The sequence below is a fragment of the Novosphingobium sp. genome (assembly GCF_041915465.1).
GTDB lineage: Bacteria > Pseudomonadota > Alphaproteobacteria > Sphingomonadales > Sphingomonadaceae > Novosphingobium.
This window is the reverse complement of sequence record NZ_JAYSBK010000014.1, coordinates 1-44,451: the sequence shown is the minus strand read 5'-3', so window position 1 is coordinate 44,451 and position 44,451 is coordinate 1. Positions and strand designations below refer to the sequence as shown.

General features: G+C 64.3%; 38 protein-coding genes, 1 tRNA gene and 1 pseudogene. 27 read left to right on the top strand and 13 right to left on the bottom strand.

All coding sequences use genetic code 11. The features are described from left to right. The coding region (locus ACE3SN_RS04525) for a thiamine pyrophosphate-binding protein (protein WP_374527891.1) at window positions 1–1,405 on the bottom strand (1,405 nt) is incomplete at its 3' end. A gap of 146 nt (window positions 1,406–1,551) precedes the next feature. Between ACE3SN_RS04525 and ACE3SN_RS04520 the strand changes: the two genes are divergently transcribed. Further along, entirely contained in the window at window positions 1,552–1,755 is a 204-nt protein-coding gene (locus tag ACE3SN_RS04520) for a hypothetical protein (RefSeq protein WP_374527889.1), read from the top strand. 15 nt (window positions 1,756–1,770) lie between these two features. On the opposite strand, the gene ACE3SN_RS04515 is transcribed toward ACE3SN_RS04520, so the two are convergent. Beyond that, window positions 1,771–3,072: an MFS transporter gene (locus ACE3SN_RS04515; protein WP_374527887.1), complete on the bottom strand. Its 1,302-nt coding sequence runs from the start codon at window positions 3,070–3,072 to the stop codon at window positions 1,771–1,773. 128 nt (window positions 3,073–3,200) lie between these two features. Here ACE3SN_RS04515 and pgsA point away from each other — a divergent pair, with 128 nt between their 5' ends. Then, window positions 3,201–3,794 (top strand): CDP-diacylglycerol--glycerol-3-phosphate 3-phosphatidyltransferase, encoded by a 594-nt coding sequence (gene pgsA / locus ACE3SN_RS04510; protein ID WP_374527885.1) that lies wholly within the window; start codon window positions 3,201–3,203, stop codon window positions 3,792–3,794. Between the two features lie 3 nt (window positions 3,795–3,797). Here the strand turns inward: pgsA and ACE3SN_RS04505 are convergent, their stop codons facing one another. From ACE3SN_RS04505 to rnd, 3 genes are read right to left on the bottom strand one after another with little or no spacing between them, the layout of a single operon-like run. Next, complete coding sequence (locus ACE3SN_RS04505) at window positions 3,798–4,694, bottom strand: hydrogen peroxide-inducible genes activator (RefSeq protein ID WP_374527884.1); 897 nt, start codon at window positions 4,692–4,694, stop codon at window positions 3,798–3,800. Between the two features lie 44 nt (window positions 4,695–4,738). Continuing rightward, window positions 4,739–5,110: a DUF4189 domain-containing protein gene (locus ACE3SN_RS04500; protein ID WP_374527882.1), complete on the bottom strand. Its 372-nt coding sequence runs from the start codon at window positions 5,108–5,110 to the stop codon at window positions 4,739–4,741. Window positions 5,111–5,158: 48 nt separating this feature from the next. Further along, entirely contained in the window at window positions 5,159–6,334 is a 1,176-nt protein-coding gene (rnd, locus tag ACE3SN_RS04495; RefSeq protein ID WP_374527880.1) for a ribonuclease D, read from the bottom strand. A 113-nt stretch (window positions 6,335–6,447) separates the two neighbouring features. Here rnd and aspS point away from each other — a divergent pair, with 113 nt between their 5' ends. Beyond that, window positions 6,448–8,235, top strand: coding sequence for an aspartate--tRNA ligase (aspS, locus tag ACE3SN_RS04490; RefSeq protein ID WP_374527878.1), 1,788 nt, complete (start codon window positions 6,448–6,450; stop codon window positions 8,233–8,235). 48 nt (window positions 8,236–8,283) lie between these two features. Here the strand turns inward: aspS and ACE3SN_RS04485 are convergent, their stop codons facing one another. After that, complete coding sequence (locus ACE3SN_RS04485; protein ID WP_374527876.1) at window positions 8,284–8,787, bottom strand: DUF3617 family protein; 504 nt, start codon at window positions 8,785–8,787, stop codon at window positions 8,284–8,286. A gap of 220 nt (window positions 8,788–9,007) precedes the next feature. Between ACE3SN_RS04485 and ACE3SN_RS04480 the strand changes: the two genes are divergently transcribed. The 3 genes from ACE3SN_RS04480 (at window position 9,008) to mltG (ending at window position 11,634) form a co-directional block, all read left to right on the top strand. Then, entirely contained in the window at window positions 9,008–9,244 is a 237-nt protein-coding gene (locus tag ACE3SN_RS04480; RefSeq protein ID WP_292973230.1) for an acyl carrier protein, read from the top strand. A gap of 145 nt (window positions 9,245–9,389) precedes the next feature. After that, window positions 9,390–10,652, top strand: coding sequence for a beta-ketoacyl-ACP synthase II (gene fabF, locus ACE3SN_RS04475; RefSeq protein WP_374527874.1), 1,263 nt, complete (start codon window positions 9,390–9,392; stop codon window positions 10,650–10,652). A 4-nt stretch (window positions 10,653–10,656) separates the two neighbouring features. Then, window positions 10,657–11,634 (top strand): endolytic transglycosylase MltG, encoded by a 978-nt coding sequence (mltG, locus tag ACE3SN_RS04470; protein WP_374527872.1) that lies wholly within the window; start codon window positions 10,657–10,659, stop codon window positions 11,632–11,634. Window positions 11,635–11,661: 27 nt separating this feature from the next. On the opposite strand, the gene ACE3SN_RS04465 is transcribed toward mltG, so the two are convergent. After that, on the bottom strand, window positions 11,662–13,635 hold the full coding sequence (locus ACE3SN_RS04465; protein ID WP_374527870.1) for an alkyl/aryl-sulfatase: 1,974 nt from the start codon (window positions 13,633–13,635) through the stop codon (window positions 11,662–11,664). 175 nt (window positions 13,636–13,810) lie between these two features. Here ACE3SN_RS04465 and ACE3SN_RS04460 point away from each other — a divergent pair, with 175 nt between their 5' ends. The 7 genes and pseudogenes from ACE3SN_RS04460 (at window position 13,811) to ACE3SN_RS04430 (ending at window position 20,886) form a co-directional block, all read left to right on the top strand. After that, window positions 13,811–14,356, top strand: a complete 546-nt coding sequence (locus ACE3SN_RS04460) for a 2'-5' RNA ligase family protein (protein ID WP_374527869.1) — start codon at window positions 13,811–13,813, stop codon at window positions 14,354–14,356. Window positions 14,357–14,420: 64 nt separating this feature from the next. Continuing rightward, window positions 14,421–14,497: transfer RNA gene (locus ACE3SN_RS04455), tRNA-Met, on the top strand. Window positions 14,498–14,923: 426 nt separating this feature from the next. Next, on the top strand, window positions 14,924–16,612 hold the full coding sequence (locus ACE3SN_RS04450; protein WP_374527893.1) for a class I adenylate-forming enzyme family protein: 1,689 nt from the start codon (window positions 14,924–14,926) through the stop codon (window positions 16,610–16,612). Between the two features lie 20 nt (window positions 16,613–16,632). Continuing rightward, window positions 16,633–17,397 (top strand): SDR family NAD(P)-dependent oxidoreductase, encoded by a 765-nt coding sequence (locus ACE3SN_RS04445; protein WP_374527867.1) that lies wholly within the window; start codon window positions 16,633–16,635, stop codon window positions 17,395–17,397. 30 nt (window positions 17,398–17,427) lie between these two features. After that, window positions 17,428–18,672 (top strand): annotated as a pseudogene (locus ACE3SN_RS04440) (3-hydroxyacyl-CoA dehydrogenase NAD-binding domain-containing protein); the annotation flags it as partial. 99 nt (window positions 18,673–18,771) lie between these two features. Beyond that, on the top strand, window positions 18,772–20,010 hold the full coding sequence (locus ACE3SN_RS04435) for a TetR/AcrR family transcriptional regulator (RefSeq protein ID WP_374527865.1): 1,239 nt from the start codon (window positions 18,772–18,774) through the stop codon (window positions 20,008–20,010). Between the two features lie 96 nt (window positions 20,011–20,106). After that, complete coding sequence (locus ACE3SN_RS04430; RefSeq protein ID WP_374527864.1) at window positions 20,107–20,886, top strand: tyrosine-protein phosphatase; 780 nt, start codon at window positions 20,107–20,109, stop codon at window positions 20,884–20,886. A gap of 18 nt (window positions 20,887–20,904) precedes the next feature. Here the strand turns inward: ACE3SN_RS04430 and ACE3SN_RS04425 are convergent, their stop codons facing one another. Both ACE3SN_RS04425 and ACE3SN_RS04420 read right to left on the bottom strand, forming a co-directional pair. Then, window positions 20,905–21,777, bottom strand: a complete 873-nt coding sequence (locus ACE3SN_RS04425) for an alpha/beta fold hydrolase (protein ID WP_374527862.1) — start codon at window positions 21,775–21,777, stop codon at window positions 20,905–20,907. Between the two features lie 53 nt (window positions 21,778–21,830). Continuing rightward, window positions 21,831–22,547: a hypothetical protein gene (locus ACE3SN_RS04420; protein WP_374527861.1), complete on the bottom strand. Its 717-nt coding sequence runs from the start codon at window positions 22,545–22,547 to the stop codon at window positions 21,831–21,833. Between the two features lie 177 nt (window positions 22,548–22,724). On the opposite strand from ACE3SN_RS04420, the gene trxB reads away from it, so the two are divergent. Next, window positions 22,725–23,675, top strand: coding sequence for a thioredoxin-disulfide reductase (gene trxB, locus ACE3SN_RS04415; RefSeq protein ID WP_374527859.1), 951 nt, complete (start codon window positions 22,725–22,727; stop codon window positions 23,673–23,675). A gap of 3 nt (window positions 23,676–23,678) precedes the next feature. Here trxB and ACE3SN_RS04410 read toward each other — a convergent pair whose 3' ends face one another. From ACE3SN_RS04410 to ACE3SN_RS04395, 4 genes are read right to left on the bottom strand one after another with little or no spacing between them, the layout of a single operon-like run. Then, entirely contained in the window at window positions 23,679–24,494 is an 816-nt protein-coding gene (locus ACE3SN_RS04410) for a hydrolase 1, exosortase A system-associated (RefSeq protein ID WP_374527857.1), read from the bottom strand. After that, window positions 24,491–25,174 (bottom strand): hypothetical protein, encoded by a 684-nt coding sequence (locus ACE3SN_RS04405; protein ID WP_374527855.1) that lies wholly within the window; start codon window positions 25,172–25,174, stop codon window positions 24,491–24,493. Before ACE3SN_RS04405 ends, ACE3SN_RS04410 begins: the two co-directional genes overlap by 4 nt. Then, window positions 25,171–25,431: an acyl carrier protein gene (locus ACE3SN_RS04400; RefSeq protein WP_374527853.1), complete on the bottom strand. Its 261-nt coding sequence runs from the start codon at window positions 25,429–25,431 to the stop codon at window positions 25,171–25,173. Before ACE3SN_RS04400 ends, ACE3SN_RS04405 begins: the two co-directional genes overlap by 4 nt. A gap of 35 nt (window positions 25,432–25,466) precedes the next feature. Beyond that, window positions 25,467–26,435 (bottom strand): GNAT family N-acetyltransferase, encoded by a 969-nt coding sequence (locus ACE3SN_RS04395; RefSeq protein WP_374527852.1) that lies wholly within the window; start codon window positions 26,433–26,435, stop codon window positions 25,467–25,469. Window positions 26,436–26,506: 71 nt separating this feature from the next. Here ACE3SN_RS04395 and ACE3SN_RS04390 point away from each other — a divergent pair, with 71 nt between their 5' ends. From ACE3SN_RS04390 to ACE3SN_RS04330, 13 genes are all read left to right on the top strand, one after another. Further along, complete coding sequence (locus tag ACE3SN_RS04390) at window positions 26,507–28,030, top strand: acyl-CoA ligase (AMP-forming), exosortase A system-associated (RefSeq protein WP_374527850.1); 1,524 nt, start codon at window positions 26,507–26,509, stop codon at window positions 28,028–28,030. Then, on the top strand, window positions 28,027–29,253 hold the full coding sequence (locus ACE3SN_RS04385) for a pyridoxal-dependent decarboxylase, exosortase A system-associated (protein ID WP_374527848.1): 1,227 nt from the start codon (window positions 28,027–28,029) through the stop codon (window positions 29,251–29,253). Before ACE3SN_RS04390 ends, ACE3SN_RS04385 begins: the two co-directional genes overlap by 4 nt. Before the next feature lie 166 nt (window positions 29,254–29,419). Continuing rightward, entirely contained in the window at window positions 29,420–30,064 is a 645-nt protein-coding gene (locus ACE3SN_RS04380) for an XrtA/PEP-CTERM system exopolysaccharide export protein (protein WP_374527845.1), read from the top strand. A gap of 22 nt (window positions 30,065–30,086) precedes the next feature. Beyond that, entirely contained in the window at window positions 30,087–31,613 is a 1,527-nt protein-coding gene (locus tag ACE3SN_RS04375; protein WP_374527844.1) for an XrtA system polysaccharide chain length determinant, read from the top strand. Window positions 31,614–31,623: 10 nt separating this feature from the next. Next, entirely contained in the window at window positions 31,624–32,748 is a 1,125-nt protein-coding gene (locus ACE3SN_RS04370; RefSeq protein ID WP_374527842.1) for an AAA family ATPase, read from the top strand. Then, on the top strand, window positions 32,745–34,475 hold the full coding sequence (locus ACE3SN_RS04365) for a preprotein translocase subunit YajC (RefSeq protein ID WP_374527840.1): 1,731 nt from the start codon (window positions 32,745–32,747) through the stop codon (window positions 34,473–34,475). Before ACE3SN_RS04370 ends, ACE3SN_RS04365 begins: the two co-directional genes overlap by 4 nt. A 20-nt stretch (window positions 34,476–34,495) precedes the next feature. Further along, complete coding sequence (locus ACE3SN_RS04360; protein ID WP_374527838.1) at window positions 34,496–35,686, top strand: XrtA/PEP-CTERM system-associated ATPase; 1,191 nt, start codon at window positions 34,496–34,498, stop codon at window positions 35,684–35,686. Window positions 35,687–35,708: 22 nt separating this feature from the next. After that, entirely contained in the window at window positions 35,709–36,578 is an 870-nt protein-coding gene (locus tag ACE3SN_RS04355) for an XrtA system polysaccharide deacetylase (protein ID WP_374527837.1), read from the top strand. Further along, window positions 36,575–37,651, top strand: a complete 1,077-nt coding sequence (locus ACE3SN_RS04350) for a FemAB family XrtA/PEP-CTERM system-associated protein (protein ID WP_374527835.1) — start codon at window positions 36,575–36,577, stop codon at window positions 37,649–37,651. The genes ACE3SN_RS04355 and ACE3SN_RS04350 overlap by 4 nt, the downstream gene beginning before the upstream one ends. A 9-nt stretch (window positions 37,652–37,660) precedes the next feature. Beyond that, entirely contained in the window at window positions 37,661–38,902 is a 1,242-nt protein-coding gene (locus tag ACE3SN_RS04345; protein WP_374527833.1) for a TIGR03087 family PEP-CTERM/XrtA system glycosyltransferase, read from the top strand. Then, window positions 38,892–40,445 (top strand): exosortase A, encoded by a 1,554-nt coding sequence (xrtA, locus tag ACE3SN_RS04340; protein WP_374527831.1) that lies wholly within the window; start codon window positions 38,892–38,894, stop codon window positions 40,443–40,445. The genes ACE3SN_RS04345 and xrtA overlap by 11 nt, the downstream gene beginning before the upstream one ends. An 11-nt stretch (window positions 40,446–40,456) precedes the next feature. Beyond that, window positions 40,457–42,352: an XrtA/PEP-CTERM system amidotransferase gene (locus ACE3SN_RS04335; protein ID WP_374527829.1), complete on the top strand. Its 1,896-nt coding sequence runs from the start codon at window positions 40,457–40,459 to the stop codon at window positions 42,350–42,352. A 144-nt stretch (window positions 42,353–42,496) separates the two neighbouring features. Further along, window positions 42,497–44,451, top strand: a 1,955-nt coding sequence (locus ACE3SN_RS04330) for an EAL domain-containing protein (RefSeq protein WP_374527828.1), incomplete at its 3' end; no start/stop codon positions are given.

Genomic DNA, 44,451 nt, shown 5'->3' with positions numbered 1-44,451 from the left:
CGCCGTTATCGACCAGCACGACCAGGATGTCGCAGCCGTATTGGACGGCGGTGGCCAGTTCCTGCCCATTCATCAGGAAGTCCCCGTCCCCGGCGAGTGCGATCACGGTCCGTTCGGGATGGCGCAGGGCGGCCGCAACCGCAGCCGGCACGCCATAGCCCATGGCCCCAGCGGTCGGAGCAAGCTGGGTGGGATGGCCGTTGTAGTGCCAGTAGCGGTGCCACCAGCCCGAGAAATTGCCCGCGCCGTTGCAGATGATGCTGTCGTCGGGCAGTGCCTCGCGCATCGCGGTGACGCAGGCAGCCATGTCGAGCGCAAAGGGCGCAGGTTTGGCCGTGCTCCATTCAAGCCATTCGCGGTGGGCTTCCTTGCCCGCGTCAAACGGGACGACATCGTGGTCCCACAGGTCCGCTGCCTCGGCGAATTCGGCCATGTCGGCGCAAATGGCGAGATCGGGACGATAGACCCGGCCAAGCTCGTCCGGATCGGGGTGGACGTGGATCAGGATCTGTCCGGGGTGATCGGGGGTGATCAGGGTATAGCCATCGGTGGTCGCCTCGCCGAGCCGGGCGCCAACCACCAGCACCAGGTCAGCCTGCTTGATCCGCTCGACCAGCTTAGGATTGGGGCCATAGCCAAGGTTGCCGGTCCAGACCTTGCTTGAATTCGGGATCGCGTCCTGTCGGCGAAAAGCGCCGGCCACAGGCAAGCCGATGCCTTCGGCAAAGCGGGTGAAGTATTCACGGGCCTTGGCGTTCCAGCCCGCGCCGCCGATGATCGCGACGGGCGCGGCGGCATCGTTGAGCAGTTCTATCAAGGTTTCCATGGCGTCCGGGCAGACAGCCTGAGCCGGTCGGACAACCTGGGGGCGCGGGCCGATGCCGCTCACCCGATCGAGCAGCATATCTTCGGGCAGGGCGATCACGACCGGCCCCGGCCGCCCCGAAATCGCCGTCGCCCAGGCCCGCGCGACATATTCGGGAATCCGCGCCGCATCGTCGATCCGCAGCACCAGTTTGGCGAGGGGGCCGAACATCTGGCCGAAATCGACTTCCTGAAAGCCTTCGCGGTCGCGCATCCCGCGATCGACGTCGCCGACGAACAGCAGCATCGGCTGCGAATCCTGCATCGCGACGTGGACGCCGATGCTGGCATTGGTTGCCCCGGGACCGCGCGTGACGAAGCAGACACCGGGCCGCCCGGTCATCGCCCCGTCGGCGCAGGCCATGAACGCGGCTCCGCCTTCCTGGCGGCAGATCACGGTCTGGACCTGGTCGGAGTCGTGGAGCGCGTCGAGCACCGCGAGGAAGCTTTCCCCCGGCACCGTGAAAACGCGGTCGCAGCCCTGTTCGAAAAGGCAATCGACGAGCAGCCGCCCGCCATTAACTGTCGTGTTCTCGCTCATCAGCGGGGTTTAGCCGCAGGCCATGCCCGCCGCAATGGTTGCGGCTGAAACGGCTGTGAGAACAAACCTGTCCCGCTTTGGGATAGTCCGGATTAACCACGTTATTTCCGTTGCCCGAATGGTGAAGAAGTTCTTAACCCGGACATATGGAACGCACAAAAAGAAGGTCGCTGGTCCTCACCGATGAAACTGCCGGACATCCGTTTCGTCGCAGTCTGCCCCCGCACGTGCGCACGGGCTTGGCAGTGGCCGGGGAAGCGCGCGGTCGCTGGATCTCGCTCGATGACGTCAGGGATTTCCTGATGGCCTATTGCGCCTGCTTCCTGGCAGTCTCGCTCTACATCGCCTGAGCGCGCGGGAGCGGCTCAGCCCTCGCGCTCGGCGGCAACCAGGCGGCGCGCGATCGCGGCCGAGATCAGGCACATCCCCGCGCTCAGTAGCAATTGCTGGATGATCGGCACGCCAACCGCCGAAAGCCCGGTGGCGAACAGCGAACCCATCACCATCGCGCCGGAATTGACGATGTTGTTGGCCGCGATCGTCCGGGCGGTCTGCGACTTGTCGACGAAGGTGGTGAGGAAGGCGTAGAGCGGCACCACGAACATCCCGCCCGCGACCGCAATGCCCAGCAGGGTGAGCATCAGCGGCACCGCCAGCGGCTCTGCCATGAACTCGCCCACGTTCATCAGGTGATTGTCGGTGTGGCCCGGCCAGGCGTTGCAGACCAGGTAGAAGCCGATCACGAAAAAGCCCATCACGACGACCGACGAGGGCGAATAGCGCGCCGAAACCGTGCCTTTGAGCAGAGCGTTGACCGACATCGAGCCGATCGCCACGCCGACCGAGAAGATCACCAGGAACAGGCTGGCCACTTCCTTGCTCGCCATCAGCACGTTCTTGGCCAGCGGCGGAAACTGGACGAACAGCACGGTGCCGATCGTCCAGAAAAAGCTGATCGCCATGATCGCCAGGAACACGCGGCGATCGTGGCTGGTGTTGCGGACCAGCGCGATGGACGAGCGGATGAAGTGGAAGTCGAGCGGTTCGGGCTCGTGATGCGGCGGGGCGGGGGGGACCTGGCGGCTGACGGCATAGCCGAGCATCGCGGTGACGATCACCCCGCCCGCGGCCCACTCGATCGGGATCCATCCGGCGAGAATCGTGCCGGTCAGAATCGCGATATAGGTGCCTGCCTCCACCAGTCCGGTGCCTGCCAGCACTTCATTCGGATGCAGATGCTGGGGCAGGATCGCGTACTTGATCGGGCCGAAGAAGGTGGAATGAACCCCCATCGCGAACAGTGCCGCCAACATCAGCGGAATCGCGAGGGTGGTGACCGCAAAGCCCTTCCAGGCGAGGCATAGTCCGATCGCACCAACCGTCATGATGCCGATTTCACAGGCCTTGACGATGCGGATGATCCGCGCCTTGTCGCGCATGTCGGCAAGCTGGCCGGAAATGGCGGAAAAGACGAAGAACGGGAGGATGAACAGCCCCGATGCGATCGCGCTGAACTGGGCTTCGGCCTGTTCGGACTGGTAGACGTTGTAGACGACGAACAGCACCATGGCGTTCTTGAACAGGTTGTCGTTGAAAGCGCTGAGCAGCTGGGTCACGAACAGCGGCAGGAACCGCCGCGAATGGATCAGGTGGGTTTGTGTGGTCATACTCTCGCAACTGGTCCGCGAAACTCGGGCCGGACCCTAGCGGCACTTCCCCGCCGGACAACCCCCCAAATCGCCTCTTTTTCACTCGCCCCTTTTGCACTTGCCCAAGAGCCGCTAAGCCCCTGTTCATGTTGACGCTGCCGAACCTGCTGACCCTGTCCCGCATCGTCGCGGTGCCGCTGCTGGTGGCCTTTCTGTGGTGGCCCAACTGGGAGTTCGGATATCTGCTGGCATTCGGCCTCTACTGCCTGATGGGGATTACCGATTATTTCGACGGCTATGTCGCGCGCTCATACGGCGCGGTCAGCAAACTCGGCCAGTTTCTGGACCCCATCGCCGACAAGATCATGGTCGCCGCCGTCCTGCTCGTGCTGGCGGCGCAAGGCGTGCTGACCGGCCCTTACGTGGGCGATATGCACGTGATCGCGGGGCTGATCATCCTGATCCGCGAAATTGCCGTTTCGGGCCTGCGCGAATTTCTGGGCGGGCTGCGCGTCTCGGTGCCCGTCAGCCGCCTCGCCAAGTGGAAGACCACCTTTCAGATGGTCTCGCTCGGCGCGCTGATCCTGGGGCGGGCGACCCCGTGGTGGACCGTTCAGGCCTTCGGCATCGAGATGAACTTCCCCCACACGGTCGGCCTCACCACGCTGTGGGCGGCGGCGGTGCTGACGGTGATCACCGGCTGGGATTACCTGCGGGTGGGTTTGAAGCACATGGATTGAGCGCTAGCCGGCTCGAAGTTCCTCGGCCAGCAGGCGGAAGTCGTCGGCGCGCGGGCTGTTCTTGCGCCACACCAGGGCAATCTCGCGATTGGCGCTGGCGCTGATCAGGGGGCGTGCAACCACATTGGTGCCGTTGAGAATCCCCGCGTCGAGCGCCATTTCCGGCAGCATCGTCAGGCCCAGGCCATTGTCCACCATCTGCACCAGCGTGTGCAGACTGGTGCCGATCATGGTCGCACTGGCGCGCAGTTCGGGGCGGTTGCAGGCGGCGAGGGCGTGCTCTTTCAGGCAGTGCCCGTCTTCCAGCAGCAGCAGGCGGTTCTCGTCGATCAGGTCGGCGGTGATTTCGGCCGGGGGATCGCGGGGATCGTCCTTGGGAAAGGCGACGAACAGCGCGTCGAGCTCGATCGTCTCCTTCTCAACCTCGCCGGTCGCGAAGGGCAGGGCGAGCAGCACGCAGTCCGAGCGGCCATGGTGGAGCGATTCCATCGCCGCCGCGCTGGCTTCCTCGCGCAGGTAGAGCTTGAGCTGAGGGCGCTCGCGCCGCAGGCGGGGCAGCATGCGGGGCAGCAGGAACGGTGCGATAGTGGGGATCACGCTCATCCGCACGTCGCCCGACAGCGGCTGCCCGGCGCTTTGCACCATGTCGGACAGTTCCTCCGCCTCGCGCAGCAGGCGGTGGGCCTTGGCAACCACGGCATTGCCGAGCGGAGTGAAGCGTACCGCGCGCTTGGTCCGTTCGACCAGCACCACGCCCAGCAGGGTCTCCAGATCGCGCAGGCCCGCCGACAGCGTCGATTGGGAGACGAAACAGGCGTCAGCCGCGCGGCCGAAGTGCCCATGTTCGTGCAGCGCGACGAGGTACTGAAGCTGCTTGAGCGTGGGCAGGTAGGTGGTCATAGGCTAGCGCTTAGCACTAAAGACCAGGCAACCGAAACGCCCAGTCAGTTCGGATCGTCGTCGCAAGCGGCGATCACCAGCTTGCAGGCGCCAGCTTCGGGATTGCACTGTTCGAGCGCGGAATTGATCGCGTCGGTCTTGGTGTCGCCATAGCCGTAGCCATAGTAGCCTTCGCTATTGACGTAGGCGCCGCAGGTCTTGAACCACATGATGGTCTTGCACTCGCCATTGGGATTGTACTTGTCGCAGAATTGCTTGGCGACGCGCTCGGCTGTAGCCTGATCGGGTTGCCCCTTGGAATAACCATAACCCGGCTGGATCGAGGTGCTTTTCTGATCGATGGCAATCGCACCGTAACCGAATGCCGGAACGGAAATCAGCCCGACCAGTGCGGCGGCAAGGCGAAGTCGAATCATCTGCAATCTCCCCTGTATTTCGCCAGCTCGGTGCCCCCGATGCTTCGTTTATTCCTCGGCAGCCTCGACGCGCGACATCCTGAGCTTACCATTTACAACCGCAAAAGCCATCTTTCCTTCAACAAGATCAAGCGCATCCTTGCCGAATACTTCGTAGCGCCAGCCATCGAGCAGGGGCAGTTCGCGCACCCCGGCGGCCAGCAGCTCCAGATCCTCGCTGCGGGCCAGCAGGCGGGCGGCCACGTCGATCTCGCGGCTGCGGATCTTGAGCAGCAGCTTCAGGAGGTCCGCGACCAGCGCGCCTTCCTTGCCCAGCGGCGCGCCGCGGGGCGTGCGGGGCGGCAGTTCGGCATCGGTGAGCGGACGCGAATCTGCCAGCGTCTGCATCAGGCGCTTGCCGATCTCGTTGTCCTTCCAGCCTGCCGAAAGCCCGCGCACCTTGGCGAGGTCCGCCTGGGTCTTGGGCGGGTGACTGGCGATGTCGGCCAGGGTCTCGTCGCGGGCAATGCGCCCGCGCGGGATATTCTTGTCCTGCGCTTCCAGTTCGCGCCACGCGCCCAGCGCCTTTAGCCGACCCAGCATTGCCGGGTTGCGGCCCGATGCCTTGATCCGCTGCCAGGCGAGGGTGGGATCGTTCTTGTAGTTCGCCGGGTCCGCCAGCTTTTCCATCTCGATATCCAGCCACGCGCCGCGCCCGGTCTTGATCAGGCGCTTGAGCAGCTTGGGGAAGATCTTCGCCAGATGGGTAACGTCACCGATGGCATATTCGATCTGCCGTTCGGTCAGCGGGCGGCGCGACCAGTCGGTAAAGCGCGCGCCCTTGTCGATCTGCAGGCCGAGCCAGGATTCGACGAGGTTGGAATAGCCGATCTGTTCGCTTTGGCTGATCGCCATCATCGCGATCTGGGTGTCGAAGATCGGGTGCGGGGTCTTGCCGGTCAGGTTGTAGACGATTTCCACGTCCTGCCCGCCGGCGTGAAACACCTTGAGCACGTCCTCGTTATCGACCAGCAGGTCGAGCAGCGGGGCGAGGTCGATGTCCTTGGCCATCGGATCGATCGCGGCGGCCTCATTCTCATCCGCGATCTGGATCAGGCAGAGTTCGGGCCAATATGTGTTCTCGCGCATGAATTCGGTGTCGACGCACACGAAGTCTGCTTTGGCGAGACGCTCGCACAGTTCGGTCAGTGCGGCGGTGGTCGTGATCAGGGGATGTATCTTCATATTGCTTTTCTGTATGAACCCGTGCGGGTTCGCGGCTTGACAAAAGTGCGGCCATCGCCTGTTAGCCGCGCTTTCGCCCCTGCATCAAAGTGGGCCGCTTGGAAAGAGTTTCGATGCATCTTTATCGTTCGCACACCTGCGGCGCCCTGCGCGCCAGCGATGTTGGCCAGGAAATCCGCCTTTCGGGCTGGGTTCACCGCAAGCGCGACCACGGCGGCGTGCTGTTCGTCGACCTGCGCGACCATTACGGGATGACCCAGATCGTCGCCGACAGCGACAGCGCGGCGCTGGCGATCCTTGAAGGTCTGCGCGTGGAAAGCGTGGTCACCATCGACGGCGTGGTCAAGGCGCGCAGCGAAGCGACCGTGAACCCCAACCTTGCGACCGGCGAGATCGAAGTCTTCGCGCGCGGCGCGACGGTGCTCTCCCGCGCCGAGGAACTGCCGCTGCCGGTGGCGGGCGAGCAGGAATATCCCGAGGATATCCGCCTGCGTTACCGCTTCCTCGACCTGCGCCGCGAAACGCTGCACGCCAACATCGTCAAGCGCACGAAGATCATCTCGGAAACGCGCCGCCGCATGGAAGCCATCGGCTTCACCGAATATTCGACCCCGATCCTCACCGCCTCCAGCCCCGAAGGCGCGCGCGACTTTCTGGTGCCGAGCCGTATCCACGCGGGCAAGTTCTTTGCCCTGCCGCAGGCCCCGCAGCAGTACAAGCAGTTGCTGATGGTGGCCGGTTTTGACCGCTATTTCCAGATCGCGCCGTGCTTCCGCGACGAAGACCCCCGCGCCGATCGTTTGCCGGGCGAGTTCTACCAGCTTGACCTCGAAATGAGCTTCGTCACCCAGGAAGAAGTCTGGGAAACGATGGAGCCGGTCATGGCCGGGATCTTCGAAACCTTTGCCGAGGGCAAGAAGGTGACGCCCGCGGGCAGCTTCCCGCGCATTCCTTATGCCCAGGCGATGCTCGATTACGGCACCGACAAGCCCGACCTGCGCAATCCGCTGATCATCCGCGACGTGACGAGCGAGTTCACCCAGTCCGGCTTCGGCCTGTTCGAAAAGATCGTCGGAACCGGCGGCGTGGTGCGCTTGATTCCGGCCCCGAACACCGCCGACAAGAGCCGCAAGTTCTTCGATGACATGAACGAGTGGGCGCGCAGCGAAGGCCACGCTGGCCTTGGCTACGTCACCCGCAAGGGCGGCGTGTTCGGCGGGCCGATCGCCAAGAACCACGGCGAGGACAAGATGGCCGCGCTGTTCGATGCGCTGGGTCTTGGCCCCGATGACGGCGCGTTCTTCGCCGCCGGCAAGGCCGAACAGGCGGCAAAGCTGGCCGGAGCGGCGCGCGTGCGCGTTGGCGAACAGCTGAACCTGGTTGAGCAGGACGCCTTCCGCTTCTGCTGGATCATCGACTTCCCGTTCTACGAGTGGAGCGAGGAAGAAAAGAAGATCGACTTTGCGCACAACCCGTTCTCGATGCCGCAGGGCGGGCTGGAAGCGCTGGAAAGCCAGGATCCGCTGACGATCAAGGCCTATCAGTATGACATGGTCTGCAACGGCTATGAACTGGCCTCGGGCTCGATCCGCAACCAGCACCCGGACCTGATGGTCAAGGCGTTCGAACTGGTCGGCCTGTCGAAGCAGGACGTCGAGGACCGCTTTGGCGGGATGTACCGCGCGTTCCAGTATGGCGCGCCGCCGCATGGCGGGATGGCCGCCGGGGTGGACCGCATGGTCATGCTGCTGTGCGGAGTGCAGAACCTGCGCGAAATCACGCTGTTCCCAATGAACCAGCGCGCCGAAGACCTGCTGATGGGCGCGCCTTCGCCGGCCGAAAACCGCCAGCTGCGCGAACTCCACATCCGCGTGGTCGAACCGCAGAAGCCGCAGGGCTAAGGAGCGCGGTGGGCGAGGGGGCGGTCCCGCTCGCCCGCGCGGCTCAGCCTATTTGGGGCAATTGTCGCTGACCTTCTGGCTCGTCACGTGCATCGTGCTCTCGCTTCCGGGCATGCCGATCGTGATACGCAGCTCGCTGGAGACACCGGGCTTGTAGCTGCCGGTTGAAACGAAGCTCAGCATGTCGCCATTCGCGGTCTTGCAGGTGAGCGAGAAATTCAGCGATCCCGGCCCGCCGCTCGTGCTGGTGCAATTGCCCGTGTTGCGGATCATTGCGACGGCTTCGACCATGGTCGAGGAAAACGATTGCTGATCGTCGGCGGCGATGCAGCTGGGGGTCGTGTTGGAATCGATGACCTTGCCCGATGCGTCGAGCTCTTCGAAGCTTCCGTTCCAGTAACCGGGCATATATGCGGCATCGAGCGCGGCCTTGTAGTTCTGGACCGCCTTGTCGGTATCGCTTGCGCCGGACTGCGCCGACACGCCTTGCGCCGCTGCCATGCCGAGTGCCAGCGCGGCGGCTGACATGAGTACGAACTTGTTGGCCAGCATCCTCAATTCCTTTTGCTTGGTTTGGCGCAGAGCCTAATCGAGACAGCGGCGTTATGCCAGCGGGCTTGCGCCTGCCACCGACCGGATGCGTCAGACACGTAAAAGCGCGCTTTGCACAGTCCAAGGCATGCATTTCGCGCAATGGACTTGCCAGCGTCGCGCATGGGCTTTAGGGCGCAATTTCGAAACATCATCCTCCGTCCTCAAAGGGGTAAAATAAATGAGCGACACCGCCGATCGGGTTAAGAAGATCGTTGTCGAACACCTGGGTGTGGAAGCCGACAAGGTCACCGAAGACGCCAGCTTCATCGATGATCTGGGCGCTGACTCGCTCGATATCGTCGAGCTGGTCATGGCCTTCGAAGAAGAATTCGGTGTCGAGATCCCGGATGACGCCGCTGAAAAGATCAGCACCGTTTCCGACGCGATCAAGTACATCAACGACCACAAGGGTTGATTGGGGGCTGATTGCCTCTGCCCATGTCCCGTCCGGCTGATACCGCTTGTGCGGGCGCCGTGGGGCTTAGACAGGCTCGGCCCGCACGGGGCTGAGCCTGTCCTGCGTTTGGGCTAATTGATTTTCTGAGCTTTGGAGAACGCGAATGCGCCGTGTCGTCGTAACCGGTCTTGGCCTTGTCACCCCGCTCGGGGCCGATGTCGAAACAACCTGGGCTAACCTGATCGCGGGCAAGTCCGGCGCGGGCCCGATTACCCGTTTCGACGCATCCAACCAAAAGTGCACGATCGCCTGCGAAGTGAAGCCGGCCGATCACCCCTATGGCTTCGATCCGAACAAGCGCGTCGATCACAAGATCCAGCGCCAGGTCGATCCCTTCATCGTTTACGGCATCGATGCCGCCGGGCAGGCGCTTGAAGACGCCGGCCTCGTCGACATGGACGACGATCTCAAGATGCGCACCGGTTGCTCGATCGGTTCGGGCATCGGCGGGCTGCCGGGGATTGAAAGCGAATCGATTGTTCTCCATGAAAAGGGCCCGGGCCGCGTTTCGCCGCACTTCGTCCATGGCCGCCTGATCAACCTGATCTCGGGCCAGGTTTCGATCAAGTATGGCCTGATGGGGCCGAACCATGCGGTCGTGACCGCCTGTTCCACCGGCGCGCACTCGATCGGCGATGCCGCGCGCATGATCAAGGACGGCGATGCCGACGTCATGCTGGCGGGCGGCGCCGAAGGCACGATCAACCCGCTGGGCGTGGCCGGGTTCGCCCAGGCCCGCGCGCTCAACTGCAGCTACAACGACCGCCCGGAACAGGCCAGCCGCCCTTACGACAAGGACCGCGACGGCTTCGTCATGGGCGAGGGCGCGGGGGTTGTCGTGCTGGAAGAATACGAGCACGCCAAGGCGCGCGGCGCCAAGATCTATGCCGAAGTGGTGGGCTATGGCCTGTCGGGCGATGCCTATCACGTCACCGCCCCGCACCCCGAAGGCAAGGGTGCCGAGCTTTCGATGCGCATGGCGCTGCGCAAGGCCGGAATGGGCCCGGGCGACATCGACTATGTCAACGCCCACGGCACCTCGACCATGGCCGACACGATCGAACTGGGCGCGGTAAAGCGCGTGCTGGGCGATGACCTGGGCGGTGCCTCGATGAGCAGCACCAAGTCCGCCATCGGCCACCTGCTGGGCGGCGCTGGCGCGGTCGAGACGATCTTCTGCATCCTCGCGATCCGCGACCAGATCGTTCCCCCGACGCTCAACCTCGACAATCCGGACGAAGGCACCGAAGGCGTCGACCTGGTTCCGCACACCGCCAAGAAGCGGAAGGTCCGCGCCGCGCTGAACAACTCGTTCGGCTTTGGCGGGACCAATGCCAGCGTGGTCGTGAAGGCGCTGGAGGACTGATCCAGTGCTCGGTTCTCGTCGGGGAGGGCTGCCAACGCTTATCGCCGGCGCGCTGCTGCTCGCCGTGCTGGGCTGGTTTGTTGGCGGCTGGTACCTATCGGGACCGCTTGCCAAGGACACTCCCTTCATCGTTCCCGATGGGGCGAGCCTGAGCATCGTTGCCGACAAGCTTGAAGCCAACGGGGTGATCGCTTCGGCCAGCACCTTCAAGCTGCGCGCCCGCGTTTTCGGTGGCGGGGCGCCGATCAAGGCCGGGGAGTTCATGTTCCCCAAGGGGGCGAGCGCTGCCAGAATCCTCTCGATTATCCAGGGCGACGAGGTGCTGCGCCGCTTCGTCACGATCCCGGAAGGGATGCCCTCAATCATGGTTTATGAGCGGCTGATGGCCAATCCGCTGCTGACCGGCACGATCGAGATTCCGGCGGAAGGGTCGATCCTGCCCGACACCTATGAAATCCAGAAGGGTGAGAGCCGCCAGGCCGTGCTGCTGCGGATGCAGGCCGCGATGCAGCGCACCCTTGCGGAGTTGTGGGCTGGGCGCGGCAGCAACATCGCTGTGAAGACGCCCGAAGAGGCGCTGACGCTGGCCGCCATCGTCGAAAAGGAAACCGGCAAACCCGATGAACGCACGATCGTGGCCGGGCTCTATTCCAACCGTTTGCGCCAGGGGATCATGCTCCAGGCCGATCCGACGATCATCTATCCGATTACCAAGGGCAAGCCGCTGGGCCGCCGGATCAAGCAGAGCGAGATCCAGGCGGTGAACGGCTACAACACCTATTCGATGGTAGGCCTGCCCAAGGGGCCGATCACCAACCCGGGGCGCGCCTCTATCGCGGCGGTGCTGCATCCGGCCAACACCAACGTGCTTTACATGGTCGCCGACGGTACCGGTGGGCACAAGTTTGCCGCCACGCTGGAAGAGCACAATGCCAACGTCCAGGCCTGGTACACGCTGCGCAAGGCACGCGGGGACTTCTGATCCCCGCGCGGATCCTTGGCCACAGCGTCAGGGTTCGATGATGTTGAACCCGCTGCTCACCGGATCGACGGCATCGAGCCAGGCCTTGAGTGCGTCCCGGTCACCTTCGACCTTGAGTCCCGCCGCTTCGAGCTGATCGAGCGGCATCTTGAGGAACAAGAGCCCCAGGATTAGCCGCCGGGGGGCCGTGATAGTCGCATTGACTGTGCCCAGCGGGGTCATCCGCCCGATCATGGTCGTCCCGGTCAGTTCGACCCCGGCGGTTTCATTGCGGTCCGGCATGATCAGGTTGAAGGCCAGCTTGCGACCGCCCAGTTTGGCCGGATCGAACCGCGTTGCGGCGGAATCGAGCAGCAGGCTGGTCGGCACGGCGGCAATCATGTCGGCGCTCTGGGTATTGATCCGCTGCGGCTGATAGCCATTCCGCAATTCGTTCGCGGCGGTAAGGTACTGGTTGCGCCAGATCCCGCTTTCCGACTGATAACCAAGCTGTTCGAAACTGTCGGCCAGCAGCGCGCGCGCGTCCTTGTTCGCGGGGTCGGCAAAGACAAGCTGGTTGAGCAGCTCGACCGACCAGCGATAATCCCCTTCGGCCATGGCCGAGCGGGCGAGCGCCAGAACCTTCTTTGGCCCGCCCATTGCCGCGACATACTTCTTGGCGCGCGGGACCACCGGCAGCGGGTTGAGATTGGCCGGATTGGCATCGTACCAGCCAAGGTAGAATTGATAGATCGCCTTGGAATTGTGGCTGTAGGTCCCGTAATAGCCGTGGTTATACCATTGGGCGGCAAGCGCTTCGGGCTGCTTGAGATCCTCGGCGATCTCGGTAGGCGTCTCGCCCTGATTCATCAGGCGGACGGTCTGATCGTGGAGGTAGCGATAGTTGTCGCGTTGCCCCGCCAGCATTTTCGCCACGTTGGCCTGGCCGAAAACGGGCCAGCAATGGCTCGAAATATCGACCTCGGCCCGGCCGCCGTAAAGTTGCAACGCTTCATCCAGGAATCCTGCCCAGGCATGGGCGTCGCGCACCTTCGCGCCGCGCGGGGTCAGGATATTGTGCAACGAACAGGTCGACATTTCGGCTGAAAGGAAGACCTTCTGGCCCGGGATGAACACGTTCAGTTCGGCCGGGGCCTCGCTACCCGAGACGATCTGGAATTCAAGCTGAACACCGTCGATGCTTCGCGTCTCGCCGGTGTGGGAAATCGTGTCGGTTGGCTCGATCAGGGTGATTTCACCCGCCGCGCCGGCCATGCCGATGCCGCTGCCCATCTGGCCTTGCGCGCCTGGCTGGAGGCCGACGCCGAACTGGTAGTTGGCGCGCCTGGCCATCGCCGCTCCGGCCATGACGCTTTCGGACGACGTTTCTTCGGTGAAATGGGCAGGCGCAATGATCGCCACCTTGCCAGCCTTGACGTCGGCCTCGTTCACTACGCCACGTACTCCGCCGAAGTGATCGACGTGGCTGTGGCTGTAGATCACCGCGACGACCGGGCGGGGACCAAGCTGCTGGTTGACGAGTTCCAGCGCGGCGGCCGCGGTTTCCCGTGTGGTCAGCGGATCGATCAGGATCCACCCGGTATTGCCCTTGATGATCGTCATGTTCGAAAGATCGAACCCGCGCACCTGCCATACGCCGTCGCTGACCTGAAACAGGCCGTGCTTGTTGAGATTGGTCATCTCGCGCCAGAGCGACGGGTTGACCGTGCTCGGCGGCGCGCCCTTGACGAAATCGAACGCTGCCATGTTCCACACCGGCCGACCGTCAGCGCTGCGGATAACCGGGTCAGCGCGGGTCGCGATGAAGCCGCGCGTGGAGAATTCGGCGTCGTTCCCGTTGTCGGCTGGCAGAGCCGCGCTGGCGGCCCGTTGCGCGGCGACGGTGGCTTGGCTTGCTGGCTTGGGCGTCATGTCCGGCGCGTTCGCTGGCGTGCCGGCCAGGGCGCTGGTGGTCGTCAAGAGCAGGGCAAAGGCGGCGAGGCCGCCGACGGTTTGCGACATTCAGGTCTCTCCTCTGTTTTGGCCACAGTGCTGCCGCGCAGGGGGCATTGCAAGCAGCCTTGATCGCTTTGGGCGATCACCCTGCGCAGAAAAGCCGATTGGCTGGATCGGCCCGGCTGCTTTAGCCAGCGTGAAGTAGCTGGTTCTGGCGGCACGAAGCCGCTAGGTGCGGGCGGTGCCGACCGATCCCCCCAAAGAGGCGCCGCCCGCGCCATTCATCGTGACCGCCGAACTTCCGGCCGATGTCTTCGCATGGGCCGACGGTTTGCGCCGCGCCCATTTTCCGCCGGAGCGCAATCACCTGAAAGCTCACGTGACGCTGTTTCATGCTTTTGCCCCGTCATTGCGCGAGGAACTGCGTTCGGTGCTGGCCCGACTCTCTGGGGAATTCAGCGCTCCACCTGCTCGGATCGATGGTCTGATGAACCTGGGGAAGGGCACCGCGCTCGCCATCACCAGCCCGGGCATGCTGGCGGTGCGCCGGGTGATTGCCGATCACTTCCATGGAGCGCTGACCGCCCAGGATCAACATACCCCGCGCCTGCACATAACCGTCCAGAACAAGGTTGCCCCAGCACAGGCGCGTGCGCTGCAAGCGGAACTGGGACCAGTGCTGAAATCGCGCGATTTTGCCTTCACTGGCCTCGGTTTGCACCTCTATTGCAATCCCCATTGGGAAGAATTGGGGATCTGGAAATTCAGGGGCAAGGTTCGCGCTTGACCCGGCGCTTTGACCCCCCTATGTGCGCCGCCTGTCCACGCGACAGCGCGCTTGCGATTGGTGTGGCGGAGTAGCTCAGCTGGTTAGAGCAGCGGAATCATAATCCGCGTGTCGGGGGTTCGAGTCCCTCCTCCGCTACCATCCCTTTCCCCATCGATATGATTGGCATCAGGGATGGCTGCCGTTTCCGCGGACCGGATCTTCTTGCCATCGGTACGTTCACCCAAGCGGCGGGGCCATGCTGTTCGCATGCGTTGCGCGCGTGCCATTCCCGCGGCGAGCATCCCGTGCTCTGTAATCGGGTGAGGGCGCTGCAAGGGCCTATGAGTCTGACATTGCGCGGCATTTCTGCGCGTACCGGCTTTGGCGCGTAAGCCCCGCTCAATCCAAATCCCGGCACCTCGGGCGCTGCGCGAAAATGATTGTCCTTTATGCGGTTGGGTGAAATAATCGAAAGCGCGGTATCGAAACAATCGGGCCGCTGTGGGAGAGAATGCCGGTGCGTGGCAGCAGCATAGACAGGGCGCGGATGTGAGTGGCTGTGCAGCGGAACTGGGCTGGCCACGCATGACGCTGGCCGAAGTGCAGAGCCAGCTCTGCGCCCCGGGGCAGCGCTTCGAGATCGAGCTTGTGTCAATCCGCGGGATTCCGACCCGGGTGTGGAAGAACGCCCCTGCCAGCCTGGCTGCCCTGGCCGAGACCGGACGCGCGCATGGTGATGCCACGTTCCTGGTCTATGAGGATGAGCGCGTCAGCTATGCCGCGTGGTACCGCGCCGTGGCGGCGCTGGCGGCACATCTCAGAGCGCTAGGGATTGGCAAGGGCGACCGGGTGGCGCTGGCGATGCGCAACCTGCCGGAATGGCCGGTGGCGTTTTTCGCGGCGACCACCATCGGCGCGATCTGCGTGCCGCTTAACGCGTGGTGGACCGGGGCGGAGCTTGCGTATGGGCTCGCCAATTCGGGGAGCAAGGTTCTTATCTGCGATGCCGAGCGGATCGAGCGGATCGTGCCGCATCGCGCCGACTTGCCGGACCTGGCAGCGGTGTTCGTCACGCGCGGTGCCGGCTTGCCCAATGGGATGGAGGCGCTGGAAAGCGTGATCGGTGCGGCCGCGGACTGGGCAAGCCTGCCCGACACGGCGATCCCCGCCGAAGTCATCGCGCCCGACGACGATGCGACGATCTTCTATACCTCGGGTACGACCGGTAATCCCAAGGGCGCGCTGGGCACGCATCGCAATCTGGTAACCAACATCCTCTCCGGCGGCTATTCGGCTGCGCGGGCGGTGCTGCGGCGCGGGGAGCAATTGCCCGATCCGGTCCGCAAGAGCGCGCTGATGGTGATCCCGCTGTTCCATGTCACGGCTTGCAGCGCCACCTTGATGGGCGCCATCGCGGCGGGCAACCGGCTGATATTCATGCGCAAGTGGGATACGCTCAAGGCCTATGAAATCATCGAGCGCGAACGCGTGAATCTGACCGGGGGTGTGCCGACGATCGCCTGGCAGCTGATCGAGCATCCTGATCGCGACAAGTACGATCTCTCCTCGCTCGAGGCGATTTCCTATGGCGGTGCGCCGTCCGCACCGGAACTGGTGCGCAAGATCCGCGATGTCTTCGGCGCGCAGCCCGGCAACGGCTGGGGCATGACCGAGACCATGGCGACGGTGACGAACCATTCGTCCGAAGACTACCTCAATCGCCCCGAAAGCGCCGGGCCGCCAGTGCCCGTGGCCGATCTCGAAATCCGTGCCGAGGACGGGGTCACCGTCCTCCCGGTGGGCGAAGTCGGAGAGCTATGGGCTCGCGGGCCGATGATCGTGAAGGGGTACTGGAACAATCCCGAAGCGAGCGCGTCGACCTTTGTCGATGGCTGGGTGCGGACCGGCGACCTGGCGCGGCTCGACGCAGAGGGGTTCTGCTATATCGTCGATCGGGCCAAGGACATCATCATCCGTGGCGGAGAGAACATCTATTCCTCCGAGGTCGAGAACGTCCTTTACGATCATCCCGCGGTAACCGACGCCGCGCTGATCGGCGTGCCCCACCGCACTCTGGGTGAAGAGCCGGCGGCAGTTGTCCATCTGGCACCCGGCACCAGCGTCAGCGAGGCCGAATTGCAGGATTGGGTGCGGGCGCGGCTTGCCGCTTTCAAGGTGCCGGTGCGGATCCTGTTCATGGCCGAGACCCTGCCGCGCAATGCCAATGGCAAGATCCTGAAGAAAGACCTCAAGGCGCTGTTCGAGGCGGCCTGACCGAGCGAAGGAGACAATTGATGAAGCTGTTCGACCTGTCAGGCAAAGTCGCGGTAATCACCGGCAGCACGCGCGGGATTGGCCGCGCGATTGCCGAGGCCATGGCCGATCACGGCGCCCGCGTCGTGATCTCGAGCCGCAAGCAGGACGCCTGTGAGGACGTGGCCGCCGCGATCAATGCGGCGCACGGTGCCGGCACGGCGACCGCCATCGCCGCCAGCATTTCATCGAAAGCGGCGCTGCAGGAACTGGTCAGCCGAACCCAGGCCGAAGTCGGACCGATCGATATCGTGGTCTGCAATGCCGCAACCAACCCATATTACGGGCCAATGAGCGGGATCAGCGACGAGCAGTTCCGCAAGATCCTCGACAACAACGTGCTCTCGAACCACTGGCTGATCCAGATGTGCCTGCCGGGCATGATCGAGCGCCGCAGTGGCTCGGTGATCGTCGTTTCCTCGATCGGCGGGCTGCGCGGTTCAACCACGATCGGCACCTACAACATTTCGAAGGCGGCGGATTTCCAGTTGGTGCGCAATCTCGCGGTCGAGGTCGGGCAGCACAACATCAACGTCAACGCGATTGCACCGGGGCTGATCCGCACCGATTTCGCCAAGGCGCTGTGGGACAATCCCGAAGCCGAAAAGCGCTTCAATTCCAGCCACCCGATGCGCCGCATCGGCGAGCCGGGCGAGATTGCCGGGGCCGCCGTTTTCCTTGCCGCCCCAGCCGGGCACTATGTCAACGGCCAGATGATCGTCGTTGACGGCGGCTCCACGATTTGAAGGGAGAGTAGAAGCATGTCCGAAGCCATTGCCGGTGCCAAGGAGCACATCGAAGCCGCGCGCGCCCATGCCGCCGTGGTGGACGACATCCCGGCCGGAACCCCGCTCAAGCCCATCGCGCGCGTCGGCGTGCTGGGGGCCGGGACGATGGGTGGGGGGATCACGATGAACTTCCTGACCGCCGGAATTCCCGTGACCATCGTGGAGCGCGAGCAGGCCGCACTCGACAAGGGCGTCGCCACGATGCGCCGCAATTACGAGAATTCGGTCAAGCGCGGGCGGATGACCCAGGACGAGATCGAGGCCGCGATGGCGCGGCTGACCCCAAGCGTCGAATTCGAAGATCTGGGGCAGTGCGACCTGGTGATTGAGGCGGTCTATGAGAATATGGACCTGAAAAAGGAAATCTTCGCCCGGCTCGACAAGATCGCCAAGCCGGTGGCGATCCTCGCCTCGAACACCAGCTACCTCGACGTTGACGAGATCGCCGCCCAGACCTCGCGGCCAGAAGCTGTGCTGGGTATGCACTTCTTCTCGCCCGCCAACATCATGAAACTGCTCGAAGTGGTGCGCGGGGCGAAAACCGGTAACGGCGAACTGGCGACGGTGATGGATCTGGCGCCCCGGATCGGCAAGATCCCGGTTGTTTCGGGCGTGTGCCACGGCTTCATCGGCAACCGCATGCTTTCGCCCCGCCAGCAGCAGGCCCAAGCGATGATTCTCGAAGGCGCGGCCTACAACGACATCGACGACGTGCTGCTGGAATTCGGTTTCCCGATGGGCCCGTTCCAGATGAGCGACCTCGCCGGGCTCGATATCGGCTGGCATCGCGATCCCGCGCGGATCGAGACCATCCGCGATGCCCTTTGCGCCGCCGGACGTTGGGGGCAGAAGACCGGCAAGGGGTATTACGACTACGACGAGAACCGCAATCGCGTTCCCTCGGCAGAGGTCAAGGCGATCATCGCCGACTTCGCGAAGCAATCGGGCAAGCCGCAGCGTGCCATCAGCAAGGAGGAGATCAGCGAGCGCCTGCTCTATCCGATGATCAACGAAGGCGCGAAGATTCTCGATGAGAAAATGGCCCAGCGCGCCGGGGATATCGATACGGTCTGGCTCAACGGTTACGGCTGGCCGGCCTGGACTGGCGGACCGATGTTCTGGGCCGCTCACGTCGGTTTGAAAACCGTCGTGGCCGGGCTCGAGCGACACGGGCTCGAAGTGTCGCCCTACTTGCGCACCAAGGCCGAGGCTGGCGGAGGGTTCGGAGATTGACGCGGCCGGGGCCGAACCTTTCGCGCGCCCGTCGCTGTGCTATAGCTGCCACGAATGAATAGCATGGCGGATATGGGGGAGGGGTCAGCTCAGACCAGAGTGCGCAGTTCTGCGCGCTTTGAGCGCAAGCGCGAGGCGATCCTCGACGCGGCGGCAGAACTGATCAACCAGCATGGCGCACGCGGCGCAACCTTGCAGGAAGTGGCGAACGCCGTCGGCCTCAACACCACCAGCGTAACTTACTACTTCCGCCGCAAGGAGCAACTCGCCGCGGCGGTGTTCGAGCGGTCGTTGACTCGTCTGCACCAAATGGTGGACGAAGCCGCTAGGGAAGCCACCCCGCGCGAGCGGGTCGAACGCTTCATTGCCCTGCATGTCGCGCTGCGCAAGCGGGTGATCCGCGGGACCGACAAGGCGCTGGTCAATTTTTCGGACATGCGGACGCTCGATGCCGAACTGCGCCAGCCGCTGCAGGATCAGTATCGCCAGCTGTTTGGCACGGTGCGGGCCTATTTCGGGCCTTTTGAAAACGAAGCGCATCGCAACCTGTGCACTGCGCGTGCCCACATGATGCTGGAAGTCATTTTCTGGCTGCCGGCCTGGCTTGCGCGCTATGCGATCAATGATTTCAACCGGGTTTCGCGCAGGCTGTTCACCATCTTTGACGAAGGTCTGGCGGTTGCGGGGGCAAAGTGGCAGCCGCGCTTCATCACGCCCGCCGAAATCAGCGAGACCATGCCGCCGCAAGATCCCGCGGCCGAGAATTTCCTGCGGGTTGCGACGCGGCTGATCAACGAAAGTGGCTATCGCGGTGCCTCGGTAGTGCGGATCGTCGAGGAGCTGAATGTCACCAAGGGCAGCTTCTACCACCACCTCGATGCCAAGGACGACCTGGTGCTGGAATGCTTCCGCCAGAGCTACAAGCGGGTGGCGGTGGTCCAGTGGCTGGCGCACCGCGACGGCAAGGACGAGTGGGAGCGGCTGAGCTGGGCGATTGCCTCGCTGCTTGATATCCAGTTCAACGGCGAATGGCCGTTGACCCGCACCACAGCGCTGCAAGCGCTGCCCGCGGATGTCCGCGCGGATGTGGTCAGCCGCTCTGACCGGACCGCCTTCCGGTTCATGGGGACGCTGGTCGATGGGGTGCGGGAAGGGACGATCAATCCGGTCGACCCGATGATCGCAAGCCAGTTGATCCTCTCCACGCTCAACTCGGCCTACGATCTCAAGGGGTGGGCAGCCAAGCTACCGCCCCGCCAGGCGATCGCGCTCTATGCATCGACTTTGATCGACGGCCTGTTCGACAACCGGGTGCTCGATACGGCGTGGGACGGCTGACGCAAATCGGTCACCTGGCCCGGTACCGTCTGTCATTTTCGTAAGATTGGTATCTTGCCGCTTGCCTTGCCCGGCGTGCGCTGCCAAGCGCAAGGCATGAGCAACGATCGTGTCCTGCCGCTAGAGGGTGTCCACAATTTCCGCGATTACGGCGGCTATCCAAGTTCGCACGGCGGGCAGGTGGTGCGGAATGTCCTGTGGCGGTCTGCCCAGCATGGCGACGCCACCGATGCCGACCTTGCGCGGATCAAGGACCTTGCGCTCAACACCGTGATCGACCTGCGCGGGACCAGCGAGCGCGAGGCCAAGCCGTGCCGCCGCTATCCGGGCTTTGCCGCTGAAGTGCTGCATCATCATGGCGAAACCGCGGGGCTGGGCCTGCATATGGAAGCGGCAGAAAGTGCGCTTTCGGCGGCAGAGGCCCGAGCGGCGATGATGCGGCTGTACGAAGGGATCGCCTGGCGCGACAACCTGACCCCGATCCTGAAGCGGTATTTTGACGTACTCGAACAGCGCGAAGGCGCGAGCCTGGTGCACTGCGTGGCGGGCAAGGATCGCACCGGCTTTGCGGTCGCGCTGCTCCAGCACGTGCTGGGCGTCCATGCCGACGACATTCTTGCCGACTATGAACTGACCAACCTGGCCGGCAACATCGAAGGCCGGATTGCCGCAGGGGCCAGCCAGATTCGGGAACGCTACGGCAATATCGACGACGATACGATCCGAGTGCTGATGGGCGTCGATCCGGAATATATCGCCACGACCTTTGCCAAGATCCGCGAGCGGCATGGCGATATCGACAGCTACCTGGCCGACTGGCTTGGCGTCGATGCCGGGCGGCAGGACAAGCTGCGCGCGCGCTATCTCACGGCCTGATCTTCTCGCGCTTTCCGCCTAGAGGAACGCGCGCAATTCGGCCATGAACCGGTCGAACTGGTCATGGTGCAACCAGTGACCGGCGTTTTCAAACTCGATCACGCGCGGATTGTTGTTGAAGGCTTCTAGCCTGCCGTCGTGTTCTGGATTCGATGCCCAGCTATCCGCTCCATAAAGCAGCAGCATCGGGCAGGTGATCGCGCCCCACAACAGATTCAGCCGTTCCTCGGTGGTGTCTTCGAACGGCCAGTTGTTGAGATAGGGATCGAACTTCCAGCTATAAGTGCCGTCCTCATTGCGGGCGGCGCCGTGGATGGTGAGGTGGCGGGCCTGTTCGTCGGTGAGGAACGAGTTTTCTTCCTTCATCCGCGCAAAGGCGGCTTCGATCGTCGCATAGCGCCGCGGAATTCGGCCTGACGCGGAGCGGCGCTCATCGATCCATTTGCGGAAGAGATTGGCATAGCCCTCGCTCTCGCGCTCGGCACGGACCTTGGGCGAGGGGCCCAGCCCTTCGATGTTGACGAATTTGCGCACCTTTTCAGGATAGAGACCGGCAAAGCGCGTGGTGATATTCCCGCCAAGGGAGTGGGCGACAATCGTGACCTGGTCATAGCCCAGACTGTGGACCAGCTGGGCGAAATCATAGACGAAGGCATTGGTGCCATAGTTGCCGTCCGGCACCCACGCACTGTCACCGTGGCCGCGCAGGTCGGGCGCGATCACGTGCCAGTCCCTGGCCAGTTCCTCGGCCACCCAGTCCCAGCTGCGGCAGTGGTCGCGGCCGCCATGCTGGAGGATCAGCGGGGGTGCCTCGGGATTGCCCCAATCGGCGTAGTGGAGGCGAAGCCGCTGCGAGATGAAGGTGTTCGAGGTCGGGCCGTGCGGAGTCATGCTCGGGCTTTGCGCGTTTCGCCGCGTCAGGTCAATCGTGCCATCACGCGGGTTCAGAACTCGGCCTCAAGCGCGAAACGCAGTTGCCCTTTGGTATCGTCGCGCGATTTGCCAACTGCAAACAGGTAGCCCGCTTGGAGTTCCAGATCCGGGCCGAAACCCTCGATTTCGGTGCTGATCACCGGCCCGACGAAGTGTTCGCCGTACGGCGCAAACCGGTCGAAAGTTCCAAGATCGCCAAAGGCCTGCACGCCAAGCCGAAACTCGCCGATGGTTTCGATATCGGCGGACGCGGCATAGGACAGCTCAACCTTCGCGCCGGATACAAGCGGTTTCTCGGCGACGAGGTTGAGCCGCAGATCGACCGGGCCGGATCGCCGTTCAAGCAGGAGTTTGGTCTCGATCTTGTCCGGGCCGGTAAAGCCGAACTCGTATTCGCCATAGACCGCCAGATCGATGCCGCCGACCTTGCCCAGCGCCCAGATCGCCTCGATCCCAAGCGCTTCGGCCTTGCGGCTGTCACCCGGTTCGCGTTCGAATTCCGTGACCATGCCGACGCGCAGGTTATGACTGACGCCATAGGCGGCTTCGAGCTTGACGACGTCCTCTCCGTCATCGGGGCCGCCGGTCAGGGTATCGTAGCGGACTTCCGTTTCAAGCTCGCCCGGGTTTACCGTCGCACCGTAGACTTCGTCGCCCAGGCCGGGTGCGGCGTGGGCTGTTACCGGGATAAGCGTGGCCGCAATCGCGGCAAGGATGATCGTGCGCATGGTGTCCCCCTGAGTGCTGGCTCGCTAATGCGAGTGAGTTGCATATACAAGCGCGAAGTTGGCCTGCCTTGATCAAACGCAAACAGCGGGACAAGAATGGAAACGGACTGGCGTTAGCTCGGTCGGCAACCTATGTGCCGACAACCCCTTCAAAGCGCCGTCATTGCGGAGATATTCATGGCCACCCACACCACGCGCATGTTGATCATCGGCTCCGGTCCAGCCGGCCTATCCGCCGCGATCTATGGCGCGCGCGCCGGGCTTCAGCCGATCGTCGTCCAGGGGCTCCAGCCCGGTGGCCAGCTCACCATCACTACGGATGTCGAAAACTATCCCGGATTTCGCGATGTGATTCAGGGCCCTTGGCTGATGCAGGAAATGCAGGCCCAGGCCGAACACGTCGGCACGCGCATGTTGTGGGACACGATTGTCGAGGTTGACCTTTCCGGCCCGCCGTTCCGGGCCATCGGTGACAGTGGCGATATCTACGAAGGCGAAACACTGGTAATTGCGACCGGCGCACAGGCACGCTGGCTGGGTGTTCCGGGTGAGCAGGAGCTTTCGGGCAAGGGCGTTTCGGCCTGTGCGACCTGCGATGGGTTCTTCTATCGCGGCAAGAAGGTGGTGGTGATCGGCGGCGGCAATACCGCCGTTGAAGAAGCTCTATATCTCACCAACCACTCGCAGGACGTGACCCTGATCCACCGCCGCGATTCGCTGCGTGCGGAAAAGATCCTGCAGGATCGCCTGCTCGCGCACCCGAACATCAAGGTGTTGTGGAACAAGGCGGTCGATCACTTTGTCGGCGGCGACACCGGGCTGACCGGCGTTGCGCTGACTGACACGGTAACGGGCGCAAGCTCGGTCGAGCCAACCGACGGCGCCTTTGTGGCCATCGGCCACGCGCCTTCGACCGACCTGTTCAAGGGCAAGCTCGAACTCGATGCCGGGGGCTACCTCATCGTCGAGCCCGGTACGCCAAAGACCGCGATCCCCGGCGTGTTTGCCTGCGGCGACGTGATGGATCACACCTATCGCCAGGCCGTAACGGCAGCGGGCACCGGCTGCATGGCCGCGCTCGATGCCGAACGCTTCGTGGCCGAGCGCGAGTTTCTTGCCCGCAAGTAAGCCTTAGTCGAAGCTGCGCAGCACGCCTAGGATCTGGCCTTGCAGCCAGATCCGCGCTTGCGGCTCGACAAAGCTGTGCGTCGCATCCGGGCAGGTGCGGATGCGCGGGTCGTGCTTGTCCCAGGTGGCCACGAATGCCTGACCCGTGCGGTCATTCCCCGCGATGAGCAGGTGAACCGGGCCGGCAAATCCAGCGATCCCATCGGCCATCTGCTGCGCGAGCGAAGATGGCGGGGCATCGGCCTTCGCCGCGTCGACAAGGCTGGCGGTCAGCTTGCCCACTTCGACCTTGCCCGTCAGCAACCGCCAGATTGCCCGCGGGTCGGTCAGGCGTTTGAGGTAATGCTTGCGCAGTACCGATGGCGGCATGGCGGGAGCTGCTTCCACCGGAGCGCTTTCGGCTTCAGGCTGCGGCGCCGGGTCGAAGGTCCAGGGATTGGCGAGCACCAGCGCGTCGATCCCTTCGCCCCTGGCCAGCATCAGCGCCGATGCGGCATCGCAGTTGCCATAGGCAACGATCCGCCTGAGCGTCGGAAGGTGAGCGCGAAACGCGCGCACGGCGGCGGCGATATCGGGCGCGCTCGAAGTGAACGTGCCATTCTCGCCCGCGCTGTCACCCACGCCGCGCCGGTCGAAGCGCATCACCGGAAAACCCGCCGCAGCAATCCGCTCGGCCATTTGCGCCTGGCTGCCCCAGGGGCCGCTGCGCAGTTCGTTGCCGCCACTGACGATCAGCAGGCCGGTGCTTGCACGCGCCGTGTCGAGCGATGCGGCCAGATCGTATCCGCCGCACTTGAAGGTGAAATGGCGCCTGCTCATGCCGCGATCCCCATCGTGACAATGGCGGCCAGTGCATCGGCTTGATCCGGGCTTTCATCGGGTTCGGCGCGCAGCCACAGACCGCTGCCGCCGACCATGTCCTGTTCGATCAGGCTGGTTCCCGGCGCGGCGACCGGGGCGAGCGCCTGAAGCTGGCGGATCATTTCCGCACTAAGGCGGTAGCCTGCGAGTTCCAGCCCCTGTTCCAGCCCTTCGGCGAGCAGTCCGTCGACGGTTTCCTCGCGGCCCGCCTCGCGCGCGGAGAGCACGCGGGCGCGAAGCATGGTGCGCAGGATGCTCGCGCCCTTGGTCGGCGCATAGTGCCAGCTCCGCAGCCCCTTGGGCACAAGCAACGCGCCGCCCCGGATCGCCAGCACATGGGTCGCCTCGAAATGGCGCGCGGCAGCTTCGGCCGCCATGGCCCAGTCCTCGGCCTCGATGCCGGAAAGGTCGCGCTTGCTTTCGTTGGTGCCGGGCAGGTCGGGCAGGAAGCTGTCGATACCTGCACCATCGAGCCGCCGCATCACTTCAACGGTAAGCCGTCGCAGCCGGTTCGCTTCGTCGAACAGGGCGGGTATGACAAGCAGCCGGCACTCGCGACCCGCATCGAAGCCCAGCGCGTATTCCTGCGCCGCCGCGCCGCCGGGCAGGGGGCAGGGGTATCCGTTCGTCTGGATCACTGGCCGCGCTTCGCCTCCGCATAGGCCAGCAGCCCGCCATAGGTGGCCAGAAGTTCACCATCGAGGTCTTCGTCCTCGATGACGATGTCGAGCCGGTCCTCCATTTCGGTGAGCAGCCCCGCTACCGCCATGGAATCGAGTTCCGGCAGGTGACCGAACAGGCCGGTATCCGCAGCGAAGCCTTCCGCCTGACCCGGCTTGAGGCCAAGCACGTCGGTCAGGATCTGGCGCAGCTTTCGGTCGGTATCGCTAGACATGATTTGGCATCCATTCATCTTCTTTTCCCGCGGCCTTAGTCAGCCTGCGCCCCATGGGCAAGGCGGTGGAACATCGCTCGCGCGATATGGGGCCAGGCCCGGGGCGTGGCCGGATTGAGGCAATCGAGCCGGAAGCGGGGACGCACCTGTTCCATCCAGTCACGCTTGTAGCCATCGTTGCCAGTGCCGAAATCGACCAGTTCAACCTTATCGCGGTCGATCACCTGTTCGAACAGCGCGGCGGACAGCGTGGTGCCGGGGGACAGTGGCTTGGCGTCATCGACATGGGCAAGCTTGTGGATGAAGGCGGCGCCGCCTTCCACGGTCCAGAACTGCGCGGCGACCGGGCGGTCTGCGGCATAGGCGAACGCCATACGCAGCCTCCCGGCCGCGCCTTCGGCCTCGGCAAAGGCGCGCAGGAATCCGGGCGATCCTTCGTCGGGCTTCCAACTGGCGGCGTAGATCGCTTCGTAGGCGTCCCAGGCGGCAGGATCGAAACGGTCGAGCAGCACAACGCGCACCTTGCCGGCCTTGCGTTTCAGCGTGGTGCGCAACTGTCCCGGGCGTCCGGCAAGGAATTCGGAATAACTGCGCCCGCCGACTGCAAGCACATGGTTCACGTCGCACTGCTGTCGCGCAACCACCCACCCGGCGGCCGTGAAGGCCTGTTCGAGCTTGCTGGCGGAACCGTCCTCATCGGGCAGCGGGTTGAGCGTGACGCGCCATGCACGGTCCTTCAGATCGCGGGCGAGGGCAACCAGCAGTCCGTCGCCGCCTTCGCTCAGCAGCGGACGGGTGCGAAAGCTGTACCAGTTGGCTGCGCTGCGCAGGTGTCCGGAACCGGAAAGAGCAAGCACGGCGCGGCGTTCACCATCGCTGGCAACCGCAATTGTCGGTTCGATCCCGCAGTGCCGCGCCAGCAGATCCAGCCATTCGGCGCGGTCGAACGGTGCAGAACGGGCATGCGCAGAGAGCAGCGCGAAAAGGTGCGGATCGCCTTGCACTTCCTTAACACCAGCGTGATATGCAACGCTAACCAAACCGCTTAAGTTCCCTGTTGGAGTGCTTTTTACCCGTGCGCGCAGTGCCCGAAACCACAATCCGGCCACTGGACCATCTGGCCCTGACCGGGGCGGATGAAGCCCCCGCGCTCGTGCTGCGCGAAGGTGTTCTTAGCTACAAGGACTTAAGGGATCGTGTCGCTCGCCTGGCGGGCTGGCTTAGGGCGCAGGTGCCGGAACGGCGCGCGCGCGTGGCGACCTGGGCCGCCAAGGGCGAACTCACCTGCCTGCTGCCACTTGCCGCCGCCCGTGCGGGGCTGGTCCATGTGCCGATCAACCCGCTGCTGAAACACGCGCAGGTCGCCCATATCCTGGCCGACAGCGGAGCGCGGCTACTGATGGGCACGCCTGCGCGGCTGGCCACGCTGGAAGAAGGCAACGTGCCCACCGAGTGCCGGGTTGTTGCCGAAAATGACGTACTGCTTGGCGCTGCCGAAGCGCTGGGGCTTGGGGCTTCTGATGCGGATCCCGATGACCTGGCGGCTATCCTCTATACCAGCGGCTCGACCGGCAAGCCCAAGGGCGTGATGCTGAGCCATGCCAATATGTGGCTCGGAGCCGAAAGCGTCGCGAGTTACCTTGGATTGCAAGCCGACGACCGCGCCTTGGCGGTGCTGCCGCTGTCATTCGATTACGGGCAGAACCAGCTCCTCTCGCACTGGTACGCCGGGGCGAGCGCAGTTCCGCTCGATTACCTGACCCCGCGCGACGTCGTGAAGGCGATCGAGCGCCATGGCGTCACCACGCTAGCTGCCGTGCCGCCGCTGTGGGTGCAATTGGCGGAGCTGGAATGGCCTGCCGAAACTGCTGGCAAGCTGCGCCGCCTGACCAATAGCGGCGGTGCCCTGACGGTTGACCTTGTAAAGCGTCTGCGCGCCCTGTTCCCGCAGGCGCGGCTGTTCGCGATGTATGGTCTTACCGAGGCTTTTCGCTCCACCTTCCTCGATCCCGCATTGATCGACAGTCATCCGACCTCGATGGGCAAGGCCATTCCCCATGCCGAAATCCTGGTGATCGGCGACGACGGCCAAGAGACCGCCGATGGCGAGGAGGGCGAACTCGTCCACTGCGGGCCGTTGGTCGCGCAAGGCTATTGGCAAGACGCGGAACGCACTGCCGAGCGTTTCAAGCCGGCACCGCAGGGCTCGCGCTATGGCGGAATGGCGGTGTGGTCCGGGGACCGGGTGAGGCGTGACGCCGAGGGGCTGCTCTATTTCGTCGGTCGCCGCGATGCGATGATCAAGAGCGCCGGCAACCGCATCAGCCCGCAAGAGATCGAGGAGGCCGCGCTGGCGACGGGGCTGGTGGCGGAAGTGGTTGCACTCGGCATCCCCGATCCGCGCCTGGGCCAGGCCGTGCACCTCGTCGTGCGTGCCGTACCGGGAACTTCAGGCGCGGAAGAAGAACTGCCACGTATCCTTATGCAAGAATTGCCAAATTTCATGCAGCCCAAGGTCATACACTGGAAAGCCGCCATGCCGATTTCGCCCAATGGGAAGATTGACCGGACGGCGCTGTTCGCGGAGCTGGTGGCATGAAGCCGCTCGGCCCGGTTCCGGCTGGCTTTGCCGCCATCGACGGCGAACTCGCGATAGCGGGACGCAAGGCGTCTGAACTTGTGGCCGAGGCAGGAGGCACCCCGCTGTTCGTCTACAGCGCCGACCTGATCCGCCAGCGCGTGGCGCGATTGCGCGCGGCACTGCCCGACCGACTGGCGTTGCACTATGCGGTGAAGGCCAACCCGTTCGGACCGCTCCTGTCGCTGATGAGCACACTGGTCGATGGCTTCGACATTGCCTCGGGCGGGGAGCTTGGGCTCGTGACGGCTGCTGGGATCGACGCGCGGGCGATCAGCTTCGCCGGGCCTGGCAAGCGCATCGCAGAGCTTGAATCAGCCGTTTCACAAGGGGTTACGATCAACTGCGAATCCGAAACCGAAGCCGCCCGGGCGCTGGCCATTGGCGAACGGCTCGGGATCGCGCCGCGGATCGCGATCCGGGTCAATCCGGATTTCGATCTCAAGGGGTCGGGCATGAAAATGGGCGGCGGTGCCAAGCAGTTCGGGCTCGATGCGGACCGGGTGCCGGCGCTCGCCCGCCACGTCATCGCGGCCGGCGCCGCGTGGCGGGGGTTCCACATCTTCGCCGGGAGTCAGGCACTCGACGCTGCGGCGATTGCCGATACGCAGGCGCAGACCCTGGCCCTGGCCGCCCGGCTGACCGACCAGATCGGCGCGCCGCTGCCGCACTGTAATCTGGGCGGAGGTTTCGGCATTCCCTATTTTCCGGGCGACATTCCGCTTGATCTCGAAGCGGTCGGCGCTGCGCTGTCGGAACAATTCGAGCGTCTGCCTGCCGCCATTGCCGATACGGCATTCTGCGTCGAACTCGGTCGCTATCTCGTTGGCGAATCAGGCGTTTATCTCACCGAAATCATCGACCGGAAGATCAGCCACGGCGAGGTTTTCCTGATCGTCGATGGGGGGCTGCATCACCAGCTTGCCGCCTCTGGCAATTTCGGCACCGTCGTGCGTCGCAATTATCCGGTGGCGATTGCATCGCGCTTTGACGCCGAACTGGCCGAGGAAGCGAGCGTCGTGGGCTGCCTGTGCACTCCGCTTGACCGGCTGGCCGACAAGGGCGGTTTTCCTGTGGCCGAACCGGGCGATCTGGTCGCGGTGTTCTGCGCCGGGGCCTATGGCGCCACCGCCAGTCCCGCAGCTTTCCTTGGGCAAGGGCCGGCGCTGGAAATGCTGGTTTAATCATTCATCAAGTCGCTGTCCCGGCTTGGGACTGCCCCGTAATTGGGGCAACAAGGCTAACGTAATATTCACCCTTCTTGTCGATAGCGGAGCCTGAATAGCCGGGCCTTCGTGCGGGAAGGGCATGCCCACAGCGGCGGCGCGGCGCTTTCGAAGGATATGCCTGATGCCGTTCAACCGCTTTTCACGCCTGCTAGCGAGCAGCGCCATTGCCAGTCTTGCGCTGGCCGGTTGCGCCGGAGCCGGGAGCGGTCCGCAGCTTCCACCCGCCAGTTTCGTGGCGATGCAGGAAGGCCCCGGTGAAGAATACGTCATCGGTCCGCTCGACGAGCTGACCATCTTCGTCTGGCGCAATCCGGAACTTGGCGCGAAAGTGCAGGTGCGGCCTGACGGGCGCATCACCACGCCGCTGATCACCGACATGCCGGCCGTGGGCAAGACGCCCTCGATGCTGGCCGAAGACATCAAGCTCCAGCTTTCGCAGTACATCCAGGACCCGCTGGTCTCGGTGATCGTGAACAAGTTCGCCGGCACCTACAGCCAGCAGGTACGGATCGTTGGCGCCACTGAAAAGCCCGCCTCGATCCCCTACCGCGCCAACATGACGCTGCTTGACGCGATGATCGCGGTCGGCGGTCTTTCTGAATATGCCGCGGGGAACCGCGCCAAGCTGGTCCGTTTCGACAAGGAGACCGGCACCCAGAAGGAATATTCGGTGCGCCTGGGCGATCTGCTCAAGAAGGGTGATAGCAAGGCCAACGTCATGCTGATGCCTGGCGACGTGATCATCATCCCCGAAAGCTCGTTCTGAGGAAGGGTCCGGGGACACCGCGATGAACAACCTTTACGACGAATTGCGCGCGGCGCTCTTCTCGGTCTGGCATCGGCGCTGGCTGGCGCTGGGCGTGGCCTGGGGCGTGTGCCTGCTCGGCTGGCTGGTCGTGGCGATGGTGCCCAACAGCTATGAATCGAAGGCGCGTATCTACGTTCAGCTCGACAACGTCCTGTCCGATCAGATCGGCATCGGCCGGGGCGACCGCAAGAGCGACATCGACCGGGTGCGCCAGACCCTGACCAGCGCGGTCAACCTCGAGAAGGTGATCCGCCGCACCGCCATTGGCGAAGACGTGAAGACGCCCAAGCAGATGGAAATGGCCGTGCTCAGCCTGGGCAAGCGGATCAAGGTCGAGGCGACGCAGGACAACCTGTTCGAAATTACCGCCAGCTATGGCGATGGTGGTTATTCTGATCCCAAGAACGCCAAGCTTGCGCAGGACATCGTCGTTACCCTGATCGACATTTTCCGCGAGGAGAATCTCGCCGGAAACCGCGGCGAAATGAGCCAGTCGCTGGATTTCATGGACCAGCAGCTGGCCCAGCGCCAGAAGGAGCTGGAAACCGCCGAACAGAAGCGCCTGGCCTTCGAAGCCCAGAACCCGGATCTCGTTCAGGGTGGCGTGACGACTTTGCAGAAGCTGGAGACCCTGCGCAGCGATCTGCGCACGATCGACGCCGACCTTGCCGCCGCGCAGAGCGCGCTGGCGGCAATCAACGGCCAGCTGGCCGGTACGCCGCCGACCCTGCCGGGTGCGGGGCCGACCGGTGGCGCCCGCGCGGCGCTGGCGCAGGCGCAGTCCGATCTGGCTTCGCTGCGCGCCCGCGGCCTGACCGAGAACCATCCCGATGTGATCGCGGCGAAGAACCAGGTCGCGGCGCTGCGTCCGGCCGCCCAGGCCGAAGCGGCTAACGGCGGGGGCGGGGTGCCGAACCCGGCTTATACCTCGCTCCAGTCGATCAAGGCGGAACGCCAGGCCAATGTCCAGGCCCTGATGGCGCGGCGCGCTTCGGTGCAGGGCGACATTAGCCGCATCACCTCGCTGCAGATCTCGAACCCGCAGCTTGCGGCCGAGTACCAGCGCATCAACCGTGATTACGACGTGCTCAAGGGGCAGTATGACAAGTTGCTGCAGGACCGCGAGGAGCTGCGCCTGCGCGGTTCGGTCGAGACCGAGCAGAGTGCGGTCAAATTCGACGTGATCGATCCGCCAACCACACCCCGTGCGCCGATTGCACCGAACCGCCCGCTGTTGCTGTTCGGCGTGCTGGTGATTGGTCTGGGTGCCGGTGCCGCCGCCGCCTTTGCCCTGGGTCAGCTGCGTTCGACCTTCACGACAACGGCCAAACTTGAGCGGGCGATCGGCCTTCCCGTCCTGGGCGCGATTTCGAACGCCGTGACCGATGCCGGGCGCGAACTGCGCGCCAAGCACATGAAGTACTTCATCGCCGCTTCGGGCGCGCTCGGCGGACTTTTCATCCTGCTGCTGGTGGTCGAATACGTCCAGCGCGGCATGGTGGCCTGAGGGGATAGCCATGACCGAACAGAGCAAGATTCCCCTGCCGCAGAGCGAGGACGAGGCCGAAAAGCCCGCAACGCTGATCGAGCGCGTGGTCCGCAACTATGACCTCGTCAAGCTGTCGCCCGCGCCGATTCCGGAAGACCTGGTGCCGCCGGTCAAGCAGCGCCGGCGCTACCGCCGGGCCGAAGAAGTGGTCGAGGATGCCCAAGTGACTCCGGTGGCGGAGCCCGAAACGGCGCCTTCGGCAGAAGCCAGCGTCGCACCGGAATCCGGAACCCCGCGTCCCGAAGTGGTCGTGCCCGAAGTTGTAGCGCCAGCGCCGGAACCGGTTTCCGCTGCGCCGAGCCAGCTTCCCGCCGTGCAGGATGCGGCGGTCCCCGCTGTGTCGCCAGTTGTGTTTTCCGGTCCGCGCCACACCGTCAATCGCCAGCATCTGCGTGACCAGGGCCTGATCGTGCCCGAAGGCAGCGTTACCGCGCTGCTTGAAGAGTTTCGCATCGTCAAGCGGCAGCTGCTGCTCAACGCATCGCAGCTTGCCCAGCAAGGCATGGGCGCAGCCGCCCAGCGCATCCTGATCTGCTCGCCGCACCCGGGCGAGGGCAAGAGCTTTACCTCGGTCAACCTCGCGCTGGCGATTGCGGCCGAAAAGGAAAGCGAAGTCTTGCTGGTCGATGCCGACTTCGCGAAGCCTTCAGTGCTCTCGATGCTCGGAATACCGGGCGGTCGCGGCCTGATGGACGCGCTGGCCGATCCGGAACTCGACGTGGCCGACTGCGTGATCGGCACCGACATTTCCGGCCTGTGGGTGTTGCCTGCCGGCAATGCCACCAATTCGGACAGCGAATACCTTTCCAGTTCGCGTACGCGTGGCGTGCTGGACCGTCTGACCCAGGGTGCGCCCAATCGTATCGTCATTTTCGACAGCCCGCCGGCCCTCGCGGCTTCTCCTGCCGCGGAACTTGCCAAGTATGTCGGGCAGGCGGTGCTGGTCGCGCGTGCGGACAAGACCGCGCAGGGCGCGCTAGAAGACGCGATCTCGCTGTTGGCGGGCTGCCCGAACATCCAGCTGCTGCTCAATGCAGTCCATTTCAGCCCGAGCGGCCGCCGCTTCGGCTCCTATTACGGTTACGGGGGATGACCATGGTGTCGCGCCTCTCTTCAAGCCTGGCCGCGCTGGCCGCTGCCTGTGCGGTGCTTTCGCCCCATGCCGTTCACGCCCAGGCGCTGCCCTATGGCGATATGTCCGGCGAGGACGGCGGCGACGACAGTGCTGGCGATGATGGCATCGCCGCTTCGGTTCCGCTTGCCAAGCACACGGGCAAGGTCAAGATCACGCCCTATATCGAAGCGCAGCAGGTCGCGCTGGCGGAGCTTTCGCCGGGCAGCGATGTGCTGACTTACACCACGCTCGCCGCCGGGATCGACGCCTCGATCACGGGCCGCAATTCGCAAGGCTCTGCCTCGGTGCGTTATGAACGCCGGTTTGGCTGGGGCAAGAAGACCACTGACAGCGACGTGATCAGCGGCGTGGCCCGCATGTCGGTCGCGGTCGTGCCGCATACCCTCAGCCTCGAGGCCGGCGCGCTCGCCTCGCGCATGAGTGTGGAGAACACCGGCTCAACCGTCAGCGGAGTCGATCTCGGCAATTCGATCAGCCAGATCTATTCGTTTTATGCCGGACCTTCGCTGACCACTCATGCGGGCGATGTGGCGATCAACGGGCATTACCGGCTTGGCTATACCCGCGTCGAAGCGCCCAAGTCGCTGGTGCTCGCCCCCGGGCAGAGCGCGATCGACGTGTTCGACGATTCGGTGGTGCACAACGCCGAAATCCATGCCGGGACGCGCGCGGGCACTCTGTTGCCGGTCGGGGTCGGGGTTGGTGCGGGCTGGTATCGCGAAGATGTCTCCAATCTCGATCAGCGCGTTGAAGACAAGCACGCCCGCGCCGATATCACCCTCCCGGTCGGCACCGACGTCGCGCTGGTTGGTGGGATCGGGTACGAGGACGTGACGATTTCAAGCCGCGATGCGGTGCGCGATCCCGTCACCGGAGCACCGGTGATCGGCAGCGACGGACGCTATGTCACCGACAAGTCGGCCCCGCGCCAGATTGCCTTCCACAGCGAAGGCCTGATCTGGGATGCCGGCGTGCTGTGGCGCCCAAGCAAGCGCACAGCGCTCGAAGCCCACGTTGGCCGGCGTTATGGCTCGACCAGCTATTATGGCAGCTTTGCTTACGCGCCAAGCGATCACACCAGCTTCAACGTTTCGGTCTATGACAACATCACCGGATTTGGCGGGATGCTCAACAACTCGCTGTCGAATCTGCCGACCGAGTTCCAGGCACTGCGCAATCCGCTGACCGGCGATATCGGCAGCTGCGTTGCCAGCCAGGGCAGCGTCGGCGCCGGGCAAGGCACGTGCTTCGGCAATGCGCTGGGTTCGGTGCGTTCGTCGGTATTCCGCTCGCGCGGTATCATGGCCACCTATGGCGTATCGGGCAGCCGCCTGCAGTATGGCATCGGCGCCGGTTACGATCGCCGCAAGTTCGTGGCCGCACCCGGCACCGTGCTCGCGCTGGCCAATGGTGTGATCGACGAAAACTACTGGGTTTCAGCCTATCTCAATGGCCGGATCGACCGCAATTCCAGCTTTGGCACTAATGTCTTCGCCAACTGGTACCAAAGCGGAGATGCCTCGACTGGCGATGTCGTGGCTGTTGGGGCAACCGCTGCCTACTACCGTTCGATCACCGATCACCTCACCGCGACCGCCGCGGTGGGTACAGAAAACGTCAACCGTGACGTGCTAGACGATATCTGGACTGCGCAGGCCATGGTTGGCGTGCGGTATTCCTTCTGAGCTGTGTGGAGCAAGACGCGATGTTCAACGACTTTTACGGGCTGACCGGTCGCCCTTTCCAGCTCACGCCGGATCCGACCTTCTATTTCGAGAGCCTGACGCACCGCAAGGCGCTGTCCTATCTCTCCTATGGCCTGGCCCAGGGCGAAGGCTTCGTGGTGGTCACCGGTGAAGTGGGCGCAGGTAAATCGACCCTGGTCGCGCACCTGATGGCCACGATCGATCCGGCCCGCCTGACCGCCGCGCAGATCGTCACCAGCAAGCTCGACGGCGAGGAACTGGTGCATGTCGTCGCGCAGGCGTTCGGCCTGATCGTCGACGGGCATGACAAGGCCAGCGCATTGGGCGCGATCGAAGCCTTTCTGCACGACGAAGCCCGTGCGGGCCGCCGCTGCCTGCTGGTGGTCGACGAAAGCCAGAACCTGGGGATCGATGCGCTGGAAGAACTGCGCATGCTCTCCAACTTCCAGCTTGGCGCGCACCCGCTGCTGCAGACCCTGCTGCTGGGCCAGCCCGAATTCCGCGACACGATCCAGGATCACCCGCAGCTTGAACAGCTGCGCCAGCGCGTGATCGCGGCGCACCACCTCGAGGCGATGGAACTGGGCGAAGTCCAGCCCTACATCGAACACCGCCTGAAGTGCGTGGGCTGGACCGGCAATCCGCAATTCGACCAGCGCGTGTTCACAGAGCTGTTCGAGGCCACGGGCGGCGTGCCGCGCCGGATCAACCAGATCTGCAACCGCCTGATGCTGCTGGGCGCGGTTGAACAGCGCAGCCGGATTGACGGAGCGATGCTCAGCCAGGTGCTCGAAGAGCTTGAACTCGACGGCACGCTGCAGCTCAAGCGCCCCGAGCGCAAGGCTGCCGAGCCTGCCCCGGTCGCCGCGGCTGTTCCGCAGGAATTCGCAGCTGCCGCGCCCGCGCCGGTGGTTCCGGTCGATGCCGTGGTCATGGCCGAACTCCAGGCGATGCTGGCCGAGCGCGACGCCCAGATCGTCGAACTGCAGCAGGCCGTGATCGAACTTGCCAACGAGCGCGATGCCACGCCGGTCGTTCCGGCCGGGCGTGACGAAGCCATGGCCGAACTCGAAGCGAAGTTCGCCGGACTTGAGGCCAAGATGATCGAACAGGAACGGACGATCCGCCAGACGCTGACCATGCTCATCGAATGGATCGAATCCGACGACGCCCAGCGCGCCGCCGCCTGATCTCGCCAGGAGGCGAAACGCCGTGTCGTCACCTGTGGTCAATGGCCTTTCGGTCGACGTTGAAGACTGGTTCCAGGTCGGCGCCTTCGAAGGGGTGATCGACCGGGACAGCTGGGATTCGCTGTCCGACCGGGTCGAGCGCAACTGCGCCCTGATCCTCGATCTGTTCGCCGCCGCCGACGTGCGCGGCACCTTCTTCACACTGGGCTGGGTGGCGCAGCGCCACGGACCGCTGATGCGCCGGATCGTCGCAGCCGGGCACGAACTGGCCAGCCATGGCTGGGACCATGCCCGCGTGTTCCGGATGGACCGGGCCGAATTCGGCGCGGACCTTGCGCGCAGCCGCAAGGCACTGGAAGACGCGGCCGGGGTGCCGATCAAGGGTTACCGCGCGCCCAGCTTCTCGATCGACCAGCGTACGCCGTGGGCCTATATGGAACTGGCCGAGCAGGGCTATACCTATAGTTCGAGCGTCGCTCCGGTGGTGCACGATCATTATGGCTGGCGCGATGCACCGCGCTTTGCCTTTCGGCCGCTGCCGTGGTCCCCGTTGATTGAAATCCCGGTGACGACCGCGCAGTTTGTCGGACGCAGGCTGGCAGCGGGCGGGGGCGGGTTCTTTCGCGTTCTGCCATACCGTTTTTCGCGCTGGGCGATCCGGCAAGTGAACCAGCAGGATGGCCGACCGGCGGTGTTCTATTTCCACCCCTGGGAAGTCGATCCGGAGCAGCCGCGCGTACCCAATGCACCGCTTCGCTCGAAGCTGCGGCATTACACCAACCTTGAAGTGATGGCCGACAAACTCAAGCTGCTGCTGGGCGATTTCGCCTGGGGTAGAATGGACATCCTGGCACACCGCGAAGCTCAGCAGGCGGTGGAGATGGCGGCATGAATGCGCCCTTCCATCCCCAGCGTCTTGCGCTGCGCGAAGCCGATTTTGCCGACGCGGAAGACCTGCGCCGGATCGAGGGCTATGTCGCGCGCCATGCCGAGGGAACGCCCTTCCACCGTCCGGCCTGGCTGGTCGCCGCCGCGCGCGGCACCGGCAACCGCGCCTGCGCACTGCTGGCCGAGCGGCATGGCGAACTGGTTGGCTACGTTCCGCTGATCGAGGTCGGCTCGCCGCTGTTCGGACGGGTTCTGGTGTCAAGCGGATTTGGGGTCGGCGGGGGCTTGCTGCTCGATGATCCGCGCGACGCCGGCCAGTTGTTTGCAGGTCTTGAAGAACTGGCTCAGCGCCGGTCCTGCCCGACGATCGAACTGCGCGGCGGGCCTCTGCCAGAGGGGCGGACGGGCTGGAAGGTGCGCCACGATTCCCACTGCGGCTTCGTCGCGCCGCTGGCTGCCGATGACGAAGCGCAGCTGGCCTGGATCCCGCGCAAGCAGCGCGCCGAAGTGCGCAAGGGGCTGGCGGGTGATATGACGGTGGAAATCGGGCGGGGCGAGGGCGACCGCGCGGCGCACTATGCCGTTTATGCGACCAGCGTGCGCAATCTCGGCACCCCGGTTTTCCCGCGCCTCCTGTTCGATGAAGTGCTTGATGCCTTTGGTGAAGACGCTGACATCCTGACCATACGTGACGGCGGCGTGCCGGTGGCGAGCGTGCTCTCGCTCTACCACGCGGGCGCGGTCATGCCCTATTGGGGTGGGGGCACATACGCAGCGCGGCGGCTGCGCGCCAATGACCGGATGTATTTCGAACTGATGCTCCACGCCCGGCGGCGCGGCTGCGATCGGTTCGATTTCGGCCGATCGAAGACCGGCAGCGGCCCCTATGACTTCAAACGCAACTGGGGGTTCGAACCGCAGCCGCTCGGCTATGCCAGCTGGACGGCGTCCGGGGCTGAGGCGCGCGACGCCGACCCGACCAGCGCCAAGCACGCGGCCCGGATCGAACTGTGGAAACGCCTGCCGCTGCCGATCGCCAATCTGATCGGGCCGCTGATCGCACGCGGTCTGGGCTGAGGTATGGTCATGCCCGGGCAAGAGATCCTTTTCCTGGCCCACCGGGTGCCGTTCCCGCCCAACCGGGGCGACAAGATCCGCTCGCATCACGTGCTGCGACATCTGGCGGCGCTTGCCCCGGTCCATGTTGCCAGCTTTGCCGACGATGCGGCCGATCTGGCCGAAGCGGGCAACCTTGCGCAAGTCGCGGCGAGCCACTGCCTGATCAGGCGCAGCAAACCTTTGCCGCTGGCCGGGCTTGAGGCCGTTGTCACGGGCAAGCCGATCAGCCTGACGGCGTTCGACAGTCCGGCGATCAGGGACTACGTCGCAAGGATCTTGCGCGAACGCCCGATTGGGGCGATCTATGTCTTTTCCGGGCAGATGGGCCAATATGTGCCCGCGAACTTTGCTGGCCGCGTGGTGTTCGACTGTGTCGATGTCGATTCCGCCAAGTTCGAGGCCTATGCCGCCGCCGGTCACTTGCCGATGCGCTGGGTCAACGCGCGCGAGGGGCGCAAGCTTGGCATGGAGGAAGCGCGGCTCGCGGCGCGCTCGGATGTCACGCTGCTCGTCTCGGACGAGGAAGCCGCGCTGTTCCGGGCACGCCTTTCGCCCGAACTGGCCGTCACCCGCGAAGTTCGCGCCCTGCGCAACGGGATCGATGCGGATTTCTTTGACCGGCAGTTGGTCGAACCAGCGCAGGATATGCGCGCTTGTCCGGGGCCGCGTCTGATCTTTACCGGGCAGATGGACTATGCCCCGAACATCGCCGCCGCCAGGCGCGCGATCGAGCGGCTGCTGCCGGTGATCCGCCAGGTCCATCCGGGGGCGAGTTTCCACGTCGTTGGCCGCAATCCGCCGGCGGACCTGCTGGCCTGTCACGGCAAGGGCGGAGCCCATGTCTGGGGCGGCGTGCCCGATATTCGCGAATGGCTGGCCGCCGCCGACCTCGCGCTGGTGCCATTGGAGATCGCCCGCGGGGTCCAGAACAAGGTGCTTGAGGCGATGGCAATGGGCCTGCCTGCCGTGCTCAGCGATGGCGCTGCGACCGGCATCGGCGGGGTGAACGGTCTGCACTATCTGGCCGCAATGGACGATGCGGCGCTGGTGCAAGGCTGCCTGTCGCTGCTTGAACGGAGCGAGCAGGCCGCCGAAATGGGCCGCGCCGCGCGCCGTTTTGTGATCGACGAGCTGAGCTGGCCTGCCACGCTGGCGCCGCTTGCGGCCATGCTGGGGCTTGAACCCGCTGCGGCGCGCCATGCCGCCTGACCTCGCGCTTGAGGCACCAATCCATGACGCCGAGAGCGCAGCGCCGTGGCGCGATGCGCTGATCCGGCTTGGCGGATGCTGGCTTGCGCTGCTCTTGTTGTTCGCGCGCGACTGGGCGGAGATCCTCGACCAATGGTGGAATTCATCGACCTACAACCATGAACTTCTGGTGCCGCCGATCGTCGGCTGGCTGGTCTGGCTGCGCCTGCCGCAGCTGCGCAAGCTTGAGCCAGAGGCGTGGTGGCCGGGGCTGCTAGCGCTAGGGGCGGCATTGGTGCTGTGGATGCTCGGCGCAATGGCGGGTTTCAACCTGTTCCGGCAGGCGGGCGCGATTGCGATGCTTCCTGCTTCGGTCCTGCTGGTGCTTGGGCCGCGCGTTGGGGCGGGGCTGATCTTCCCGCTGTGCTATGCCGCCTTCATGGTGCCGTTCGGCGAGGAGCTGGTGCCGCCGCTACAGATGATTACCGCGCACCTGACGATCTGGCTGGTGCAGTTGAGCAATGTTCCGGCCAATATCGACGGGGTGTTCATCGATACCCCGGCCGGGCTGTTCCTGGTCGCGGAAGCCTGTTCGGGCGTGAAGTTCCTGATTGCCATGGTCGCGCTTGGCGCGCTGGTCGGCAATGTCTGCTTCCGCAGCTGGAAGCGCCGCATCGCCTTCATGGCACTGTGCGTCGTTGCCCCGATCGTGACCAACGGGATCCGCGCCTGGGGGACGATCTATGTCGCGCAATACGTCGGCGCAGAACGGGCCGGCGGGATCGATCACATCATCTATGGCTGGATCTTTTTCGCGCTGGTCATCGCGGCGGTTCTTGGCCTGTCATGGCGCTACTTCGATCGCGCGGTCGACGATCCGATCATCGACGCGGATGCGATTGGCGCAGACCCGCGACTTGCCCGCCTTGCCAGCAAGCGGATCGGTACGCTCGCAGCGGTTGTCGCGCTTGGCGTCATGGTGCTGGGCACGCAAGGCTGGGCGCGCGCAGCGGACCGGCTGATCGCGGCGGTGCCGCCGCAGATCTACCTGCCGGACGTCCCAGGCTGGCACCGGGTCGACTATACGCCAAGCGCGCCGTGGCATCCGCGCGCAAGCGGCGCCGATCATCGCCTGCTTGGCTCTTATGCCGATGCGGACGGGAACCGGGTCGATGTGTTCTACGCGCTCTATTCATCGCAGGACGAAGGCAAGGAGGCAGGGGGTTTCGGGGAAGGGGCCTTGCAGGCCTATACCGAATGGAATTGGGCGGGTCCGGGCCCCGAACTGGGCAACGCGAAGTCCGAGCGGCTGCGCTGGGGCGGGGCGGTGGAGCGGTTTGCCTGCACCTGGTATCGCAGCGGCAACCTCCTCAGCGGCAGCAATGCCCGGCTCAAGCTGGTCAACATCGCCGACCGGGTGCTGCTGCGCGAGCGCCCGACGATGATGCTGATCATTTCGGCCGAACAGCGCCAGGGGCATCCCGCAGGTGCCGCAATTGCCACTTTTGCTTCCTCCGTCGGCAACCTCGGTGCGTGGATGGACCAGATCGGGAAGGTCCGCTAGGTCACTCAAATATGTGCGGAATCGCCGGTCTCTATCATCTCTCGACCCCCAAGCCGGTCGATCCTGCACGGATCGAGCGGATGTGCGACGCCATGGCGCACCGCGGGCCCGATGGTCACGGCATCTGGACCGCGCCGGGCGTGGGGCTTGGGCATCGCCGCCTCTCGATCATCGACGTAGCCGGATCGCCCCAGCCGATGGCATCCAGCGACGGGCGGGTGATGCTGGTCTTCAATGGCGAGATCTACAATTACCGCGAATTGCGCGAGGAACTCCGCGCTGGCGGCGCGATGTTCCACACCGACGGCGACAGCGAAGTGATCATTGCCGCGTGGCAGCGCTGGGGGCCCCAATGCGTCTCGCGCCTGCATGGCATGTTCGCATTCGCAATCTACGATCTTGAGGCCCGCAGCCTGTTCCTGGCGCGCGACCGGCTTGGGGTTAAGCCGCTGTTCTATGCGGCGCTAAGTGACGGCAGCCTGATCTTTGCGTCGGAACTCAAGGGCCTGATCGCTCACCCCTTGCTGCGGCGCGAGGTCGATCCGCTGGCGATCGAGGATTACCTCGCCTGGGGTTATGTGCCGGATCACCGTTCGATTCTGACCGGGGTGCACAAGCTCCCGGCGGGCTCTAGCCTGTTGCTGCGCCACGACAGGGCGCTGCCAGCGCCGAACCAATGGTGGGACGTGTCCTTCGCTGAACGCCGCAAGGGCCGTGCTGCCGACCTTGAGGCAGAACTGCTGCACCTGCTTCGCCAGGCGGTGTCTTCGCGGATGGTGGCCGACGTGCCGCTTGGCGCGTTCCTGTCGGGCGGGGTCGACAGCTCCAGCGTGGTTGCCCTGATGGCCGAAGCCAGCGGCGCACCGGTGAAGACATGCTCGATCGGCTTCGATGTCGCGGGCCTCGATGAAACGTCCTACGCTGATCAGGTGGCGCGGCGCTTTGCCACAGATCACCGCGCGCGCACCGTATCGCCCGACGATTTCGATCATGCCGACGATCTTGCGGCAATGTTCGACGAACCGTTCGCCGATGCCTCTGCCTTGCCGACCTGGCGGGTCTGCCAACTGGCGCGCGAGACCGTTACCGTCGCCCTGTCTGGCGATGGGGCGGACGAGGCGCTGGCCGGCTATCGGCGCCATGCCTTCCAGCACGGCGAGGACCGGCTACGCGCGATCCTGCCGCAATCGCTTCGTGGTCCGGTCTTTGGCGGACTTGGCGCGATCTATCCCAAGGCGGACTGGGCACCCCGGCCGTTGCGGGCGAAGTCCACCCTGCTGGCCCTCGCCGGGAGCAGCGAACAGGGCTATGCCCGCGCGATCGGCGTGACCCCTCCGGAATTGCGTCAGACGCTGTATTCGCCAGATTTTCTGCGCGAGCGCGGGGAATACCGCGCCGAACAGCCGTTCGAGGCGATGATGCGAAGCGCGCCAGCCCGATCCGGGCTTGACCGGGCGCAATATGCCGACCTCAGGTTTTGGCTGCCGGGCGATATCCTGACCAAGGTCGATCGCACCAGCATGGCGGTCAGCCTCGAAGCGCGCGAGCCGCTGCTCGATCACCGTCTGATCGAATTCGCCGCAACGCTGCCAGAAGGGCTGCGCCTGAAGCGCGGACAGGGGAAGTGGCTGATGAAGAAGGCCATGCGTCGCTATCTGCCCGATGAGATACTCTATCGGCAGAAGCAGGGTTTCGTGACGCCGATCGCCGATTGGTTCCGCGGACCGCTTGCCGGAGCGGCCCGGGCGATTTCCTCCAGCACCTCGCTGGCCCGCACCGGCTGGTTCGATACGCGGCGGCTTGGAGATATCGCAGAAGCCCATATTTCGGGCCGGTCCGATCATTCCCGGCTGTTGTGGCAACTGCTGATGCTGGACAAGTCATTGATCCGTCTCGCAATCGTCTGACGGTAACCAACTCGCCACTACGTCGGCGGCGGCGAATCGGCTTGAATGCTGGGCTTTTGCCTTGCGCTACGGGGCCGTGCTTCAAGCAAACTTAACCATTGCGCGCGTAGAGCCGTTGGGTTCGAACGCCAAAATCATGGATTAATGCGCAAACTTCTGAAATCGCCTCTGTATGTCACCCTGGCCATCGTGGTGCTGGGTGTGCTCACGCAGTCGCTTCAGGCGTTTGACCACATCTACTGGAATGTCTGGTTCAAGAACCGCGCCCAGATCGAAACCAACAACGCTGTAGTAATTTCGCTCGATAACGGCGTCGCCCTTAGCGAAGCGTCCGTTGCCAGCTCTACCGCCCAGCAAGCGAAGTTGCTCGGCCTGATCGGATCCGCGCGGCCGCAACACGTGTTTTTCGATTTTCCGCAGATTTCCGGCGATAATGTCCAGGGCGACGCCGCCTTGCGGACCGCCATCGGAAACTTTGGCGACGGGTTGACAATGGTCCGCCGCAGCCAGGTTCGCAGCGGTCTGAACAAGTCCATTCCCTTGCCGTCAGACTTCGGTGTGCCCTATGGCGTCAAGCAGGCGGTTTCGGCGTGGGACGTGAACTTCCTGGGCTATGCGGAAAAGACCGAGAGCAGCCAACTGATCGACGGGGCGTTTCTGCCAGCCGTTGCGGTGACCATGCGATCGCCGCGGTTCAGCGGCGGTACGGTTTATCCCGATCCAAGGTTCGACTTGCATTCGGTCCGCGTAATTTCCGCCCGGGACGTGCTGAACGGCAAGGTTGGACCAGACGCCCTGGCGGGCCGACTGGTCTTCGTCACCAATACCAATTCATCGCTGGATACGGCACTCGGCTATTTTGGCTTTGGGGTGGAATCTGCACCGGCGGCGCTGGTCGATTACTCGGGCATGCGCAGTGCGAGCCGCGGCAATTCGATCAACCTGGGTTGGCTGCCCGGGATCGCGTGTTTTGCCCTCGCAATGTACTTCGGCACCCGCCTGACCCGGCGCCGATACAAGGTGATGCTCTATGCCGGGTTCGTCGTCGTTGCGATCCTGCTGCCCGGATATCTTCGTGAGCACGCCTTTGTCCTGAGTATCGGTCCGACTTTCGCGGCATTGCTGCTCTATGCTCCGCTGCGCAGCTCGCAAAAGTGGCGCAGTCGGGTGCAACTGACCAGCAGCGCCTCCGGTCTGCCCAACATCGCCGCGATGTCGACGCAGTCGATTGACCGCACGCAGGACGTCGTTGCCGTCTCCGTCAGCCAATACGAGCAGATGATGGCGAGCCTGCCGCGCGAACTTCACGGCGAATGCGCCCGCCAGATTGCCCGGCGCCTATCGCTTGGTGCGGGCGACCGGCAAATCTTCGATAACGACAATGGCCATTTTGTCTGGCTCGAAGAATCGAAGACGCTCGACGGACTGATCGAACACCTTGAAGGTCTGCGCGCCCTGTTTTCTTCCCCGCTGGTGATCGGCGGCCATGTTCTCGATACGACCGTCCATTTCGGTGTGGATCGCAATATCGACAGCAAGCCGATCAGCCGGATCCAGTCAGCCCTGGCCAGCGCGAACGAGGCCCAGGGCAAAGGCAAGCTGTATGAAGAGTTCAACGAGCAACGCCTGGCCCAGTCGCCCTGGGAATTGTCGCTCCACGCCCGGATCGACGAAGGATTGCGCAACGGCGATATCTGGCTTGCCCTTCAACCGCAGTACGATTTCCGCAATCGCCGCTTCTCCGGCGCAGAGGCGCTGATCCGCTGGAACGATCCGGTGCGCGGCGTGATCCCGCCGGATGCCTTCATCCTGCAGGCCGAGCGCGCCGGGCGGATCGAGGCAATCACCTTCTGGGTGCTCGAAAAGTCCATCAGCATGCTCGAAGAGCTCAACCGGGTTGCCGGCCCATTCCAGATCAGCGTCAATCTCTCGGCGCGGATGGTCGATCATCCCGCACTGGTCCATCGGGTTTCCGACATCGTTCGCGAACGCGGCCTGCGCGATTGTTCGCTGATCACGTTTGAAGTGACCGAAACCTTCAGCATGGCCAATCGCGAACAGGCCAAGCGCAATCTGGCCGCGCTGCGGACCATGGGCTT

Excerpts from the sequence above, each read along its gene's own strand:
- ACE3SN_RS04520 (WP_374527889.1), top strand. The coding sequence starts at position 1,552 with ATGGAACGCACAAAAAGAAGGTCGCTGGTCCTCACCGATGAAACTGCC.
- ACE3SN_RS04515 (WP_374527887.1), bottom strand. The coding sequence starts at position 3,072 with ATGACCACACAAACCCACCTGATCCATTCGCGGCGGTTCCTGCCGCTG.
- pgsA (WP_374527885.1), top strand. The coding sequence starts at position 3,201 with ATGTTGACGCTGCCGAACCTGCTGACCCTGTCCCGCATCGTCGCGGTG.
- ACE3SN_RS04505 (WP_374527884.1), bottom strand. The coding sequence starts at position 4,694 with ATGACCACCTACCTGCCCACGCTCAAGCAGCTTCAGTACCTCGTCGCG.
- ACE3SN_RS04500 (WP_374527882.1), bottom strand. The coding sequence starts at position 5,110 with ATGATTCGACTTCGCCTTGCCGCCGCACTGGTCGGGCTGATTTCCGTT.
- rnd (WP_374527880.1), bottom strand. The coding sequence starts at position 6,334 with ATGAAGATACATCCCCTGATCACGACCACCGCCGCACTGACCGAACTG.
- aspS (WP_374527878.1), top strand. The coding sequence starts at position 6,448 with ATGCATCTTTATCGTTCGCACACCTGCGGCGCCCTGCGCGCCAGCGAT.
- ACE3SN_RS04485 (WP_374527876.1), bottom strand. The coding sequence starts at position 8,787 with ATGCTGGCCAACAAGTTCGTACTCATGTCAGCCGCCGCGCTGGCACTC.
- ACE3SN_RS04480 (WP_292973230.1), top strand. The coding sequence starts at position 9,008 with ATGAGCGACACCGCCGATCGGGTTAAGAAGATCGTTGTCGAACACCTG.
- fabF (WP_374527874.1), top strand. The coding sequence starts at position 9,390 with ATGCGCCGTGTCGTCGTAACCGGTCTTGGCCTTGTCACCCCGCTCGGG.
- ACE3SN_RS04465 (WP_374527870.1), bottom strand. The coding sequence starts at position 13,635 with ATGTCGCAAACCGTCGGCGGCCTCGCCGCCTTTGCCCTGCTCTTGACG.
- ACE3SN_RS04450 (WP_374527893.1), top strand. The coding sequence starts at position 14,924 with ATGACGCTGGCCGAAGTGCAGAGCCAGCTCTGCGCCCCGGGGCAGCGC.
- ACE3SN_RS04445 (WP_374527867.1), top strand. The coding sequence starts at position 16,633 with ATGAAGCTGTTCGACCTGTCAGGCAAAGTCGCGGTAATCACCGGCAGC.
- ACE3SN_RS04430 (WP_374527864.1), top strand. The coding sequence starts at position 20,107 with ATGAGCAACGATCGTGTCCTGCCGCTAGAGGGTGTCCACAATTTCCGC.
- ACE3SN_RS04425 (WP_374527862.1), bottom strand. The coding sequence starts at position 21,777 with ATGACTCCGCACGGCCCGACCTCGAACACCTTCATCTCGCAGCGGCTT.
- ACE3SN_RS04420 (WP_374527861.1), bottom strand. The coding sequence starts at position 22,547 with ATGCGCACGATCATCCTTGCCGCGATTGCGGCCACGCTTATCCCGGTA.
- trxB (WP_374527859.1), top strand. The coding sequence starts at position 22,725 with ATGGCCACCCACACCACGCGCATGTTGATCATCGGCTCCGGTCCAGCC.
- ACE3SN_RS04410 (WP_374527857.1), bottom strand. The coding sequence starts at position 24,494 with ATGAGCAGGCGCCATTTCACCTTCAAGTGCGGCGGATACGATCTGGCC.
- ACE3SN_RS04400 (WP_374527853.1), bottom strand. The coding sequence starts at position 25,431 with ATGTCTAGCGATACCGACCGAAAGCTGCGCCAGATCCTGACCGACGTG.
- ACE3SN_RS04385 (WP_374527848.1), top strand. The coding sequence starts at position 28,027 with ATGAAGCCGCTCGGCCCGGTTCCGGCTGGCTTTGCCGCCATCGACGGC.
- ACE3SN_RS04380 (WP_374527845.1), top strand. The coding sequence starts at position 29,420 with ATGCCGTTCAACCGCTTTTCACGCCTGCTAGCGAGCAGCGCCATTGCC.
- ACE3SN_RS04375 (WP_374527844.1), top strand. The coding sequence starts at position 30,087 with ATGAACAACCTTTACGACGAATTGCGCGCGGCGCTCTTCTCGGTCTGG.
- ACE3SN_RS04370 (WP_374527842.1), top strand. The coding sequence starts at position 31,624 with ATGACCGAACAGAGCAAGATTCCCCTGCCGCAGAGCGAGGACGAGGCC.
- ACE3SN_RS04365 (WP_374527840.1), top strand. The coding sequence starts at position 32,745 with ATGACCATGGTGTCGCGCCTCTCTTCAAGCCTGGCCGCGCTGGCCGCT.
- ACE3SN_RS04360 (WP_374527838.1), top strand. The coding sequence starts at position 34,496 with ATGTTCAACGACTTTTACGGGCTGACCGGTCGCCCTTTCCAGCTCACG.
- ACE3SN_RS04350 (WP_374527835.1), top strand. The coding sequence starts at position 36,575 with ATGAATGCGCCCTTCCATCCCCAGCGTCTTGCGCTGCGCGAAGCCGAT.
- ACE3SN_RS04345 (WP_374527833.1), top strand. The coding sequence starts at position 37,661 with ATGCCCGGGCAAGAGATCCTTTTCCTGGCCCACCGGGTGCCGTTCCCG.
- xrtA (WP_374527831.1), top strand. The coding sequence starts at position 38,892 with ATGCCGCCTGACCTCGCGCTTGAGGCACCAATCCATGACGCCGAGAGC.
- ACE3SN_RS04335 (WP_374527829.1), top strand. The coding sequence starts at position 40,457 with ATGTGCGGAATCGCCGGTCTCTATCATCTCTCGACCCCCAAGCCGGTC.